63 protein-coding genes (2 of these 63 running past the window's edge) are annotated in these 53,433 nt (G+C 62.1%); 28 read left to right on the top strand and 35 right to left on the bottom strand.

All coding sequences use genetic code 11. The features are described 5' to 3' along the window. Positions 1-464 carry the 3' portion of a VOC family protein gene (locus tag LB558_RS01125; RefSeq protein ID WP_224695754.1) on the top strand. 349 nt of this gene lie to the left of the window's left edge, so the window shows 464 of its 813 coding nt (coding positions 350-813); its start codon lies beyond the left edge, outside the window; its stop codon occupies positions 462-464. Positions 465-516: 52 nt separating this feature from the next. Here LB558_RS01125 and purB read toward each other — a convergent pair whose 3' ends face one another. From purB to LB558_RS01110, 3 genes are all read right to left on the bottom strand, one after another. Next, positions 517-1,818, bottom strand: a complete 1,302-nt coding sequence (gene purB / locus LB558_RS01120; protein WP_224695752.1) for an adenylosuccinate lyase — start codon at positions 1,816-1,818, stop codon at positions 517-519. 59 nt (positions 1,819-1,877) lie between these two features. Further along, positions 1,878-2,327 (bottom strand): hypothetical protein, encoded by a 450-nt coding sequence (locus tag LB558_RS01115; protein ID WP_224695751.1) that lies wholly within the window; start codon positions 2,325-2,327, stop codon positions 1,878-1,880. Between the two features lie 71 nt (positions 2,328-2,398). Then, positions 2,399-3,124, bottom strand: a complete 726-nt coding sequence (locus tag LB558_RS01110) for a DUF2259 domain-containing protein (RefSeq protein WP_224695749.1) — start codon at positions 3,122-3,124, stop codon at positions 2,399-2,401. Between the two features lie 128 nt (positions 3,125-3,252). On the opposite strand from LB558_RS01110, the gene LB558_RS01105 reads away from it, so the two are divergent. Continuing rightward, entirely contained in the window at positions 3,253-3,507 is a 255-nt protein-coding gene (locus tag LB558_RS01105; RefSeq protein ID WP_013532118.1) for a DUF2171 domain-containing protein, read from the top strand. Positions 3,508-3,520: 13 nt separating this feature from the next. On the opposite strand, the gene LB558_RS01100 is transcribed toward LB558_RS01105, so the two are convergent. Continuing rightward, positions 3,521-4,546, bottom strand: coding sequence for a P1 family peptidase (locus tag LB558_RS01100; protein ID WP_224695748.1), 1,026 nt, complete (start codon positions 4,544-4,546; stop codon positions 3,521-3,523). Next, the gene (locus LB558_RS01095) at positions 4,546-5,619 is read right to left on the bottom strand and encodes a branched-chain amino acid ABC transporter substrate-binding protein (RefSeq protein ID WP_224695747.1); all 1,074 of its coding nucleotides are present in this window, start codon (positions 5,617-5,619) and stop codon (positions 4,546-4,548) included. The genes LB558_RS01100 and LB558_RS01095 overlap by 1 nt, the downstream gene beginning before the upstream one ends. A gap of 178 nt (positions 5,620-5,797) precedes the next feature. Between LB558_RS01095 and LB558_RS01090 the strand changes: the two genes are divergently transcribed. The 7 genes from LB558_RS01090 to LB558_RS01060 all read left to right on the top strand — a co-directional run bounded on the left by LB558_RS01090 (position 5,798) and on the right by LB558_RS01060 (position 12,314). Beyond that, the gene (locus LB558_RS01090) at positions 5,798-6,325 is read left to right on the top strand and encodes a flavin reductase (RefSeq protein WP_127258325.1); all 528 of its coding nucleotides are present in this window, start codon (positions 5,798-5,800) and stop codon (positions 6,323-6,325) included. After that, a complete protein-coding gene (locus tag LB558_RS01085) occupies positions 6,322-7,251 on the top strand; it encodes an AAA family ATPase (protein ID WP_224695746.1) in 930 nt (309 codons plus the stop codon). Before LB558_RS01090 ends, LB558_RS01085 begins: the two co-directional genes overlap by 4 nt. A 3-nt stretch (positions 7,252-7,254) precedes the next feature. Further along, on the top strand, positions 7,255-8,499 hold the full coding sequence (locus LB558_RS01080; RefSeq protein WP_224695745.1) for a vWA domain-containing protein: 1,245 nt from the start codon (positions 7,255-7,257) through the stop codon (positions 8,497-8,499). A 61-nt stretch (positions 8,500-8,560) separates the two neighbouring features. After that, positions 8,561-8,899 (top strand): XdhC family protein, encoded by a 339-nt coding sequence (locus tag LB558_RS01075; RefSeq protein WP_224695744.1) that lies wholly within the window; start codon positions 8,561-8,563, stop codon positions 8,897-8,899. Between the two features lie 6 nt (positions 8,900-8,905). Further along, complete coding sequence (locus tag LB558_RS01070) at positions 8,906-9,610, top strand: XdhC family protein (RefSeq protein WP_224695743.1); 705 nt, start codon at positions 8,906-8,908, stop codon at positions 9,608-9,610. Beyond that, positions 9,607-11,217, top strand: coding sequence for an NTP transferase domain-containing protein (locus LB558_RS01065; RefSeq protein ID WP_224695742.1), 1,611 nt, complete (start codon positions 9,607-9,609; stop codon positions 11,215-11,217). Before LB558_RS01070 ends, LB558_RS01065 begins: the two co-directional genes overlap by 4 nt. Positions 11,218-11,462: 245 nt before the next feature. Next, entirely contained in the window at positions 11,463-12,314 is an 852-nt protein-coding gene (locus LB558_RS01060) for an alpha/beta hydrolase family protein (RefSeq protein ID WP_224695740.1), read from the top strand. 29 nt (positions 12,315-12,343) lie between these two features. Here LB558_RS01060 and LB558_RS01055 read toward each other — a convergent pair whose 3' ends face one another. Beyond that, positions 12,344-13,396 carry a DUF1176 domain-containing protein gene (locus LB558_RS01055; RefSeq protein ID WP_224695739.1) on the bottom strand — a complete coding sequence of 351 codons (1,053 nt, stop codon included), beginning with the start codon at positions 13,394-13,396 and terminating at the stop codon, positions 12,344-12,346. A gap of 138 nt (positions 13,397-13,534) precedes the next feature. Between LB558_RS01055 and LB558_RS01050 the strand changes: the two genes are divergently transcribed. Then, positions 13,535-14,041 (top strand): DUF1993 family protein, encoded by a 507-nt coding sequence (locus LB558_RS01050; RefSeq protein ID WP_224695737.1) that lies wholly within the window; start codon positions 13,535-13,537, stop codon positions 14,039-14,041. A gap of 59 nt (positions 14,042-14,100) precedes the next feature. Here the strand turns inward: LB558_RS01050 and LB558_RS01045 are convergent, their stop codons facing one another. Beyond that, on the bottom strand, positions 14,101-14,265 hold the full coding sequence (locus LB558_RS01045) for a hypothetical protein (protein ID WP_224695736.1): 165 nt from the start codon (positions 14,263-14,265) through the stop codon (positions 14,101-14,103). A 312-nt stretch (positions 14,266-14,577) separates the two neighbouring features. Between LB558_RS01045 and LB558_RS01040 the strand changes: the two genes are divergently transcribed. The 3 genes from LB558_RS01040 (at position 14,578) to LB558_RS01030 (ending at position 17,527) form a co-directional block, all read left to right on the top strand. Further along, on the top strand, positions 14,578-15,033 hold the full coding sequence (locus LB558_RS01040) for a hypothetical protein (RefSeq protein WP_224695735.1): 456 nt from the start codon (positions 14,578-14,580) through the stop codon (positions 15,031-15,033). A 116-nt stretch (positions 15,034-15,149) separates the two neighbouring features. After that, positions 15,150-16,217 (top strand): aldo/keto reductase, encoded by a 1,068-nt coding sequence (locus LB558_RS01035; protein WP_224695733.1) that lies wholly within the window; start codon positions 15,150-15,152, stop codon positions 16,215-16,217. 41 nt (positions 16,218-16,258) lie between these two features. After that, positions 16,259-17,527: a cysteine desulfurase-like protein gene (locus LB558_RS01030; RefSeq protein ID WP_224695731.1), complete on the top strand. Its 1,269-nt coding sequence runs from the start codon at positions 16,259-16,261 to the stop codon at positions 17,525-17,527. 9 nt (positions 17,528-17,536) lie between these two features. Here the strand turns inward: LB558_RS01030 and LB558_RS01025 are convergent, their stop codons facing one another. From LB558_RS01025 to LB558_RS00985, 9 genes are all read right to left on the bottom strand, one after another. After that, positions 17,537-18,565, bottom strand: a complete 1,029-nt coding sequence (locus LB558_RS01025) for a histone deacetylase family protein (protein WP_224695730.1) — start codon at positions 18,563-18,565, stop codon at positions 17,537-17,539. Then, complete coding sequence (locus LB558_RS01020; protein WP_224696208.1) at positions 18,562-19,077, bottom strand: GNAT family N-acetyltransferase; 516 nt, start codon at positions 19,075-19,077, stop codon at positions 18,562-18,564. Before LB558_RS01020 ends, LB558_RS01025 begins: the two co-directional genes overlap by 4 nt. A gap of 12 nt (positions 19,078-19,089) precedes the next feature. Then, positions 19,090-20,019, bottom strand: coding sequence for a 3-keto-5-aminohexanoate cleavage protein (locus LB558_RS01015; protein ID WP_224695729.1), 930 nt, complete (start codon positions 20,017-20,019; stop codon positions 19,090-19,092). A 4-nt stretch (positions 20,020-20,023) separates the two neighbouring features. Further along, positions 20,024-21,403: an aspartate aminotransferase family protein gene (locus LB558_RS01010; RefSeq protein WP_224695727.1), complete on the bottom strand. Its 1,380-nt coding sequence runs from the start codon at positions 21,401-21,403 to the stop codon at positions 20,024-20,026. 1 nt (position 21,404) lies between these two features. Beyond that, on the bottom strand, positions 21,405-23,048 hold the full coding sequence (locus tag LB558_RS01005; RefSeq protein WP_224695725.1) for a N,N-dimethylformamidase beta subunit family domain-containing protein: 1,644 nt from the start codon (positions 23,046-23,048) through the stop codon (positions 21,405-21,407). A gap of 8 nt (positions 23,049-23,056) precedes the next feature. Further along, positions 23,057-23,821, bottom strand: a complete 765-nt coding sequence (locus LB558_RS01000) for an amino acid ABC transporter ATP-binding protein (protein WP_318011599.1) — start codon at positions 23,819-23,821, stop codon at positions 23,057-23,059. Then, entirely contained in the window at positions 23,818-24,477 is a 660-nt protein-coding gene (locus tag LB558_RS00995; protein WP_224695724.1) for an amino acid ABC transporter permease, read from the bottom strand. The genes LB558_RS01000 and LB558_RS00995 overlap by 4 nt, the downstream gene beginning before the upstream one ends. A 12-nt stretch (positions 24,478-24,489) precedes the next feature. Further along, positions 24,490-25,137, bottom strand: coding sequence for an amino acid ABC transporter permease (locus LB558_RS00990; protein WP_224695721.1), 648 nt, complete (start codon positions 25,135-25,137; stop codon positions 24,490-24,492). Between the two features lie 64 nt (positions 25,138-25,201). Next, positions 25,202-25,984 carry an ABC transporter substrate-binding protein gene (locus LB558_RS00985; protein ID WP_224695719.1) on the bottom strand — a complete coding sequence of 261 codons (783 nt, stop codon included), beginning with the start codon at positions 25,982-25,984 and terminating at the stop codon, positions 25,202-25,204. A 135-nt stretch (positions 25,985-26,119) separates the two neighbouring features. On the opposite strand from LB558_RS00985, the gene LB558_RS00980 reads away from it, so the two are divergent. After that, a complete protein-coding gene (locus LB558_RS00980; protein WP_224695718.1) occupies positions 26,120-27,079 on the top strand; it encodes a LysR family transcriptional regulator in 960 nt (319 codons plus the stop codon). Positions 27,080-27,094: 15 nt separating this feature from the next. On the opposite strand, the gene LB558_RS00975 is transcribed toward LB558_RS00980, so the two are convergent. Then, positions 27,095-27,511, bottom strand: coding sequence for an acyl-CoA thioesterase (locus LB558_RS00975; protein ID WP_224695717.1), 417 nt, complete (start codon positions 27,509-27,511; stop codon positions 27,095-27,097). A 197-nt stretch (positions 27,512-27,708) separates the two neighbouring features. On the opposite strand from LB558_RS00975, the gene LB558_RS00970 reads away from it, so the two are divergent. The 10 genes from LB558_RS00970 to LB558_RS00915 all read left to right on the top strand — a co-directional run bounded on the left by LB558_RS00970 (position 27,709) and on the right by LB558_RS00915 (position 35,832). After that, positions 27,709-27,957: a ParB N-terminal domain-containing protein gene (locus LB558_RS00970; protein ID WP_013532091.1), complete on the top strand. Its 249-nt coding sequence runs from the start codon at positions 27,709-27,711 to the stop codon at positions 27,955-27,957. Between the two features lie 262 nt (positions 27,958-28,219). Beyond that, positions 28,220-28,705: an SRPBCC family protein gene (locus LB558_RS00965; protein WP_224695715.1), complete on the top strand. Its 486-nt coding sequence runs from the start codon at positions 28,220-28,222 to the stop codon at positions 28,703-28,705. 40 nt (positions 28,706-28,745) lie between these two features. Then, the gene (locus tag LB558_RS00960) at positions 28,746-29,702 is read left to right on the top strand and encodes an alpha/beta fold hydrolase (protein WP_224695714.1); all 957 of its coding nucleotides are present in this window, start codon (positions 28,746-28,748) and stop codon (positions 29,700-29,702) included. Between the two features lie 187 nt (positions 29,703-29,889). Next, positions 29,890-30,288, top strand: coding sequence for a GFA family protein (locus LB558_RS00955; RefSeq protein ID WP_224695712.1), 399 nt, complete (start codon positions 29,890-29,892; stop codon positions 30,286-30,288). 187 nt (positions 30,289-30,475) lie between these two features. Further along, complete coding sequence (locus LB558_RS00950; protein WP_013532087.1) at positions 30,476-30,673, top strand: hypothetical protein; 198 nt, start codon at positions 30,476-30,478, stop codon at positions 30,671-30,673. 187 nt (positions 30,674-30,860) lie between these two features. Beyond that, positions 30,861-31,733, top strand: coding sequence for an undecaprenyl-diphosphate phosphatase (locus tag LB558_RS00945; RefSeq protein WP_127259726.1), 873 nt, complete (start codon positions 30,861-30,863; stop codon positions 31,731-31,733). A 69-nt stretch (positions 31,734-31,802) separates the two neighbouring features. Continuing rightward, positions 31,803-32,591 (top strand): phosphodiester glycosidase family protein, encoded by a 789-nt coding sequence (locus tag LB558_RS00940; protein WP_224695711.1) that lies wholly within the window; start codon positions 31,803-31,805, stop codon positions 32,589-32,591. Between the two features lie 149 nt (positions 32,592-32,740). Beyond that, complete coding sequence (locus LB558_RS00930; RefSeq protein WP_412033426.1) at positions 32,741-33,838, top strand: GH25 family lysozyme; 1,098 nt, start codon at positions 32,741-32,743, stop codon at positions 33,836-33,838. Positions 33,839-34,139: 301 nt separating this feature from the next. After that, the gene (locus LB558_RS00920) at positions 34,140-34,748 is read left to right on the top strand and encodes a class I SAM-dependent DNA methyltransferase (RefSeq protein WP_224695705.1); all 609 of its coding nucleotides are present in this window, start codon (positions 34,140-34,142) and stop codon (positions 34,746-34,748) included. A 118-nt stretch (positions 34,749-34,866) separates the two neighbouring features. Next, the gene (locus LB558_RS00915) at positions 34,867-35,832 is read left to right on the top strand and encodes a DUF3592 domain-containing protein (protein WP_224695704.1); all 966 of its coding nucleotides are present in this window, start codon (positions 34,867-34,869) and stop codon (positions 35,830-35,832) included. 14 nt (positions 35,833-35,846) lie between these two features. Here LB558_RS00915 and LB558_RS00910 read toward each other — a convergent pair whose 3' ends face one another. Continuing rightward, a complete protein-coding gene (locus LB558_RS00910) occupies positions 35,847-36,179 on the bottom strand; it encodes a hypothetical protein (protein WP_224695703.1) in 333 nt (110 codons plus the stop codon). Between the two features lie 200 nt (positions 36,180-36,379). On the opposite strand from LB558_RS00910, the gene LB558_RS00905 reads away from it, so the two are divergent. Further along, entirely contained in the window at positions 36,380-36,901 is a 522-nt protein-coding gene (locus LB558_RS00905; protein WP_224695701.1) for a hypothetical protein, read from the top strand. Between the two features lie 112 nt (positions 36,902-37,013). Beyond that, on the top strand, positions 37,014-37,511 hold the full coding sequence (locus tag LB558_RS00900; protein WP_224695700.1) for a hypothetical protein: 498 nt from the start codon (positions 37,014-37,016) through the stop codon (positions 37,509-37,511). A gap of 19 nt (positions 37,512-37,530) precedes the next feature. On the opposite strand, the gene pqqE is transcribed toward LB558_RS00900, so the two are convergent. From pqqE to LB558_RS00860, 8 genes are all read right to left on the bottom strand, one after another. Continuing rightward, positions 37,531-38,652, bottom strand: coding sequence for a pyrroloquinoline quinone biosynthesis protein PqqE (pqqE, locus tag LB558_RS00895; RefSeq protein ID WP_224695699.1), 1,122 nt, complete (start codon positions 38,650-38,652; stop codon positions 37,531-37,533). Then, entirely contained in the window at positions 38,649-38,942 is a 294-nt protein-coding gene (gene pqqD / locus LB558_RS00890) for a pyrroloquinoline quinone biosynthesis peptide chaperone PqqD (RefSeq protein WP_224695698.1), read from the bottom strand. The genes pqqE and pqqD overlap by 4 nt, the downstream gene beginning before the upstream one ends. After that, positions 38,942-39,700, bottom strand: a complete 759-nt coding sequence (pqqC, locus tag LB558_RS00885) for a pyrroloquinoline-quinone synthase PqqC (RefSeq protein WP_224695696.1) — start codon at positions 39,698-39,700, stop codon at positions 38,942-38,944. The genes pqqD and pqqC overlap by 1 nt, the downstream gene beginning before the upstream one ends. After that, on the bottom strand, positions 39,697-40,635 hold the full coding sequence (gene pqqB, locus LB558_RS00880) for a pyrroloquinoline quinone biosynthesis protein PqqB (protein WP_224695695.1): 939 nt from the start codon (positions 40,633-40,635) through the stop codon (positions 39,697-39,699). Before pqqB ends, pqqC begins: the two co-directional genes overlap by 4 nt. Before the next feature lie 415 nt (positions 40,636-41,050). Continuing rightward, positions 41,051-41,611 carry a PQQ-dependent catabolism-associated CXXCW motif protein gene (locus LB558_RS00875; protein ID WP_224695694.1) on the bottom strand — a complete coding sequence of 187 codons (561 nt, stop codon included), beginning with the start codon at positions 41,609-41,611 and terminating at the stop codon, positions 41,051-41,053. After that, positions 41,608-42,471 carry a substrate-binding domain-containing protein gene (locus tag LB558_RS00870; protein WP_164754330.1) on the bottom strand — a complete coding sequence of 288 codons (864 nt, stop codon included), beginning with the start codon at positions 42,469-42,471 and terminating at the stop codon, positions 41,608-41,610. The genes LB558_RS00875 and LB558_RS00870 overlap by 4 nt, the downstream gene beginning before the upstream one ends. Before the next feature lies 1 nt (position 42,472). Continuing rightward, positions 42,473-42,997, bottom strand: coding sequence for a c-type cytochrome, methanol metabolism-related (locus LB558_RS00865; protein WP_127259717.1), 525 nt, complete (start codon positions 42,995-42,997; stop codon positions 42,473-42,475). Positions 42,998-43,174: 177 nt separating this feature from the next. Then, positions 43,175-45,076: a methanol/ethanol family PQQ-dependent dehydrogenase gene (locus tag LB558_RS00860; RefSeq protein ID WP_224695692.1), complete on the bottom strand. Its 1,902-nt coding sequence runs from the start codon at positions 45,074-45,076 to the stop codon at positions 43,175-43,177. A 710-nt stretch (positions 45,077-45,786) separates the two neighbouring features. Between LB558_RS00860 and LB558_RS00855 the strand changes: the two genes are divergently transcribed. Beyond that, the gene (locus LB558_RS00855) at positions 45,787-46,113 is read left to right on the top strand and encodes a hypothetical protein (RefSeq protein WP_224695691.1); all 327 of its coding nucleotides are present in this window, start codon (positions 45,787-45,789) and stop codon (positions 46,111-46,113) included. Positions 46,114-46,239: 126 nt separating this feature from the next. Here the strand turns inward: LB558_RS00855 and LB558_RS00850 are convergent, their stop codons facing one another. From LB558_RS00850 to LB558_RS00825, 6 genes are all read right to left on the bottom strand, one after another. Further along, positions 46,240-47,103 carry a quinoprotein dehydrogenase-associated SoxYZ-like carrier gene (locus LB558_RS00850; protein WP_224695689.1) on the bottom strand — a complete coding sequence of 288 codons (864 nt, stop codon included), beginning with the start codon at positions 47,101-47,103 and terminating at the stop codon, positions 46,240-46,242. 117 nt (positions 47,104-47,220) lie between these two features. Beyond that, positions 47,221-48,192: a quinoprotein relay system zinc metallohydrolase 2 gene (locus LB558_RS00845; protein WP_224695688.1), complete on the bottom strand. Its 972-nt coding sequence runs from the start codon at positions 48,190-48,192 to the stop codon at positions 47,221-47,223. Positions 48,193-48,226: 34 nt separating this feature from the next. Then, complete coding sequence (locus LB558_RS00840; protein ID WP_224696206.1) at positions 48,227-48,967, bottom strand: ABC transporter ATP-binding protein; 741 nt, start codon at positions 48,965-48,967, stop codon at positions 48,227-48,229. Further along, complete coding sequence (locus LB558_RS00835) at positions 48,936-49,760, bottom strand: ABC transporter permease (protein ID WP_224695687.1); 825 nt, start codon at positions 49,758-49,760, stop codon at positions 48,936-48,938. Before LB558_RS00835 ends, LB558_RS00840 begins: the two co-directional genes overlap by 32 nt. Beyond that, on the bottom strand, positions 49,757-50,743 hold the full coding sequence (locus LB558_RS00830) for an ABC transporter substrate-binding protein (RefSeq protein ID WP_224695686.1): 987 nt from the start codon (positions 50,741-50,743) through the stop codon (positions 49,757-49,759). The genes LB558_RS00835 and LB558_RS00830 overlap by 4 nt, the downstream gene beginning before the upstream one ends. A 33-nt stretch (positions 50,744-50,776) precedes the next feature. After that, positions 50,777-50,986, bottom strand: coding sequence for a hypothetical protein (locus tag LB558_RS00825; RefSeq protein WP_224695684.1), 210 nt, complete (start codon positions 50,984-50,986; stop codon positions 50,777-50,779). A gap of 362 nt (positions 50,987-51,348) precedes the next feature. Here LB558_RS00825 and LB558_RS00820 point away from each other — a divergent pair, with 362 nt between their 5' ends. Beyond that, on the top strand, positions 51,349-51,729 hold the full coding sequence (locus LB558_RS00820) for a c-type cytochrome (RefSeq protein WP_024504374.1): 381 nt from the start codon (positions 51,349-51,351) through the stop codon (positions 51,727-51,729). Between the two features lie 47 nt (positions 51,730-51,776). On the opposite strand, the gene gph is transcribed toward LB558_RS00820, so the two are convergent. The 3 genes in view from gph to rpe are tightly spaced (at most 21 nt apart) and all read right to left on the bottom strand, a layout consistent with a single transcriptional unit that may run on beyond the window. Next, a complete protein-coding gene (gene gph, locus LB558_RS00815) occupies positions 51,777-52,478 on the bottom strand; it encodes a phosphoglycolate phosphatase (RefSeq protein ID WP_224695683.1) in 702 nt (233 codons plus the stop codon). Next, positions 52,475-53,032, bottom strand: coding sequence for a thioredoxin family protein (locus LB558_RS00810; RefSeq protein ID WP_224695682.1), 558 nt, complete (start codon positions 53,030-53,032; stop codon positions 52,475-52,477). Before LB558_RS00810 ends, gph begins: the two co-directional genes overlap by 4 nt. A gap of 21 nt (positions 53,033-53,053) precedes the next feature. Beyond that, positions 53,054-53,433 carry the 3' portion of a ribulose-phosphate 3-epimerase gene (rpe, locus tag LB558_RS00805; protein WP_224695680.1) on the bottom strand. The gene runs 307 nt beyond the window's last position, so only the last 380 of its 687 coding nucleotides appear in the window; its start codon lies off the right edge, out of view; the stop codon is at positions 53,054-53,056.

Here is a 53,433-nt window from a genome sequence, read left to right as displayed (position 1 = left end):
CCGACCCGGAGGGCAATGGCATCGAGATCTATGCCGACCGCCGTCCGCAGGACTGGAAGTGGAATGGCGACAAGATTGCCATGGCAACGGAGCGGCTGAACATTCCGTCCGTCGTTGCCGAAGTGCCTGCGGGTGACGCCGGCTGGCAGGGCGCGCCGGAAAACAGCATCGTCGGCCATGTCCACCTGCGTGTCGGCAGGCCGGAAGACGCCGAAGCCTGGTGGAACCAGGAATTCGGCTTCGACACGGTGGCGAAATATGGCGGCCAGGCGGTGTTCCTGTCGTCGGGCGGCTATCACCACCACATCGGCGCCAACGCCTGGCAGAGTTCGGGCGCCGGCCGCCGCGATCCGAGCCGGTCGGGCCTTGCCTGGGTCGAAATGCGGTCGGACAATGTGAAGGCTGAGACGAGCCGCGAGGATCCGTGGGGCACGGTGATTAGGACCGTTCCAGGGAAAGCTTGATGGCGTTGGCGACAGCTTCTTTCTCCCCGTATAGTGACGGGGAGAAGGCAGCTTATCCGAACACCCGCTTGAAGATCGTGTCGACATGCTTGGTGTGATAGCCCAAGTCGAATTTCTCGCGGATCTCGGCTTCCGGCAGCGCTGCGGTCACTTCCTTGTCGGCCAATAATTCCTCAAGAAAATCAGCGCCTTGCTCCCACACTCTCATGGCGTTGCGCTGCACCAGCCGGTAGGAGTCTTCGCGCGACAGGCCGGCCTGCGTCAGCGCCAGCATGACGCGCTGCGAATGCACGAGGCCGCGGAACTTGTTCATGTTTTTCATCATGTTGTCGGGATAGACGAGCAGCTTGTCGATGACGCCGGTCAGCCGTGACAGCGCGAAATCGAGCGTCACCGTGGCGTCCGGCCCGATCATGCGTTCGACCGAGGAGTGCGAGATGTCGCGCTCATGCCAGAGCGCCACATTCTCCATCGCCGGCAGCGCCATGGAGCGTACCATGCGGGCAAGCCCGGTGAGGTTTTCGGTCAGCACCGGGTTGCGCTTGTGCGGCATGGCCGACGAGCCCTTCTGGCCCGGCGAAAAATACTCCTCCGCCTCCAGCACTTCGGTGCGCTGCAAATGCCGGATCTCGATCGACAGCCGCTCGACCGACGAGGCGATGACGCCCAGCGTCGCGAAGAACATGGCGTGGCGGTCACGCGGGATCACCTGCGTCGACACCGGCTCGGGCTTCAGGCCGAGCTTCGCCGCCACGTGCTCCTCGACATAGGGGTCGATGTTGGCGAAGGTGCCGACCGCCCCGGAGATCGCACAGGTGGCGATATCCTCCCGCGCGTGCACCAGCCGCTCGCGGCAGCGCGAGAACTCGGCATAGGCTTGCGCCAGCTTGACGCCGAAGGTGGTCGGCTCGGCATGGATGCCGTGGCTGCGGCCGATGGTGACGGTGTCCTTGTGCTCGAAGGCACGGCGCTTGAGCGCCGAGAGCAGGCCGTCGATGTCGGCGAGCAGGATGTCGCTGGCGCGGGTCAGCTGTACGGCAAAGCAGGTGTCTAGAACGTCCGACGAGGTCATGCCCTGGTGGATGAAGCGGGCGTCCGGTCCGACGAATTCGGCAAGATGGGTGAGGAAGGCGATGACGTCATGCTTGGTGACGCGCTCGATCTCGTCGATCGCCTCGACATTGAATTTTGCCGCACTGCCCTTTTCCCAGATGGTTTTGGCCGCTTCTTTTGGAATGACGCCGAGTTCGGCCAATGCGTCGCACGCATAGGCTTCGATCTCGAACCAGATGCGGAACCGGGTCTCGGGCGACCAGATGGCGACCATTTCCGGCCGGGAATAGCGAGGGATCATCGGTCAGTCCTGACATATCAAGAAGTTTGCCCGCGTCCTAACAGAGGTGCGCAAAATGCTCAACGCTGCTGGCGCGCAAACCAGACGCCCGCGGCAAACAGAGCGATGAAACCAACTGGAAAATAGAGCCGGATGCCCAGCACCACGAACTGATAGAGCGCAATCAACGTCGTGAAGACGAACTGGAGAACCCAGGTGCGGGTGAAAGCAGGCGCATGCCACTCGGCGTAATAGGAGCGGTACTGCAGGGCAAACAGCCCGCCGGTCAGGCCGATCGTCGCAGCAGCGAGGCACACGAAGGCCGCGGCGAAGGCGACTTCCCACCGTCTTCCCTGCGAGACCAGCCGCGCCGCAAACAGGCCGATCGGAAAGGCCAGCGCAGCTCCCACCGCAAACAGCGCGGTGACAATGCGGATTTTCGCCGGCGTCTCCCAGTCGTCCAACAACAGAGTGACAAGTGCACTGGCGCCCATCGTCGCCGCCCATAGCAAGGCGCCACAAAAAGCCATGCGCGGCGTCGGTATCGCGCGGCGAAGGTGGTTCAGCGCACGATCGCGCGCGGCGGGTTGAGCAGGGGATGTCACAGCCGGCCGGTCACCGCGATCCAGCGAAAGTCCGGCCCCTCGAAGCCGTATTGGCGCACCGCGATCAGCACCGCATAGGCGCTGAGGCTGTCCATGGAAAAGGTCTGCACGGCGCCGATGCGATAGCCGTTCGGACAGCCCCGGCTTTTCGGTATCGCCTTATCCTCGTGCAGCAGCTTCGTCGTGCCGCCATCCTGCGCCTCGATGCGCAGCAGCCGAAAGCCGTTGATCTCGCCCTGGCTCTCGCAGCCCTCGGTGTTGTTCATGCCTAGCTCGTCGAGGCGGAACTCGAGCGGCTGGTCGACCGGCGAGAAGATCGGGCGCGGGTTGACCGCCATCCGGTGCGGATCGGCCGAAAGCTCGGTCACCGGATTGAAACCCGCGGTGATGCCGCGATTGGCGCTCAGCTCGGCCTGACTGACAATGGCTTCGCCTTTTTGCCGGGCCTGAAGGCGCGCCGCGTCCAGTTTGGCGTTCTCGTCCTCAAGCCGGACCCGGATCGGTGTGCCCTTGAGAAAGCTATCGGTGCTGGTGTCGATGTAGTAGCGGTTGGCATAGGGAACGCCCGATCCATCCTGCACGCCATATTCCTCGAAAGCAAAGACGCTGCCGTCCTTGGTGAAGCCGAGGATTTCAAGTTCGGCGACATCGCCGGCATGAGCGGCGATCGAGGTCGCAAACTGTGCAAGCAGGCCAACGGCAAACAGAAAGAGCATTCGCATCGGTCTTCACCCCCGTCATCGTCTCAATCCCCTAGCACGACAGAATCCAAACGTCGTGCCGTGCGAAAGCCGATGCATCCAATCGGCCCGTCATTTGTTAATGTCGGCAGCCCCAATGGAGAACCACCATGACCGACACCAGCAAAATTCGTGAGCATATGGAAGTCGTCGGCGCCGATGGCGTGCATGTCGGCACTGTCGACAAGGTCGATGGCCAGCGCATCAAGCTGACCAAGGCCGATAGCGGCGAGGGCGCTCACAAGGGCCATCACCATTACATTCCCCTGAGCCTGATTGCCGAGGTCGATGGCAAGAAGGTCTGGCTGTCGGCGAATTCCGATGTCGCGGTGACGTTCGAGGAAGAAAAGTCCGACCCGGTCTGATCAGCCCTTCGCTTCACCCCAGGCGTGACGACCAGACCGGAAACAGATCGTTTTCGGCAGGCGTCGCGGCAAACACGCCGCGGCTGATGGCCCGCGCCATCGTGGCGCCGGCCGCGGCATAGAGATCGATCGCCGCATCGGCGGCGAGTTCGATGCCGCTCGTGCTCGTCGCCAGCGCAAACACCAGGTCGCCATCGGCCGGCGTGTGGGTCGGCCAGATGGCGCGCACGAACCCGTCATGCGCCGATATCGCCAGCCGTTTTGCAGCGGCCTTGGTGAGAACCGCATCGGTGGCAATGACGGCGATGGTGGTGTTGCCGCCGGTCTCCGTCTGCTGGTTAAAATGCTTGTCGCGGTATTTCAAAAGAATCCGTTTCGCCTCGTCCGGCATCGGCGAGGGATAGCCAAGCCCACCGAATTCGTCGCCGATTTCGAACGGCGCCGCCCAGAAATGGCGGGTTCGACCTGTTGTCACCGATCCGGTCGGGTTGACGGCGGCCAGCGCACCGATGGTGACGCCATTGTCGAGCAGCGTCGAGGCGGAGCCGAGGCCGCCTTTCAGCCCCGAAGTAAGCGCGCCGGTGCCGGCGCCGATCGTCCCAAGCTGGAAATCGGCGGTGGCGGTTTGCGCTGCTTCATAGCCAAGCTCGCGGTAGGGCGGATAACGGCCCCAATCCTTGTCGCCGCCATTGCGCAGGTCGAACAGTATCGCCGACGGCACGATCGGCACGCGAAAGCCACCGACCTCGAGGCCGATGCCGCGTTCACGCAACGCCGCCTGCACGCCGGAAGCCGCGTCAAGGCCGAAAGCCGAACCGCCCGAAAGCACCACGGCGTGCACCACCTCGACCGAATTGTGCGGTTCGAGCAGGTCTGTCTCGCGGGTGCCCGGCGCACCACCCAGGATCTGAACGCCGGCCACCGTCGGCCCATCGCAAAGGATAGCCGTGACGCCTGATTTCAGCCTGGCGTCGGACGCATTACCGACGCGCAGGCCGGCAACGTCGGTGATCAGGTTGCGTGGGCCGGTGCGAAACATCAGTTGCTTTCCAAAGGCGCAAAACGCGTGCCGTCGAAGCGGAAGACGCGATAGGGGCTCTTGCTGAGGTCGCCCTTCGCATCAAACCGGATCGGCCCGATCGCAGTGGTGAAATCCTGTCCGGTCAGGGCTTCGGTCAGCGGCTTGCCCGAGCTTTCTGACAGGCCTGACGCCGCCTTGGCGACCTCGATCGCCGCAAAGGCCGGCAGCGTATAACCGTCCGGCACGATCTTCTGCGTGGCAAAGGCCGCCAACACTTTGGGGTCGGCGACATCGGCCCATTCCGGCGGTGCGATCATCAGCGTGCCCACGGCATAGGGCACGTCGCCCGGCGGTGTGCGGAGATTTTCGCCGCCGGCAAAGACGATGCCCGCTTGAAGCTGTGCGGCATCGCGGCCCATGATGGCGATGTCGTCGCCGTCGCCACCGGCAAAGACATGCGTCGCGCCGGCCTTCTTCAGCCGACCAATCATGCCGATCTGATTGTCGAGCTGTGGCCGGAACGTATCGATGAATACCGGTTTCAGCGCTGCCTGTTCGGCCGCTGCCCGCAACGTCTCGGCGATCTCACGGCCGTAGATGGTGCCGTCGTCGATAATGGCGAACAGCTCGTTCTGCCACAGATGGATGAGGGCGGAGGCGACGGTGTTGCGCTCATCGTCGCCGCGTGGCCCGAGGCGATAGACCGGCCAGCCGGTCTTGGCGCGGCGGTCGGTCAGGCTCTCGGTTCGCACGCCAACGGTGATGACCGGAATGTTGGCGTCCTTCAGGATCGGCATCGCCGCCTCGATCGCCTCGGTGCAGAGAAAGCCGACGACGATATTGACCTTGGCGGCTGCGAATTCCCTGGCCGCGGCAGCGCCGCCATCAGCGGTGCAGGCGTCATCCACGGTCTTGAGTTCGATGCCGTTCGCTTCGGCGGCCAGACCGGTGCCGGCCTCGATCTGCTTGCCGAGAATCGCCGATGGTCCCGACAGGGGCGCTGAGACGCCGACCAGCAGCGTCTGGGCGCTGGCGGCGCTGGCCATGAACAGCCAGAACAGCGCCGCTATTGTTGTTGTCCTGGGTCGCATTCGGGCGATGGGGTCCTCCGTGCCGGTCTTATGCTCCTGGCACTATTGCCGCCAAGACCTAAAGGCTGCCCGGCCTTGGTGCAACACGGGATTTCGGGATATGGCTCAGGCACTTCGCTTGTGGCGGGCTATGTCTGGCCATATATGTCGGTAGGATCCTGGGCATGGAAAATTTACGGTGCTGAAGAAGAACGACATTGGGCCGCAGGCCTATCGCGATGCGATGAGCCACTTTGCCGGCCACGTCCATGTGGTCACCACCGACGGGCCGGCCGGCAGGCGAGGCACGACGGTGATCGCCGCCTGTTCGGTGTCGGACACGCCGCCCACCATCCTGGTCTGTCTCAACCGCGAAAATGCCAAGAATGAGCTGTTCGTGAAAAACGGCAGGTTTGCACTGAACACGCTGGCCTCGCACCAGGAGCCGCTGTCGGTCGGCTTTTCCGGCATCACCGGCCTGCCGGTCGAGGAACGTTTCGCGCTCGGCGAGTGGGACGTGATCTCGACAGGCGCGCCGACGCTGAAAGGGGCGCTCGCCGTATTCGACTGCGAATTGATCGACACCAAGGACCTGGCCACCCATCGTGTGCTTTTTGGCAAGGTGACAGGCCTGCGGATGGGCGATAATTTGCGGCCGCTGATCTATCACGCCCGCGGCTACCACGTCCTGGAAAGCGGAGCGGCGGCGTTCACGGAGAAAGAATGACCGAGCTGAAACCGCGCGCCGCGCCAGGGACGATCGACGAGACGCTCGATCTCCTGACCGGTGCGGACTATGTGGCAGACCGGTCGCTGGCGACCGTGCTGTTCCTGTCGTTGCGTATGAAGCGGCCGCTTTTCCTCGAGGGCGAGGCCGGCGTCGGCAAGACCGAGATCGCCAAGGTGTTGGCACAGGCGCTTGGCCGCCGGCTGATCCGCCTGCAGTGCTATGAAGGCCTAGACGTCTCGTCCGCCGTCTATGAGTGGAACTACGCCGCGCAGATGATCGAAATCCGCATGGAGGAGGCGGCCGGCAAGGTGGAGCGCTCCGCCATGGAGCGCAACGTCTTCTCCGAAAAATACCTGATCCGCCGACCGGTACTCGATGCGCTGACCGGAAAGACGGGCGCTGCCCCGGTTTTCCTGATCGATGAGCTCGACCGCACCGACGAGGCGTTCGAGGCCTTCCTGCTCGAAATCCTGTCCGACTTCCAGGTGACGGTGCCTGAACTCGGCACCATCAAGGCGGAAGAACCGCCGATCGTCATCATCACCACCAACCGCACCCGTGAAATTCATGACGCGCTGAAGCGGCGCTGCCTCTATCACTGGGTCGACTATCCCAATGCCGAGCGCGAGTTGGAGATCGTGCGCCGTAAGGTGCCGCAGGCCAACCAGCGGCTTTCGGCAGAAGTGGTCTCCTTCATCCAGAAGCTGCGCCAGATCGAATTGTTCAAGGTGCCTGGCGTCGCCGAAACCATCGACTGGGCCGGCGCGCTGACCGAGCTCGACAAGGTGGCGCTCGATCCGGAAACCGTCTTCGACACCATCGGCGTGCTGTTGAAATACCAGGACGACATTGCCCGCATCGAACAGGGCGAAGGCCGGCGCATCCTCAACGAGGTGAAGGCCGAGCTTTCGGCGGCGGAGTAGGCGATGTTGCGCACCGAACCGAAAGAGGCCATGCCGCACGGGCGGATCGCCGACAACATCGTCTATTTTGCCCGCACCTTGCGCAAGGCCGGCATGCGGGTCGGACCGGCTTCCGTCAAGGACGCAATCGAGGCGGTGCTCGCCGCCGGCATCGGTTCGCGCGATGATTTCTACTGGACGCTGCACGCCGTGCTGGTGTCGCGGCGTGAGGATCACGCCATTTTCGATGAAGCCTTCCGGCTGTTCTGGAAATCGCGCGAGTTGATCGAAAAGATGCTGGCGATGTTTTCGCCGGTCGCACCAGACAACAGGGAAAAGCAGAAGCCCCGTGCTGCCGAGAACCGCGTCAGCCAGGCCATGTTCGAAGGCCATCAGAAGAACCAGCCTCGCCAAGAAGTCCCCGAGATCGAGGTCGACGCCCGCTTCACTTTCTCCGGCAACGAGGTGCTGCGGGCCAAGGATTTTGCCCAGATGAACGCCGCCGAAATGGCCGACGCCAAGAAGGCGATCGCCCAGCTGCGGCTGCCTTTCGACATGGTGCGGACGCGGCGTTTCAAGGCCGATGCGCATGGTCGTCGCATCGATCCGCGCGCCATGATGCGTTCGGCCGCGCGCACCGGCGGCGAATTGATCCTGCCGAAATTCCGCTCAGCCCGCGAGGTTCATCCGCCGCTGGTTGTGCTGGCCGACATTTCCGGCTCGATGAGCCAGTACACGCGCATTTTCCTGCATTTCCTGCATGCGCTGACGGAAAAACGCCGGCGCGTGCACACCTTCGTCTTCGGTACCCGGCTCACCAACCTGACCCGGCAGATGCGCCATCGCGACCCCGATGCAGCCCTGGCCGACTGTTCGGCGGCGGTCAGGGATTGGTCGGGCGGCACCCGCATCGGCGACACGCTGGCGGAGTTCAACCTGATATGGTCGCGGCGCGTGCTGGGGCAGGGCGCGGTCGTGCTTCTGATCACCGACGGGTTGGAGCGCGACGATGTCGCCGGCCTATCGGAGGAGATGGAGCGCCTGCACAAATCCTGCCGGCGATTGATCTGGCTGAACCCATTGCTGCGCTTCGACGGCTTCCAGGCGCGCGCCCGTGGCGTCAAGGCGATGCTGCCGCATGTCGACGAGTTCCGCTCGGTGCACAATCTCGACGCGCTCGTCGATCTCTGCGCGTCATTGGACAAGAAGTCGGCACAATCCGTCGATCCGCGCCGGTGGCTGGAAGCTGGCGCGAGGCACGCCGCATAACCATATCTTTCCCCATCCGGAAAACAGATCCCGAGAAAAACAGACTTCTGGAGAAACGGTCATGGAAAACAGCATTTATCTGGATGAGGCCCGCGACCCGCTGATCATTGCGGAGGGCTGGATGAAGGACGGCAAGGACGTGGCCATCGCGACAGTGGTCGAGACCTGGGGATCGGCGCCCCGACCTGTAGGCAGCCATCTGGTCATCGACACCGACGGCAATTTCCACGGCTCAGTCTCGGGCGGCTGCGTCGAAGGCGCTGTGGTCAGCGAGGCCATCGACGTCATCGACAGCGGCAAGGCCAGGATGCTGGAGTTCGGTGTTGCCGATGAAACCGCATGGCAGGTCGGCCTGTCCTGTGGCGGTCGCATCAAGGTGTATGTCGAAAGGCTCGGCTGATCTAGAATGGATCCCTATGCACTGAAAACACTGAACGCCGAACGACGCGCCCGCCGCGCGGCGATCCTGGTCACCGATCTCGGTGATGGCCGAGACCGGATCGTGCGCGAGAGCGATCAGGTCGCCGGCGATCTCGGAACCGCGATCGCCAAGGCGTTCCGCACCGGCAACTCCGGTTCGGTCGAAGCAGAGGGGCGGACTTTCTTTCTCAACGCGCATCTGCCGCAGCCGCGTCTGGTCGTGATTGGCGCCGTCCATATCAGCCAGGCGCTGGCGCCGATGGCGAAGATCGCCGGCTATCCAGTGGAGATCATCGACCCCCGCACCGCCTTCGCCACGCCGGATCGCTTTCCCGACGTGGCGCTGCATGCCGAATGGCCGGAAGATGTGCTGAAACGCCAGCCGCTTGACAGCTACACCGCGCTCGCCGCTGTCACCCATGACCCAAAGGTCGATGATTTCGCGCTGAAGGCCGCGCTCGACGCCAACTGTTTCTATGTCGGAGCGCTCGGCAGCAGGAAGACGCATGCCAAGCGCGTCGAACGCTTGCTGGCAATGGGCGCGAGCGCCGAACAGATCGCGCGTATTCATGCGCCGATCGGGCTCGACATCGGTGCTGCCAGCCCGGGAGAGATCGCTGTTGCGGTGTTGGCCCAGGCGATCCACGCCTTCCGCTCGCGCGGTCTCGATGCCAAGGGCGCGGCTGCGTGAAATTCGGCCCGATCCCGATCGAGACGGCGGAAGGCGCGGTGCTGGCGCACTCCACCATCGCTGGTGAACGCCGCTTCCGCAAGGCCCACAGGCTGAGCGCCGAAGATGTGGCGCTGCTGCGGGCTGCCGGTGTTTTCGAGGTCGTTGCGGCTGTGCTGGCTGAGGACGACGTCGGCGAGGATGCGGCTGCGCAAACGATTGCCGAAAGCATGGCCTTTCGCGGCATCGAGGCCAAGCCTGCCGCGACCGGGCGGGTCAACCTCCATGCCAAGGCGCCGGGCATCTTCACGGTCGATGCCGCTGCCATCGACGCCATCAATGCCATCGATCCAGCCATCACCATCGCCACGCTGGCGCAGCATGCGCCGGTCGAGAAAGGCCAGATGGTCGCGACGGTGAAGATCATTCCCTTCGCGGTCAGTTCGGCGCTGGTCGACGCCGCGACAGAAATCTGCGCCGCAGGCGAGATCTTTGCCGTCAATGCCTACCGGCCCGTGCGTGTCGGCGTCATCCAGACGGTTCTGCCGGGCATCAAGCCTTCCGTGCTGGACAAGACGCTGCGCGTCACCGAAGCGCGGCTGGCGCGCACCGGGGGCAGGCTGACGGCCGAGCGCCGCACGCCGCATGAGATCGCGCCGGTGGCGGAGGCCACGGCTTCCCTGGTGGGCGACAATGACATGGTGGTGATCTTCGGCGCCTCGGCGATGAGCGATTTCGCCGATGTCATTCCAGCGGCGATCCAGAAAGCGGGGGGTACTGTCATCCGCGCCGGCATGCCGGTCGATCCAGGCAACCTGCTGGTGTTGGGTATGCTTGATGGCAAGCGCGTCATCGGCGCGCCCGGCTGCGCCCGCAGCCCTAAGGAAAACGGCTTTGACTGGGTGCTCGACAGGCTGATCGCCGGTCTCGACGTGACGGCCAGGGATATTGCCGGCATGGGCGTCGGCGGGCTGTTGATGGAAATCCCGACGCGGCCGCAGCCGCGCGAACCGCTGCCGGCCAAAAGCCAGCTCAGGGTCGGCATCGTCCTGCTGGCGGCCGGCCGGTCGAGCCGCATGGGCGGGCCGAACAAGCTTCTGGCACTGTTCGACGGCAAGCCGCTGGTGCGCCGCACCGCCGAGCGGGCGCTCGGCTCGAAGGCGTCTGGCACTGTCGTCGTCACCGGCCACCAGCGCGAGCGGGTGCGCGCCGCGCTGGCGGGCCTCGACGTGACCTTCGCCGACAATCCCGATTTTACCGAGGGCCTGTCCACTTCGCTGAAGGCCGGCATTGCCTATCTGCCGGAAGACGCCGCCGGCGTGATGATCGTGCTCGGCGACATGCCTGATATCACGTCCGATGACCTCGACAGGTTGATCGATGCTTTCGGCAAGGCCGGCGGCAATTCGGTGGTGCGCGCCTCGCATGACGGCAAGCACGGCAACCCGGTGCTGTTGCCGCGTTCGCTGTTTCCGGCGATCGCCCATCTCGAAGGCGACACCGGCGCTCGCCATCTGGTCGAGACCGAAGGGCTCGATGTCATCGATGTCGAGATCGGCGCGGCGGCGTCTGTCGATGTCGACACGCGCGAGGCGCTGGAAGGCGCCGGCGGCGTGCTGCAGGATTGACAAACCCAAGCCGAATTAAGCATGCCTTGGGCATGGCTTTCCGGTTCCCTCCCTCTGCGTTTGCGCCCTTACCCCCCTCTGGCCTCCCGGCCATCTCCCCCTCAAGGGGGGAGATCGGCAGTTTCGATGGCGGCGTCCATCTTGCTTTGGAGATTGGCGAAAGCCGAAGGCGCATCCAATCTCCCCCCTTGAGGGGGAGATGGCCGGAAGGCCAGAGGGGGGCGTGCCGCGCAGTCATCACAGCCATGCTTTTCTTGTTTTCTTCGGCCGCCAACGCCGACACGTTGTCCTTAAAACCCTTCAAGGACGATCTCTTCGCCTATCCGGCCACGCTGTCGTCCGACACCAACGGCGCCTACACGGTCATCGATTACCGCGAGATGCGTGACATCAACCAGCGTGACCAGGTGCCCGAGCGCCGGGTAAACGCCCAATATACCGACACCAGCGTGCGCAAGGTGCAGCAGGATCTGTTGCTGAAAACCGACGCCGGCGATGTCAGGCATGTCGCCGTCGGCAAGACCGAGGGCGCCGGCATCATCGTGCTTTACCTGCACGGGCAGGGCGGCAGCCGCAAGCAGGGTGTCGACGACTTCACCTTCGGCGGGAATTTCAACCGGCTCAAGAACCTGATGGCCGGCAATGGCGGCCTCTATCTCAGCCCGGATTTTACCGATTTCGGCGACAGGGGAGCAGCGCAGGTGGCAGCGCTGATCGGTCACTATGCCGAACAATCTCCAGGCGCGAAGATCTTCGTCGCCTGCGGCTCGATGGGCGGCGCGCTGTGCTGGAAGCTTGCCGCGCGCAAGGACATGGGCGGCCGCATCAGCGGCCTGCTGCTGCTCGGCTCGCTGTGGGATGAGAGCTTCTTCGCCAGCCCTGCTTTCAAGCGCCGTGTGCCGGTCTTTTTTGGCCAGGGCAGTCACGACGTGGTCTTCCCAGTGGCAAATCAGGAAGCATTCTTTCGCTCGATCCTGGCCAAATCGAAGACTTACCCGACCCATTTCGTTCGTTTCGAGTCAGGCACCCATGGCACGCCGATCCGCATGACCGACTGGCGCGGCACGCTCAACTGGATGCTGTCGAAGTCGCCGTGACCGGCGCTGCCTGCAAGCCCGTGTGATGCTCAAGGCGCAGTGTTGTAGTCGACGACAGTCTCGGGGTTTTGCTCGCCGTCATAGGATGCATCGACGTCGTACTGGACCAGCGAGAAATTGCCGTTGCGAAACAGATACGTGCCGGCGTCGGAAGCATCGCCGACCCCGCGCCACTTGTTGAACGTGGTGATCGTCTGAGTGGTCTCGTCATAGTCGGAATTAACCGCCCAGCCGGACGTCTGGAAACCGACGATGCTCATGCCAAGCAATTTGCCGTTGGTGTCATTGTTCTCGTAGCGGATGTCCATCTTGGGTTCGGCGAATTGCAATTGCTGCACGGCCGACATCTCGTCGGTCATGTAGTAGACCGAGCTTTCATTGTAGGCGGCGGCCGAGCAGGAAAAATGGAACAGCCGCGTCTCCTTGTCGGGGTCGCCGGGCTGCGCGTCCTTGTCCTTGTATTTGATTGAAAAGACCGTCGGCTCGTCGGCCAGGAACTGTTTGTCGCACTGGCCGCCATAGGTTGCCAGAAACGCCTTCCTGGCCTGCTCCAGCGCGGTGTCCTTCTTCGGTGGCGGCGGCCCGTCGCCGCAGCTTGGCGGCAGCGCTTCCTCGAAACCGGCGGTGGAGGGTTTCAGCGCGCCTTTTTCGATATGGATCGGATCGAAAGGTGGCTCCGCCTGGATCTGGGCATTCACCTGGCGCAGCGTATAGCAGCCGGCAAAGACCTTTTCGCCGCCGCTCTTGTCGGTGGCGCGGATGGCGACGGGGACGTTGTAGAAAATGCTGCCGGCCGCACCTTCGTCTGAGACAGCCCCGGTCAAGACCTCGACCTTGTCGGTGCCGTCATAGCCCTTGACGAAACTGTCGAAATCCTTTGCTGGCTTTGTATCGCCGAAATACCCCCAGGCGCGGGCGAATTCGTGCCGGCTGATGGCGCTGTAGAGCGAACGCACAACAGCATCGGCGCTCGACCGATCGTCGACATAGGGCGCTTTGGAGGCATCGTCGGCGGCCAATACCGTCTGGCCGATCGGTGCAAGGGAGAGAAAGGCAGTCGCTGCGAAAAGGGCGCGTCTCATCGGGAACCTCCGCTCGATAAGAGGATTCTACGACGGCGATTGCGGCAACGTGGTGACGCAGGGTCGACGGTCTTGAAGAATCGCGCGCGAAGGCGCTACGTCGCGTCCGCCGGCGTTCGGCCGGGCAGGAGATTTGACGTGACGATATCGATGTATGAGGCATCCGTGCCGGTCTTTTCAGCCAGGCTGAAAGCGCTTTCCAATGTGCTTGCGACCGCGGAACAGAATGCGCTTGACCGCAATATAGACCCGCAGGTTTTTCTGACGGCGCGGCTGGCGCCAGACATGTTCGCCTTGACCAGGCAGGTGCAGATCGCCACCGATCATGCCAAGGGCGCGCCGTCACGGCTCGCCGGGCGCGAAGTGCCGAAATACGACGACAATGAGGCGAGTTTTGCCGATATCCAGGCTCGCATCACGAAGACGCTCGACCTTCTCGCGACATTTTCCGCTGCCGAGTTCGACGGCTCCGACGACAAGATCATCGAGCTGAAGCTTGGCGGACGGGAAAGTTCGATGTCCGGCCTGCAGTATCTGCTGCATGTGGCCATGCCCAATTTCTATTTCCATCTCACCACCGCCTACGACATCCTTCGCCACAACGGCGTGCCGTTGGGCAAGGCGACGTTCCTGGGATCGCGCTAAGGAATTGGTTTTTGGAGATGTCCCGGACCGATCCGGGACATCCTGAACACCGGGTGTAGCTAGCGAACGGACATTTCGCGGGCGATGCGGGGGAAGTCGGCCGGCTTGATCCCGATGTCGGCGCGGTCGGCATTGCTCATCGAATGAAGCAGCGCGAGCGCCGAGCGGTATCTCAGGTGTTCCTGCGGCCGAGGCCGGGCGAACATTTCAGCGAAGAAACCCATGATTCAAGCCCCAAATTGGTCCTCCACAGCCGCCAATATAGGTGAATCGTGACAATTGTGCAGTGCAGCATTTGCATACCTGCCATGTCTTGGTGAATTTTTTTCGCTATTTTCTGCAACCGGATGAAACTTTTGGCCGACGCGCATCGTAGCCTCGAATGCTGGCTACGTGGCCGGTTTTTCCTCGACGGCTAAAGTCGTTACGATCGGTGCCATGCATTTTTAACGAGCCGGTTCTATGCTTCGATACCCGAATGGTCGGGCGAGGGGGAGGCTGACATCGCTACTGGCGCCAAGCGGGATTTCGCTTCGTTGCTCGACGACCTCTTCATCGCCCCCGATAAGAATGGCGAGGGCGAAGAGGCCGGCGCTCGCCCATCCATCCCGTTCGACTATCTCTCGGTGGCCGATGAACTCCATTCCGGCCGCATCAGGGTTTCCGCTGCCGAATATCGCGAGGCGGGCACGGATTTGGCGACTGAATTCGCCGCCTTGCTCGATCATGCCAAGCTGGCTCTCTCCGGCGAAGAGCCAAAGCCCGAGGAGAAACTGCCGCCGATCGATCCCGAAGCCATCGCCGTCGAACTCGGCCTCAATCAGCCCAAGCAGGTCGCCGATTTCGGTCGCATGCGCCGCAGCTTTGCCTTTGCCAACCATCCCGACCGCGTCGCCCCGCATCTGCGCCAGCGCGCCATGATCCGCATGCAAGTGGCCAACATGCTGATCGACGAGGCCAAGCGCCGTGCACTGGCCGGTGCTCGCCGCTAACGCCACTGGTTCACGCAAAAGTCGATCTGCCGAGGCTTGGAGAGCGCCTCTGCTTTCCCTATAGATGCGGCTTCCTCCCGCGCAGTCGCGCCAGCCTTCCTCCGGAGCCGAATTCCATGCACAAACGCCGTCTCGGTCGGACCGATCTTCTTGTGACCCAGATCTGCCTGGGCTCCATGACTTGGGGCCAGCAGAACACCGAGGCCGAAGGCCACGCCCAGATGGACTTGGCTTTCTCGCGCGGCGTCAATTTCATCGACACCGCCGAGCTCTATCCGATCCCGCCCAAGGCGGAGACGCAAGGGCGGACCGAAAAGATCATCGGCAGCTGGATGAAAGCCAAGGGCAACCGCGACAAGGTGATCCTGGCCTCGAAGGTCGTCGGCCGCACGGCCAACAGCTGGTTTCGCGGCGACAGGCCATCGCAACTGGTGCGCGCCGATATCTTTGATGCCATCGACAAGTCGCTGGCCAAGCTCGGCACCGACTATATCGACCTCTACCAGATCCATTGGCCGGAACGGGACATTCCCTGGGGCGCCAACCCAACGCGCGTCGGCGCCCTATCGCCACGCGCCGATTCTGTCGGCGCGCCGGCCGACGAAACGCCGGTCGCCGAGACGCTTGCCGTGTTCGATGAGTTGGTGAAGGCGGGAAAGATCCGCCATTTCGGCCTGTCAAACGAGAGTTCCTGGGGCGTGATGCGCTTCCTTGCGGAGGCTGACAAAGGGATCGGTCCGCGCGTCGCGTCGATCCAGAACGCCTACAATCTCGTCAACCGCACCTTTGAAGTGAACCTCGCCGAGGTCTGCGAGCGCGAGCAAGTGTCGCTGCTGCCCTATTCGCCGCTGGCACAGGGCTATCTCACCGGCAAGTACGACCACGGCGCGCGGCCTCAGGGCTCGCGCACGCAGTTGTTCAATCGCGGCCAGCGCTACGAGACGCCAGGTGCCGCCGAAGCACAACTTGAATACAATGAGCTGGCGCGCTCCTTTGGCCTGGAGCCGGCATTGTTTGCCAATGCCTATGTCTCGAGCCGGCCGTTCGTAACCTCCAACATCGTCGGCGCAACGACGCTTTCGCAGCTCGACATGGCGCTGTCTTCTGTCGACGTCACCTGGACCGACGAAATGCAGAAGGCAGTGGATGCGATCCACCAGCGGGTCGGCAATCCCTGTCCTTGATTGGCCTGGAATGATCCAGAAATGACAAAAGGGTGGAGACAATGGTGAATTTTCCGATCGAGGCTATCCGGGGAAAATTTCCCGCTCTCTCCCTGACCGACAAGGGTCGCCGCCGCATTTATCTCGACAACCCTGCCGGCACGCAGGTGCCACAGGCAGTGGCGGACGCGGTGTCGCGTTGTCTCTTGACTACCAACGCCAACCTTGGCGGCTATTTCGAAACGACGATTGCGGCGCAAGTTGTCGTCGACGAGGCGCATCAGGCGATGGCCGATTTCCTCGGCGCCGCAAGCCCCGAGGAAATCATCATCGGCGCCAACATGACGACGCTGACCTATCACATGTCACGCACACTCGGCCGCACGATGCAGCCCGGCGACGAGATCATCCTCACCCGCATGGACCATGAAGGCAACGTATCGCCCTGGCTGCAGCTGGCCGAGGACCTCGGCCTCGTCGTACGCTGGCTACCTTTCGATGAAAAGAGCTGGCAGGTCGAAGAGGCGACGCTGGCTGCTCTGCTTTCAGACAAGACACGGCTCGTCGCGTTGAACTACGCCAGCAATTTGACCGGCTCGATCAACCGGGTGAAGGCGCTGACTGCGATAGCCAGGAATGCCGGCTCGCTTGTCTATGTCGATGCCGTCCAATTCGCGCCTCACGGCCTGATCGACGTGCAGGAGCTCGGTTGCGATTTCCTGATCTGCTCGGCCTACAAATTCTTCGGTCCGCATATGGGCATTTTGTGGGGTCGGCGTGACGTCATCGACGGCCTGAAACCCTACAAATGCCGCTGCTCGTCCAATGGTCTGCCGGAGCGGTTCGAACTCGGCACACCGCAGATCGAGCTGATGGCCGGTCTCACCGCCGCGGTCGATTACTTTGCCGACCTTGGCGCGGCAGCGGGCGAGGGCGGTTCAAGAAGGCCGAAGATTGCCAGAGCGTTCGAAGTCTCGATCGCCTATGAAAACCCGCTGGCGCAACAGCTGATCGACGGCCTCTCCGACATCTCAGGTCTGACGATCCATGGCATCACCGATCCGAAGCGGCTTGGCGAGCGTGTGCCGACGGTTTCCTTCACCGTCGACGGCATTGTGCCGGAAACGATCGTTCGGCAGATGAACGCCGAGAACATCTTCCTGTGGTCGGGGCACAATTACGCCTGGGAGATCGTCCACCAGCTCGGCATTCCGGCCGAGCATGGCGTCGTGCGCATCGGCATTGCCCACTACAACACGACAGCCGAAATCGACGAGACGCTGGAGAGCGTGCATCGGGTCATCGCCATGCTCAGGCAGCAACGCTCCTGACGCTGGCATTCACCGCGTCTTGCCGCCGAAGCCGGTGAGGAACGCAGTGAGATTGTCGCCGAGTTCGTCGCAGAGGTAGCCGCCCTCCTGGACGATGACCGTCGGCAGGCCGAGCTTTGCGATGGCCTCGCCGATGCGCGAGAAGCCAGGCGTCGTCACCGAAAGTCCGCCGAACGGATCGCCCTCGAACGCGTCGAGGCCGAGCGCCACGACCAGCGCGTCCGGCGAAAAGGCACGGATGCGCTGGAACGCCACATCGAGCGCTTCGAGAAACGCCGCGTCGGCGGATTTGCGCGGCAAAGGCAGGTTGAAATTATAGCCGAGGCCCGGCCCTTCGCCGCGCTCGTCGGCATGGCCCCAGAAGAACGGATAGAAGCGCACGGGATCGGCATGCACCGAGACGGTCAGCACATCCGGCCGTGCATAGAAGATGCCCTGCGTGCCGTTGCCGTGATGGAGGTCGACATCGAGGATCGCCACACGCGAAGCCTGTTTGCGCAGAACCTGAGCTGCGACCGCGGAGTTGTTGATGAAGCAGAAGCCGCCGGCGACATCGGCAAACGCATGGTGGCCGGGCGGGCGGCACAGCGCATAGGCGGTCGGGGCGCCTGACATTACAGTCTCGGCCGCATCGACCGCGCTCCAGGCGCTCCACAGCGCGCTCTGCCATGTTTCGCCCGAGATCGGGCAAGCCGTGTCGGCCATGTGATAGCCGGCCTGGCCGACCGCCGAGGCAGGATAGGAACCATTGCGCGCAATCGGATGGATGTTGGGAATCACTTCAGCCGATGCGCCTTCGATGCGCTGCCAGCGCGTGTAGATATGCTCGAGGAAATCCAGATATTCCGGCGTGTGCACCGCCGCGACCGGGCCGAGCCCATGATTGCGAGGCCGCTCGATCGTGCAACCCGCCGATAATGCGCCGGCTAACAATCTCTCGACGCGCTCCGGCTTTTCCGGATTGGGTTGTGCTGCGCCGCTCGAAAGGAAGGCCTTGGGGTCGTGGCGCTTCTGTTCCTCGGCATAGAAGGCTTTCATTCCTGCTCCCCGTTTTCCGGTGCGTCGGCGAAGGCAAAGAACGCCTCGCCGATGATTTTCTGGGTCTGTTCGTAGCTCGACCAGGCGATGCCCAGCCTCTCGTAGAAAGCCTTGGCACTTTCATTGTCGGTGTCGACGGATAGCCTGAGATAGACGCCGCCTTCCTGCCGGCACTGTGCCGCAACGTGCCGCAGCAGCCGTTCGCCGATCTTGCGGCCGCGAAAGCGGTCCTCGACATAGAGGTCCTGCACATAGACGCCGGGCCGTCCCATCCAGGTCGAAAAGATCGGAAAATGCAGGCACAGGCCGGCAAATTCGCCGCCGACCTCGGCGATCAGGGTGGAGAAGGCGGGCTTTTCGCCAAAGCCGTAAGTGCGCAGATCATCTGCTGTCGAAATGATCTCCTCGGGCGCACCGATGTGCGTGCCGAGTTTCAGGATCGCGGCGTGGATGGTTTCGACGTCTTCGATCCGTCCGGGGCGTATCAGCACGTCATTGGCTGTTGGATTCATCACGGTCGTGTCTCAAAACGCCACCCGGTCGCCGCCCTTGAGGGCCAGCATGTCGCGCGCTTCGGTTGGCGTTGCAACCTCCAGCGACAGCCCTTCGAGAATGCCACGGATGCGACGCACCTGATCGGCATTGGATTTCGCCAGCTGTCGGCCATCGTAGAGGCTGTCTTCCAGCCCGACACGGACATTGCCGCCCATGGCCGCGGCGATCGAGATCAGCGGCATCTGCTGGCGGCCGGCGGCCAGCACCGAGAACTGGTAGCTGTCGCCGAACAATTTGTCGGCGATCCGCTTCATGTGGACGAGATTGTCCGGGTCGGCGCCGATGCCGCCCAATATGCCCAGCACGAACTGGATGAACAATGGCCCCGACACCAGCCCCCGGTCGCGGAAATGCGCCAGCGAATAGAGATGGCCGACATCGTAGCATTCGAATTCGAAGCGCGTGCCGCACCCCTTGCCCAGCCTCTCAAGCACCCCCTCCATGTCGGCAAAGGTGTTCTTGAAGATGGTGTCGCGCGTCGCTTCGAGCAGCTTGGGTTCCCACTCGTGCTGCCATTCCCGTGGCTTGTCGAGCATCGGAAACAGCGCGAAATTCATCGACCCCATGTTGAGCGAGCACATTTCGGGCTCGGCACGCAAAGGGGCTGCTAGCCGCTGGTCCAGCGTCATCAGCGATGAGCCGCCGGTGGTGATGTTGATCACCGCATCGGTCGCCTGTTTGATGCGCGGCAGGAACTGCATGTAGACGTCCGGATCGGCGGTCGGGCGGCCATCTCTGGGGTCACGGGCGTGCAGATGCAGGATCGAAGCGCCGGCTTCTGCCGCGGCGACCGCCTCAGTGGCGATCTGGTCCGGCGTCACCGGCAGATAGGGCGACATTGACGGCGTGTGCACCGAGCCGGTGACGGCGCAGGTGATGATGACTTTTCGCGAGGCCATGCGTTTACCCTTCGACCGGCAGGTCGAGCTCGGAGGCGAGAACGTCCAGCGAGTCGCCGATGATGGAGACGATCTCGCCGACCTGCTCCCTGGTAACGATCATCGGCGGCGCAACCATGAAATTGTCGCCATCGATGCCGCCCTTGACCCTGCGACCATAGATGATCAGCCCGCGCTCATAGGCGAGGTCGAGCAGCCGCTGCGTGGCTTTCTTGTTCTGGTCGATCGGCCGGAGCGTCTCGGGATCGGCAACCATCTGGGCGCCGGTCAGCAGGCCCTTGCCGCGCACGTCGGCGATGAACGGAAACCGCTTCGCCAGCCCCTTCAGCCCGTCCATCAGCGCGTCACCCATGGCAGTCGCATTGGCGATCAGGTCGAGCCGGTCCATTTCACCGAGCACGGCAAGGCCGGCGGCGCAGGCCAGCGGGTTGCCGGCATAGGTATGGCCGTGCTGGAAGCCACCCGAGTCGAGCAGCGGTTGCACCAGCCGCATCGATGCGGCGAGCGCGCCAAGCGGCGCATAGCCCGAACCCAGTCCCTTGGACAGCGCGACGATGTCGGGCTTGCAGTTCCAGTGGTCGCCGCCGAGGAATTTGCCGGTGCGGCCGGCACCGCTCATCACTTCGTCATGGATGAGCAGGATGCCGTAGCGGTCGCAGATCTCGCGGATGCGCGCATAGTAGCTGTCGGGCGCTACCAGCGCCGCGGTCGCCGCACCCCCGATCGGCTCCATGATGAAGGCCACCACGCTCTCGGGGCCTTCGGCCAGGATCTTCTCCTCCAGCATGTCGGCATAGCGGATGCCGCGCTGTTCCATCGAAAGATTGTCGCGGTCGCGCCAGGCATTCGGCGCCGGCACGGTCGGCATCACCCGCATCATCGGCTCGAACGTTTCGGCCAGCGCATCGTCGCCGGTGATCGAGAGCGAACCCAGCGTGCCGCCATGATAGGAGGGGAAGCGCGTGATCACCTTCCAGCGGCTGGCCTGGCCGGTGGCGACCGCCCATTGCCGCGCCAGCTTGATGCAGGATTCCGCCGCTTCCGAGCCGCCCGAGACGAAGAAGATGCGGTCCATGCCTTCCGGCAGCTTGCCGGCGAGTTCCCGCGCCAGCTCCTCCGCCGGTTCGTTTTCGAAATGCAACCGGTAGGCAAAGGTGGCGCGGTCCATCTGCCGCTTCATGGCATCCAGCACGTTGCGGTTGGAATGGCCGATATTGGCGACCATCGGGCCGCTCGAGCCGTCGATGAAGCGGCGGCCGTCCTGCGTCCACATATAGATGCCCTCGGCGCGGTCGATCAGCGGCCGGCGCAGGCTGGACAGATAGAACAGATGCGACTCTCGCCGGGCGTCAGTGTCTTGCGTGGAGGTCTGGACTTTCGACATGTCAGGGCTTTCCGAGATAACGATCGAGGACATTTTTTGTGACGCGCTCGACCATCGGGTCTTGTCTTAGCAGGCCGGCGACCCATTCGCAGCTTCCGGCGTGGAACACCTCGCCCTTGCCACGTGGGAAATTGACGATCATGCCGTTACCGCGTTTGACCTTTTCCAGATTGGCGTCGCTCGCCTCGCCGAACAGCGTTTCGGCGGTGAAGCGGCCATCCTCGTCGGTGAGGAACTGGTCCTCGATCGGGATATCGGCGCTTTCCTCGACCTGGGATGCCATGCCGACTGCGAGAACCTGCAGGCCATCAGGCGCGCCGCTATCGGGCGTGGGGTAGGGCAGGCCGCCGCGTATCTCGAACTCGAGCCCGTCGACCTCGTAGCCATACACATGGCTGTCGGCGCCCAGCAGGTCGCCATAGTAGATGCCAGTGCCGGCAAAGGCCCAGTGCTCGGGCCGGTAGACCGGAAAGCCACGCACGCCGCGTGGTGCGCATCCGCCCCAGCCGGCATAGAGGCCGCGGGTCGCATTGAGCCCGAAGGTCGCCGAACCCGGCCGGCCGATTTCCGGTGCTTCCCAGGAATTGGTGGCGCGGGTGACGTCACCGCCTGGAAGATAGGCCGGGTCTTCGGCACGCGAGCGATATTTGTAACAGACCTGCCGGCGGCCCTCGTCCTCGAGCCGTGTCTGCCACATGAAATTGCCGGCAAAGCGCGCCGCATGGCCGCCGCGCTCGACATATCCGTCGACGGCATCGCGCATCTCCCAGGTCCAGTATTCGTCATGGCCGACGAAGACGGCGCAGTCGTAGCCGTCGAGTATCTCAGGTGAGAGATGCAGATCGTGCTGGCTGGCGAGATCGACTTGATAGCCGGCCCGCTCAGTGAAGCGGAAGAAGTGGCTGTCATAACTGGCCCAGCCGGACGAAGCGTATTTCTTCGAATGGCCGGTGGCGAGCGCCCACTCCATATGCGGATAGCGCGGCACGGTCTTGGGCGGCACTGCGACTTCCAGCGGCACGCGCGGCGCATCCTTCGGCAGCACGACGAAGCCGCGGCACCAGGGACGCTGCGTCGACACGATGGGCGAATACTGGTTGCGGTCCGGCCCGGTAATGCCCTGGTAGTGGTTGGAACCGCCCCAGGTGTTGTAGGCCAGCCATGTTCCGGTCGCCGCCACCTGCAGCACACGGCCGGGCATCTTGCCGGGCAGGGGCGCCACGATGAACAGATGGTGGGATTGGATCGGCTTGCCGTCGCGGCCGTCGGCGGTCAGCGTCACCCGATAGGCTCCGGACGACCAATCGTTGCCGACACGGAATTCGAACGAGGCTTCCCAACCGCAGCCTTCAGCCGAACATTGGTCCGGACTTTCTTGCCAGCGCGCCGCGATGCCCGATTTCTCGAACACTTTGGTTTCGCTGCCGCCATCCCGGGTGATTGTCATGCCGAACGTCGGAGCTGTCGAACTGACATGCAACGCCACCGTTTCGCCGGCGCGATAGGAAAATCGGTCGCTGTAGCACCAGATCTCGCCGCGCTCGCCATCCATGCCAGGCCATTCGTAATAGTGGCCTCGCACCGCGTGCCGGCGCTGCTCCGGCGTCAGTCCGAAATCGGGGAATTCCGTGTTTGGTCTGGTCATGGTCATACTCAGGCGGAAAGATATTTCTTGAGGAAGCTGCGCGTGCGTTCCCTCTGCGGCGCGCGGAACATGTCGGCAGGCGGGCCTTCCTCGACGACAACGCCGCCATCCATGAACAGCACCCTGTCGGCCACTTCGCCGGCAAAGCGCATCTCATGCGTTACGATGAGCATGGTCATGTGTTCGGCGGCAAGCTGTTTCATCACCGCGTTGACCTCGTCGACCAGCTCCGGGTCGAGCGCCGAGGTGGCTTCGTCAAACAGCATCACCTTGGGCTGCATCGCCAGCGCACGGGCAATCGCCACACGCTGCTTCTGGCCGCCCGAAAGTCGCGAGGGATAGGCGTCGATCTTGTCGGCGAGCCCGACCTTGGACAAGAGGCTATGCGCCAGCGCATGCGCATCGCTCTTGGCCATGCCTTTGAGGATGATCGGTCCCATGGAAATGTTCTCGAACACGGTCAGATGCGGGAACAGATTGAAGTGCTGAAACACCATACCCATCTGCTGGCGCACCTTGTTGATGTGCCGCTCGAAAGCCTGGCCGTGCAAGGGCTGGTTGACTTGCACGCCATCGAGCCAGACTTCTCCGCTGTTCAGGGATTCCAGATGGTTGATGGAGCGCAGCAGCGTGCTCTTGCCGGAGCCGCTCGGACCGATGATCGCGACGATCTGCCCGCGGTCGACCGACAGATCGATACCCCTCAGGACCTCGACGGCGCCGAACGATTTGCGCGCGCCGCGAACCTCGACCATTGGCCGCTGCGTGCTCATCGGGAAGCCTCCACATGTCTTTCGAACAGGCGCAAGGCCGCCTCGAGCACAAGGTTGAGAATGTAGTAGAGCGCCGCTGCCGTGATGTAGAACTCGAACGGGCGGAACGTTTCGCTGATCGCCAATTGGGCCGAATGGACCAACTCGGCGATGCCGATGACCGAAACGATCGAGGATTCCTTCAACAGCGCGATCAGATTGCCGCCGATCGGCGGCGCGGTGTTGCGGATGGCTTGCGGGATCACGACATGGCGCAGCGTCTGCCATTTGCCAAAGCCGATGCTGCGCGCGCCCTCCGTCTGGCCGACATCGACGGCCACGATGCCGGCGCGGATGATGTCGGCGTTGTAGACTGCAAAATGCAGGCCAAGTCCGACAATGCCGGCGGCAAGGGCAGGGATGTCGATGCCGATCTGCACCAGGCCGAAATAGATCAGGAACAGTTGCAACAGCAGCGGCGTGCCCATGAACACCCACATAAAGGCGCGCACGGGATAGGCGACGATGTTCGGAGCGTAGAGCACGATGACCGCGAACAGAATGCCGCCGACGAAGCTGAGCGCGCCCGCCGAAACGGTCAGCACCGCGGTCCACCAGGCGCCGATCAGCAGAAGATCCCAGTACGGCGCGACGACGGTGAAATCCAAACCTTGCATCGTGCTCTCCGGTCAGACGATGGCAAAGCGTTTGTCGAGCAGGTCGACTACCCGCGCCACCGCGTAGACCATGATCATGTAGAGCAGGGCTGCAACGCCGAATATCTCGAACGGCTTGTAGGTAGAGCCGATGAAGCGCTGGGCGGTGTAGGTCAGTTCGACCACCGAAATGGTCGACACCAGTGCGGACCCCTTCAGCAAAGCGACCGTATTGACCCCGAGCGGGCGGATCATCAGCCGTGCGGCCTGCGGCAGCACGACCTTTCGCAAGGTCTGGAAACGGCTGAAGCCGATCGTGCGGGCAGCCTCGGTCTGGCCCCGATCGACCGCCACAAGAGCGCCACGGATCGATTCCGCCATATAGGCGCCAATGTTGAGGCCAAGGCCGATGACGCCGGCGGTGAACGGCTCCAGATTGATGCCGATCTGCGGGCCGCCGAAATAGAGCACGAAGAGCTGGATCAGGCACGGCGTACCGCGAAACAGGCTGACATAGAGCGTGCCGATGGTCCGCAGGATTGCCGACCTCGACATCTTGGCGGCCGCGGCCAATGAAGCAGCCGCCAGACCCAGGATAAGAGCCAGCACCGTGATCTCGATCGTCACCAAAGCGGCTTCCACGAAGAACGGGAAGACACGCTGCATCAAGGATAAGTCCATGAAACGGCCCAGCAGGAGTGAGGCCCGGCCTCAGACGGCTTTAGCCGCCTGAAGCCGGGAGGGATCAACGGATGTCACTGCCGACCCATTTCGTCGAGATCTTTTCGTAGCTGCCGTCGGCCAGCATGTCGTCCAGAGCCTTCTGCATGGCAGCCTTCAACTCCGGATTGTCCTTGCGGATGGCGATGCCTATGGCCACAGCGCCGCCTTCGATATCGGGCGTGTTGAGCTGGCGGACCTTTTCGCCCGTCTCCTTGACGGCAATCTTGACCGGAATGTTGTCGACGACGATGGCATCGACGCGGCCGGCCCTCAGCTCCAGCAGCAATTCCGGCAGGCCCTTGTAGGTGCGGATGTCCCAGCCACCCTTTTCGCGCGCCCATTTCTCGTGCGTTTCGCCCAGCGTCACGCCGATGGTCTTGCCCTTGAGGTCGTCGAGGCTCTGCACCTTGGACGCCTCGTTGACGAAGACCGCGCGGCCGGCATGGTAGTAAGGTCCGACGAAATCGACCACTTTTTCGCGCTCGGGTGTGATCGTCATCGAGCCGACGACAGCGTCGTATTTGTTGGCGAGCAGCCCGGCGATGATGCCGTCCCAGGCAGTGGTGATGACGGTGCCCTTGACGCCGATGCGCTCGGCGATGGCCTTGCCGATATCGGCATCGAAGCCGACGACTTCGTTCTGGTCGTTGACGAAGTTGAAGGGCGGATATTGACCGCTCATGGAAATCTTCAGCTCGCCCGCCGCCTTGATCTTCTCGAGGTCGTCGGCCCTGGCCGAAACGGCCGTGAAGGTCGACGCAAGCAGCAGGGCCGCAATGGCGATGCCGGAAAATGCTCTGTTCATCTGACTTCCTGTCCTCTGGATGGCGCACAAGGTTTGTTCTTGGGAGGCGTGCAGACGCTTTCCTGTCATCAATGATTGCCTTTGCGGTATCATTGCGCAAATAGATAATGGGAATAGGGAGCATAGATATCAGGAATGGCTTTGCCGCGCCCCGAACGGCTGGTTTGGGATCTGGACTGGAACCTTCTGCGGACGTTCGTCGTCATCGCGGAAGTGAAAAGTATCACGCGCGCTGCCGAGCGGCTGAACCTCAAGCAGCCCAGCGTCAGCAATGCGCTGCGGCGGCTGGAAGACCGGGTCGGCCGACGGCTGGTCGAGCGCGATGCAACACGCTTCGAATTAACCGAGGTCGGGAGGCTTCTCTACGAGCAGAGCGTCGAGGTGTTCGGCACCATATCGCAGTTGCCGCTGTTGATGCGCGGCATCAGCGACGACGTCACCGGTCACGTGATGATCGCGACGGCGAGCCATGTCGTCTCGCCATTGTTCGATCAGGCGCTGGCGGAATTCCACCGCAACTACCCGCGCGCCAGCATCACCATTTCGGTCGCGGCAAGCACCGAAGTCGCCAAGCAGGTCAGGGAGCGGCGTGCCTCCTTCGGCATCTGCCTGGTCAGCCAGCGCGATCCGGCGCTGGAATATGCGATGGTCTACCGCGAGTTCTTCGGCTTCTTCTGCGGTCCGCAGCACAGGCTCTACGGGCGAGCCGGATTGACGCTGGCCGATCTGCGCGATCAACCTTCGGTATCGTTCCAGACCGACCATATTTCGGACGCGTTGCGGCCGGTCGCGCTGCTACGCAGCGAAGCCCGGCTGAACGCCGATGTCGTCGGCGTGTCCTCCAGCCTGGAAGAAGTGCGGCGCATGATCGTTGCCGGGCTCGGCATCGGCCCGCTGCCGCTGCACGTCGCGCGGCGCGATGTGGCGGACGGAACGCTGTGGCGGCTGCCGCCCTACGACGCGCCGCCGGCGATTGACATCTTCCTGCTGGTCAATCCCGACAAGGCGATGAACCGCGCCGAGAAGGCGCTGCTGTCGGGGCTGCAGACGTTGATCGCCGAGACACCGCTCGACGACCGCATCTACCAAGGCTGATCGGCCGAGACAGGCCTATTCGATCAGCAAGGCGGCTGCGCGGTTTCGCATCGGCTCGTCCAGCGCCACCGAGGTGCGCGCGGCGAGGTCGAAGCGCACGCTGGTCGTCCGGCTCGATGCCCGGACGATGCCGTCGAGCGAGCCCGACATCACCTGTTCGAAGGTGATGGAGGTGCGGCCGATCTTCACGACATGCGAGCGGATGGTGATGAGCGCACCGGCTTTTGTTTCATGGCGATAGTCGATTTCGGTGCGCACATCGGCCCATCCGATTTGCGATGCCTGGTTATCGTCCTGTCCGGCGATATGGCCGAGAAGCTGGAAGCTGGCATCGTCGAACATCGCCGCGTAGTGACGCACATTCACGTGCCCCATCACGTCGCACATCCAGGGATGAGCGACGCCGACAAAGGTGACGAGAGATTTGCTCATGGGGATTTGCTCCGTGGCCCTCGACGATCACGCAGACGCAATATCGAAACGCGCGACGACAGGCAAACGGTCTGCTGTCCCTGGCATCTTCGAACCGAGAATGGCGTTCGGGCTTGGTATTCGTTAGCCGCGCCCTTGGCCGGCTCCATCAAACGGACTATCTCAGGGGAGGCGGCGTTTCCGCCACGGGGGTCGGCATGCTCAGAGTGCAAAAGGTCAAGGTCGACGAGATCTACGTGCCGACAGCGCGCAAGAAGACGCTGCATCCGGAGACCGTCCGCCATCTGGCCGAGGACATCCTGGAAAACGGCATGAAGACGCCGATCCAGGTCCGCCATGACGGCAAGCGCCACATCCTTGTCGAAGGCCTGCACCGGCTGGAAGCGGCAAAGTGGCTCGGCGAGACCGAGATCGAGGCCTATCTGGTGCAAGCCAAGCGCCACTGACACGTCGACAGAACATCCAGTTTCTCGATCAGATATGCTGCTTTGACAAGCCGAATGCCTCGGCGTTTGGCGGAAACGCGCCCATCGCTTCGCCATCCATGGGTCTGCGCCGCATCGCTGCGCTCCTGCTTCGCCGTGGATGAGGAAGGTTGATGACGCCTAGGGCCAATCTACGGTGTCGACATTTTTTGCGGCCGGTGTCGGTTTGCGGCTCATCGGCTCGTCCTTGGGACGGAAGCCAGATCAAACGCAGGATGCCATCATGACCACCAAGCTCGACATCGCCCCCACCAACGACCGTGAACTGGTTCTCGCCCGCATCATCGATGCGCCGCGCGAAAACGTCTATCGCTGCTGGACCGATCCGAAACTGATCACGCAATGGTTCTCGCCAAAGCCGTGGACGACGCCGCGCGCCGAGATGGATGTGCGCGCCGGCGGCTCGAGCCTTGTCGTCATGGCTGGCCCGGACGGCAACGAGTTCCCCAACCCAGGTGTCTTCCTCGAAGTTGTTCCCGGCAGGAAGATCGTCTTCACCGACGCCTACACAGAGGCTTGGCAGCCTTCGGAAAAGCCGTTCATGACCGTCGCGCTGACCTTCGAGGACGAGGGCAACGGCAAGACCCGCTACATCGCTCGGGTCAGGCACTGGAGCGTCGCCGACCGCGAACAGCATGAGAAGATGGGGTTCCATGAGGGTTGGGGACAGTGCGCCGATCAGCTCGAAGAACTCGCCAAAACGCTTTGATCCGCATGACGCTTTGATATCGACAGGTGAGGAGATCGATATGTTCAAAACCCTGTTTTTCGCAATTTTTGCTTCGGCCGCAGCACTGCTTGCCTGCCCGGGCACCACCAATGCAGAGGAGACAAAACCTGCCATGACGACTGAAACGAACGCACCGCCGAAGCCGGAAAAGTCCGGCCTGCTGCCGATCGACGGCCTGAATTATTATTATGCAATCTATGGCAAGGGCGAGCCCCTGCTTCTGCTGCATGGCGGCCTTGGCACCACGGATATGTTCGCGCCGATCCTGCCGAAACTTGCCGAAAACCGCACCGTCGTTGGCGTCGACCTGCAGGGTCACGGCCGCACCGCGCTGGGTGACCGACCATTCACCGTGGAGGCGATGGGCGACGACATGGCCGCCATCGTCAAGGCGCTCGGCTATGACAAGGTCGATGTCATGGGCTATTCGCTGGGCGGCGGCGTCGCCTTCCGCATGGCCGTCCAGCATCCCGAAGCGGTGCGCCGCCTCGTCCTGGTATCGACCGGCTACGCCACGGACGGCTTCTATGACGAGATGCGTCCGCAGCAGGCACAGGTGAGCGCGGCCGCGGCTGAGTTCATGAAGGACACGCCGATGTACAAATCCTACGTCGCGGTGGCGCCGCATCCGGAGGAGTTCCCGAAGCTCCTCGATGCGCTGGGCGGCTTCATGCGTCAGAACCGCGACTACTCGGCCGACGTCGCCAAGCTGAAGATGCCTGTCATGCTGGTCTATGGCGACAGCGATATGTACAAGCCCGAACACGAGATCAAGTTCTATCAGATGCTCGGCGGCGGGCTGAAGGACGCCGGCTGGATGCGCGAGAACCTGTCGCAGAACCGCCTGGCGATCCTGCCCAACCGCACCCACTACGATACCTTCTTCGCGCCGGAGCTGACGGCCGCGGCGCTGCCGTTCCTCAACGGCCAGACCAAGGTCAAGACCTGGGACGAGGTCGTCGGCGAAACGGAGTGAATGCCAAAGCCCGCCGGCTGTTGGCGGGGAGCCGGCACTCCGTGGAGGCCATGACGGCTTTCGGCGTCATGGCTCACCCCACTCGCATCAGCATAAGCGATGACGTTGCATCAAAGCTTTTCAATTGACCCAATCGGCCCCGCCGATACCCTGCGCGCCTATTCTCTCCCACCAGCGGATCCAGACAATGGCAAGATATGAGGGCGGATGCCTGTGCAAGGCGGTGCGCTACCGCGCGGACGCGGCCCCCATCAACGAACGCGTCTGCCACTGCCGGGTTTGCCAGAAGGCGATCGGCGCCGCCTTCAACGCACGCGTCCTGTTTCGCATCGACGACGTGATGATCGACGGGCCGCTGGCGACTATAAACTCTTCGCCGGATCTCAAGCGCGGCTTTTGCCCGAGCTGCGGCACGACGATGTTTTCCCGGCGCGATTCCGCTGGTATCATCGGCATCACCACCGGTTCGCTCGACGATCCCACGGTTTTCAAGCCGCAAATGCATATTTTCACGGCCTCGAAGCAGCCCTGGCTGGTGCTTGATGACGGCCTGCCGAAATACGAAGGCGCCCCTCCGCCAGGCTAATTTTTCCCTTCTCCCCTTGTTGTGGAAGAAAGTGGATCGACACGCAGCGCCAAGGGCGGGGGGAAGAGCGCAAGCATGGCCAAAATTTAATCCAAATCAACACGAGATAGCCGGCAAAGCGTCATTGGCGAGCCATCTTTGTCGTCCTATTTAAGGGTCGCGGGTACGGCATTCGAGGAGACGACGGATGAACGACAGCATCAGCACCCTGGACGAGCTTTTGAGCGATCCGATGGTCCTGCTTGTGATGGAGCGCGATCGTGTGCGTCCCGAACAGGTGCGCATGCTGCTCGAACGGGCTCGCAGGCCTTCGACGGATGAGCCCGAAGTGCCGCCGGCGCATGTGATCGCCAGGACATGCCAGAAACTCTGGCTCTGCCCGTAGTCGCTTTGCGATTTTCCCTGTGTCCTCAAGCCGGCCCCAAGGTGGGCCGGTTTCGAACGGCGTGCACCTCGGCGCGCCAGCTTACAAATCCGTAAATTGATTATCCGGCCCATGACGATAAGGCTTGCCCGGGATTGACCGATGGTCGGTCCACGCAACTCCGATCTCTCATGCACGGAATTCGATTTTGGCCGATATCTGCACACAAGGCCTGGATACGGGCTTCGTCGGCCTGGGGTTCGCCAAGGTGGCGTTCCTCGGCGTGGTGCAAGGCATCACCGAACTGCTGCCAATTTCCTCGACCGCCCATATGCGCATCGTGCCGGCCGTGCTCGGCTGGCAGGATCCTGGCTCGGCCTTCTCCGCCGCCATGCAGCTCGCGGCCCTTGCCGCGGTGGTCAGCTATTTCTGGAGCGACGTCAGGGACATCCTGTTTGGGTCGCTCGACGCACTGGCGCGACGCGATTTCGCCGACCGGCATTTCAAGGTGGCGCTCTGGATCGTGCTGGCGACGATCCCCATCGTCATTGCCGGCGTTGCCCTGTCGGGCCTGCTCAATGCCTGCAATTCGCCGCTACGCAGCCTGACGGTGATCGGCTGGGCCTGCATCGCAATGGCGATCCTGCTGGCGCTGGCCGAGATCTTTGCCCGTCACCGGCGCAACATGGGCGATGCGTCGCTGACCGATGCGCTGCTCGTCGGTATCGCCCAGATCGGCGCGCTTGTCCCCGGCGTCTCGCGCTCGGGCTCGACCCTGACGGCGGCACTGGGGCTCGGCTTCAAGCGGGCCGAGGCGGCGCGCTTCTCGTTCCTGCTCGGGTTGCCGGCGATTGCACTCGCCGGCCTCAAGGAACTCTGGGAACTGCATAAGGTCCATCTCGACGCCCATGGCTGGTCGGTCCTTGCCGTCGGGCTGGTCGTCGCCTCGATTTCCGCCTTCTTCGCCATATGGGGGCTGATGCACGTGCTGGAGCGTTTCTCGGCCTGGCCGTTCGTCATCTATCGCGGCCTGCTCGGTGTCGTTCTGCTGCTGGGCGTGGCAATGGGATGGCTCGTCTAAGGCAGTCCACAGTATCGCTTGAAACGGGCTATATCCGTACCAGACCTCAACTTCGATTCCGGTACGCACATGGATTTTTTGACCCTCCTGCAATCACTGCCGTTGCTGCTGGCGTTGGCCAAGGGCGCACTGCCGTCGGTGGCGGCATTTGGCATGGGATTTGGCCAGTGGGCCGCTTCACTGCCGCCCTGCCGGGACTTCACCTTCGAGGCGACCAGCTATCTCGTTTGCGAGGTCGATCCGAAACGATATCAGGTCGAGCTGTTCTGGAAGGATGCGGCGGGCAAGCCGTTTCAGTCGCTGCACAATCTGCATGCCGCGCAACAGGCGATCGGGCGCACGATGTTGTTCGGCATCAATGCCGGCATGTATCACCCGAACCTCGCGCCGGTCGGTCTCTATGTCGAGCGTGGCCAGGAGATGGCCTCGGCGAAAACGGGAACGGGAAGCGGCAATTTTTCCCTGCAGCCGAACGGCATCTTCTACATGCGCGACGGTAAGGCCGCGGTTCGTGCCACTCGGGATTTCGTGAAAAGGCGCCCGACCGTCGACTATGCGACGCAATCGGGGCCGATGCTGGTGATCGACGGCAAGCTGCATCCGAAATTCCAGGCTGACGGCACTTCGCGGAAAACCCGCGACGGTGTCGGGGTGCGAAAGGACGGCGTCGCGGTCTTTGCGATTTCGAACGGCACGGTGACCTTCCATGCCTTCGCCCGGCTTTTCCGCGACGCGCTCGGCTGCGACAACGCGCTGTTCCTCGACGGCACGATATCAAGCTTGTTTGCGCCTGCCATCGGCCGCAAAGACGACTACTGGAATCTCGGCCCGATGATCGGCGTTTTCAGAAAATCCTAGCCGGTTTCCATCGCGCTTACCCGCACGGCGGTATGGGCGAAAAAAGATTGATTCAAACTTTATTGGTAATTTCTCATTCATAACTGATCCGGTTTGTCCGTCGGCTGTCGTTTTGCCCTCGGTCTGTTGTGTTTTGAGTACAGGTCCAGATGCGGATTCCGGGCGTCGTCAGTTTTTTGATAGCATCGCTATGCCTTGCCGGCTGCTCGTCGACGGCCGGCGTCGATGCGCTGGATTTGCAGAAACCGTCCAACGAGACCACCAGTTCCGTGATCCGGCCGCCGGCACCGATCGCCGCTGCTCCGGCGGCAAGGGGTAACAGGGCGGCAAGGGCCGGATTGGGTCCCATGTCTGACAACGGTCCGGGGGAAAAAACGCGCCCGTTCGGCTTGGCGGAGGAGGAAGAGACGGGGGTGTTTGCCGCGCCCGACGTACCTGACCCCCAAGTGCCTGATGTCGGCGGGCTGCCGGTCGAGCCGGCAGCCTTGGTGTCGCCGCCTAAGCTGTTGACCCGCGCGGCACCGGCCATGCTTGCCGGGCCGCTCACCCGTTACGGTTTTCGCGACGCCAAGCCGATCAATTTCGGCAAGGCTTCGCCTCGCCGCCTTGCAGTGCACGGCGTCGATGTCTCGCGTTGGCAAGGCAACGTCAACTGGGACAAATTGCGCGCCCAGGGCGCCAACTTCGCCTACATCAAGGCGACCGACGGTGGCGACCACCTCGATCCGATGTTCATGAAAAACTGGCGCAACGCCGACGCCGCCGGCTTGAAGCGCGGCGCCTACCATTTCTTCTACTGGTGCCGCACGGCGGGCGAGCAGGCGGACTGGTTCATCCGCAACGTGCCCAGGGTCGAAGGCGCGCTGCCGCCGGTGATCGACGTCGAGTGGAATGGCGAGTCCAGCTGCAAGCGGCGGCCGTCGCGCGAAAAGGTGCTGGAAAAGATGCAGGTGTTCATGGACAGGCTGGAGCGCCATTACGGCCAGCGGCCCATCATCTATACCGCGCCCGATTTCTACCGCGACAATCTCAGGGGCGAATTCCTCGACTATCCGTTCTGGCTGCGTGCCGTGGCCCAGCATCCGTCAAAGGTCTATCCCGGCCGCAAATGGCTGTTCTGGCAGTATTCCGGCTCTGGCCTGTCGCACGGCGTCACCGGCCGCATAGACCTCAATGTCTTCCATGGCGACGAACGGCAATGGCGCGCCTGGGCCGGCGGCCGGCAGACGGTAGCCGACGCCAACTGAGACGGTCGTCAGTCCCGGCGCACTTCGCTCTGCCTGATGTCCGCGGTCTGGCCCAGCACCAGTCTCGGAACACCTTGATCTTCGGTGTATTGCGGCGGCTTTCCAGGTGCGCCAGCCAATAGCCGTCGCCGTCCGAGCCGAGGACTTCGAATGGCTGTATCAGTTGACCCTTTGCCAGCAAGGCACTGTAGATGTTGCGGGTGAGAATTATCGGACTGCTCGATGGACACGCTTCCTTCGGCAGCATTCGCTGAGCAAAGTGTCAGGCTCTTTGACCAACATGGACGCATGGGAGGAAAAGATGGGTGTGTCATCGGAGGCTCTGGCACAGGGCCGTCAAACGATCAGCGCTTACGAGAATTATGCGGAACAATACGATGCCATCGTGCGCCATGTTCCCAACGAGAGGGAGCAGGCGTCGCTGAAGCGCCTTGTGGCGATCGCGGGCACAGGCGGTCGGATTCTGGAAGTCGGGTCGGGACCGGGATACGATGCGGACTTTCTGGAGAATTTGGGCGCCAAGGTTCGGCGCACTGACGCGACCAAGCGGTTTCTCGAGTTGCAGGCCGCGCGTGGCAAGCATGCCGAGTTGCTCGATCTCATCACCGATGATCTCGGCGGCCCGTACGACGCAGTCCTGGCCCTATGCGTCCTCATCCACGTGCCTCGCGGCCAGACCGACCAGGTGCTTGCCAAGATCGCCGGGTCGCTGCGGCCGGGCGGCGCCTTCCTCGTCTCGATGCGCAATGGCGACGGCGAGACATCAGGCGAATATCACACGGTCTACTGGCGCAGGGACGACTTCGCGGCCCGTCTCGAAGGCGCCGGGCTGGTCCTTATCAGGGACGATTTCAACGTCGGCCGCAATAGCGAAGAATGGAACACGTTCCTGGCCGTGAAGCCTGCATGACGCGGAGTGGGCTGTTGCCGTTTGCGCTGCTCAGCCTTTTTAGATTTGCGAAAATAGAAGACATTGCCGCGGCCATGCTGTCTACGTGCAGGTTCCTGCACTCCTGGGGGGAGACGAGTTGGAACTCAAGATCATGCTTGTCGGCTTTGCCTGCGTGGTCGCGGGCGCGCTGTCGTTCATCACCTTCATAAAATGGCGAGAGGTGAAGGCACTCAGCCGCTGGCTGCCGACACCGGGAAAGATCATCTCGTCGCGCGTCGAAGCCCGTGAAGTGAGACGCTCTGGCGTTGGCTCGGACAGCACCGACACCACCGAAATGCGCAATTTTCCGGCGATCACCTTTGAATACAAGGTTGGCGGCAAGAAATTTCAAAGCTCGCGCTACAGTGTGAAGGAGAATTTGGGGAATTTCGAAGTCAAGGAGACGCTTGCGCAGTTTCCTCGCGGCGCGGAAGTGACCGTGTTCTACAATCCCGTGGATCCGAGCAAAGCCGTGATCGAGCGCACCCTGCCGGACGGCGCCTTCAAGTTCATGGTCCAGCTTTCGGCCGGACTGGTGGTCGGCGCGCTGATACTGGTGTTTTCCGTCGGTGGTCTGCTGGAGGCGATCGGCCCGCATCTGCCCAAGCCGCAGAACCTCGGCGCCGGGGCGCTGCTGCTGTTCATGGGCCTGTTCATTCTGCGCATGGGCTTCGCCCAGAAATCGTTGGCCGAGCAGGCGGCAAAATGGCCGGTCACCGCCGGCCGCATCGACGCCTCGGGCCTGCAGGCGCTCAAAAGCCATTCAGGCTATCGACGCTGGCGCACGGTCTTCAAATCCCGCATCGTCTACTCCTATGGCGTCGACGGCCAGCACTACAGCGCCGATCGTGTGACCTTCGGCGGAACAGTGACGGCTTCGCTGCCCGGCCTCGTCGGCGGCCAGGCACGGCAGTATGTCGAAGGCAGCAAGGTCGACGTCCACTACGACCCCGCCAACCCCGGCTCGGCGGTGCTCGAATGCCGGGTGCGCGGGCTCTGGCTGCTGTGGGTCTATTCGGCTGGCTTTCTCGGCGGCGCCGCGTTTCTGGTCGGGCTGCTCTGAGGCGCCGGACGCCTTCAGCAATGGACGAGCGGTCCGCTGTCGAAGCCAGGCCAGGTGAACCGCAGCGTGGCGCCATGCCTGACGATATGGATGACGCGCGTGAACGGTTCCTCGAGCGACGGGTCCGACCCGTAGCACTGGCTTGCATGCACCACCCAGCCGGTCGGGCTTTTGCGAAACGTCGCGTGCTCACAGCCGAACTCGGGAAGCGAAAGCGACGCCTGATCCACGGTGAACACAGTTTCGCGCTGGACGTCGGCGGCCGCACTGCAGTTCAGCCTGTCGCTGGACCATGCCCCTACATAGGGCGCCGCAGCCGATGCCGTGCCGCCCGCGAATGCAGACATTGCCATCACCATTGCCAAACGCCGCATCACCAGGCTTTCTCCTTCGGCCATTACGCTTGACCATACAGACTGTCGGGGTCGGCACAGGATAAGTTTTCGTCCAGGAGCAGACAAACGCAGCCGTTCCGGATTCCGCTTATGATTTCGCGCGGATGATGCGACTGTGCGGCCCCAGGGCAACGCTTTCCCAGAGACATCCAATGATCACCCGCACACTGGCCATCGTTGTCCTCGGTTTGCTCGGGCCCATGCAGGCCGCCGACGCAAAAGAATGCCTTCTCAGCCACGCCACCTATCGCGAGCCGCGCTCGGGCGCCGTCATGCAATTTCGGCCGCTCGCCAACGAGCCGGCGGCGCTGACGGCGCAGGTGTTTTCACTGAGTGTGCCCAACACCGACGCAAGCCTGCCGGCCGACATCACCTGGACCAACGGCAGGAATTCGTTTCCGCTCGGCACCATCCGCCACACCTGCACCGACGACGACCGCGAAGCGGGCCTGCAGGACGGCAGCGGACTGTGCAGACTATGGGAGGGCCAGGTCTATGCCTTGACCGGCGGTGGCGCCGAGCAGTTGAATTCGCGCGAAGCGACACCGGCGCCGACAGGGCTGCTCTTGCCGGGTTTCGGCGTGGCCTTTACCGAAGGAGCCGACTTCGCCAATGCCAATCCAGACGGCTCCGCATGGGATGCCTTTACCTTGACAGGATGCAGCGATGAATAGGATGCGATCGATCGTCTGGGCCAGCGCCCTGCTTGCATCCGCGACGATATCCGCCGTGGCGGACGAACCGGTGCCGTCGCGCCCGCCCATCGATAAATGCGTCTGGGAAAGGTTGTCTGACAAAAATGTCAGGCTGGCCGCCTGGGCGCAGCGCTGCGACTTCGGCTTCCGCCAGATCCATTTCGAATTCGCTGGGAACGCTCTCGCCATCAAATACAGCGACGGCGGCGCGGCCGATCCTCTCGTCGAACTGTTCGACATCATATCAGGTGAAACCGCAGAGGCTGCCTTGCAGCGCCTGTTCCTGGAAAAGACCGACAAGGCCGTCAGCGCCCGCTGTGTGCTGACGCCTTACACGCAGGGCACGGAGCCTGCCGGCGTCAACCGCTACACATTCAGCCCTGACGCCGCCTATGCGAAAGAGCTGAAAGCGCTTGCCATCTCCGACGAGGTTCCCGAACCGCCCTGCGGCGACTGGGGTGAAATGCCTGACGGCATCCAGTATTTCGAGGTGCCGGCGGGTGAGGGGCACACCTTGCTGTTTGTGCGCATCGGCCAGGACGAGCCATTGTTTGACGAGCAGACGCTACGCGTGTTGCCGAGGGGGTGAGAAGCGCTTTCTCGCCAGGTCAGGCGGATTCGGTCACGGCACCGATCCGCCGGTAGACGAATGTTTCTTCTCTCGAAGGAACTGCGGCAGTGCGCTTGGCTTCGTCGATCAGCATTGCCATGCGAGCATGGATCGGCGATTTCGCGCAAGCCGGGTCCGTTGCAGCGGCATCGCCGGCGATCGCCATCGCCTGACAGCGGCAACCGCCCCAGTCGATCTCGCGCCGGTCACAGTTGCGGCACGGCTCCTGCATCCAGTCGGTGCCGCGAAAGGCATTGAACGCCGGCGAATCGGCCCAGATCAAGGACAGCCTGCGTGGTTCGAAACGCTCGAAGCTGAGCGACGGGATCGTCTGTGCGGCATGGCAAGGCAGTACGGTGCCGTCAGGCGTCACCATGAAGGCGTCACGCGCCCAGCCGCCCATGCACGGCTTGGGATAGGTCGCGAAATAGTCCGGCGTCACAAAATCGATGTTGATGATGCCGGCTAACCGCTCCTGTGCCTCCGCGACGATCTCCGCCTGCCTGTCGACCGCTTCACGCTCCGGCATCAGTTGATCGCGATTGGTCAACGCCCAGCCGGCATACTGCACATTGGCGATCTCGAGCCTCTCCGCGCCCAGCGAAAGGGCGAGATCGATGAATTCCGGCACTTCCTCGATGTTATGGCGATGGATCGGCGCGTTGATGGTAAGAGGCAGACCGGCAGCGCGCGCGCGACGTGCCGTTTCCAGCTTCTTTTCGTGGGCGCCCTTGTGGTTGCCGATGCGATCGGTGGTTGCCGGCCGCGCGCCCTGAAAGCTCAGTTGCAGATGGTCGAGACCGGCTTCGGCAAATGCCTCGATACGGCCCTCGACGATGCCAACCCCCGCGGTAATCAGATTGGTGTAGACGCCGCGCCCCGCAAGCCCGGCGATCAATTGCTCAAGGTCGCGGCGCAGTGTCGGCTCGCCTCCGGACAGATGAACCTGGAGCACTCCGAGATCGGCGGCCTCCGAGAACAGGGCGAGCCAGGTCTCTGTGTCGAGTTCGCGATTGGCCTTCAGCAGTTCGAGCGGATTGGAGCAATAAGGGCATTGCAGCGGGCAGCGATGCGTCAGTTCCGCCAGCATGCCGATTGGAGGGAGGAGGGGCGTGCTCATAGCCTCACCAGCAACTTGTCCGACCATTCCTGCAGGAAGGCGATGACGTCGGTCGCCACGGCCTCCTGTTCAGCCTCATAATCCGCGGCAAGGCCGGCAATGATGTCGCCGACCGTGGACCGTCCATCGCAGCGTCGCAATATGTCGAGACTGACATCGTTCGGCCAGAATATCTTTTCCGGTGAAAGCACGGCGAATGCCTGCCGCACGGCGTCGTATTGTATGCGCACGTGCTTCGGCAGCGAAGGTGTCGACCGCGGCGACACCACGGCTCTTTTGCGCAGCGCCATCATAGGGCTGCCTCGGGCTGGAAGGCGCCGGGCGGTATGTTTCCCTGCTCGCCATAGGCGTGTTGAAGCGCGTCAAGCATGGCCCAGAGTATATCGCATTTGAACACCAGTGCATCGATTGCCTGCTGCTGGCGCTCCGCCGTATCGGCGTGGCTGAGCACGTAGGCGAGGGCGAAGCCGGCGTCACGCGAGGCCTGTTCGGGCCGTTGTCTGAAATAGGCCAGCGTACCCTCGGTGATGTAGTCGTATTTGGCCAGCATTGCCGGCACCCGCTCGCCAATGATGAGTGGCGAGAACATCTCGGTCAGCGAGGACGCGACCGCCTCGAACAGCGTCCGGCTTGTGCAAAAAGAAAGGTAAGCGCCCACCGCGAAGCGGGTCGCCGGCAGTGCCAGCCTTTCGCTCTTCACGGCCTCGGCGTCCAGGCCGAGCGAAGTTGCCAGATGCAGCCAGCGCGCGATACCGCCGCTCCAGCCGTCCTCGCCGTCATGATCCTCGATCCGCTTGCGCCACGCGGCGCGAAACGCTGGATCCTCGGCATGCGCGAGTATCATGGCATCCTTGCGCGGGATGACCGCCTGATAGCAATAGCGGTTCAGCGCCCAGGCCTTCATCTCCGCCTTCGACAACGCGCCGCTGGTCATCCTGTGGTGAAAGGGATGGCGATTGTGATAGCGCTCGGCGCCAACCTGCCTCAATACGGCTTCGAGAGCGCTCGTGGAGAGTCCGCCTTTGGCTGCATCGCGGAAGTCGCTCAAAATTCCATCTCCATACCGTCGCTTGCGATTTCCCAGCCTGCCGCCTTGACCGCCGCGTGCTCGGCGGAATTCTCGTCAAGGATGGGATTGGTGTTGTTGATGTGAACGAAGACACGACGGCCGACTTTCACATCGGCCAAGCCGGCGATCGAACCCAATTCTCCTGAGATCGCCAGATGCCCCATGCGCGCGCCGGTTTTCTGACCGACGCCGGCGACGATCATCTCGTCGTCGGTATAGACGGTGCCGTCAAACAAAAGACCGGCGGCATCGGTGAGACGCGCGCGTAAGCGCGCATCGATGCGCGCGCAGCCTGGGATATAGAAGACGGAGCCGCGGCTGCCGATCCCGGCAATTCGGACTCCGATCGTGTCACCTGTGTCGGAGCTGAAATTGGCATCCGGATGGTCTCTATCCTCCAGATAGAGTGCTATCTTCCCGGGCACGGGAAAGGGCTCGATCACTACGCCGGTCTCGCGGCCTTCTGCGTCGCAGATGGCCAATTCTTTCGCCGGCGGCAGGATGCGCCGCGGCACAAGCGCTGGATCGAGAACGTTGAAAATCGAATTCGCCTCCAGCGTCGCCAGAACCTGCACCGTTGCATAGATGGCGAAAGGCTGCCGCTCGCGCAGGCTGAGCAGTCCGGCGATATGATCGACATCGGCATTGGTCAGCACCACCGCGCGAATAGGCGTCGAGCGCAGCGGCGCATCGCCCGCGGGCTGCAATTCAGGCGTTGCAGCGATTTGCTGGCGGATGTCGGGCGAGGCATTGAAAAGAACCCAACCCAACCCATCCGCCGAGGCGGCGACACTTGACTGGGTTCGTGAATGCACGCTGGCCATGCCGGCGCGAGTCGCACGACTCAGACGGTAGTTGCAGTTCCATTGCGGAAAGCCGCCGCCCGCCGCCGATCCGATGATCCTCAAATGCATGAAAATGCCCGCGCGCCGGCTTCTCTGACCTGCAGGCAATTTGCAGTCACAAAAAACGCTTCGCGCGCTTTGCGTGCGTCAAAATCTTTCACGAAAATCCCATGCGGCGAGGGGATGCGCGCCCCTGTCGCCAGGGACGCGCACCTCTGCGGCCTACTTCTTGGGAGTAATTTCAGCAGGCAGATACCGTGAAATTTCGAAGCCAGCGGCAACCTGACACATGGTCGGTTTTTTCCAGTTCTTCTTCATGACATTTCTCCTCTTCTACCAGCCCGAAGGGACCGATCCTGTCGTTAGCCAACCATTGCAGGGCACCGACGCAATGGCTCGTCCATCAAGTCTCAAAATGGACAAATGAAACAATAGGTTTTGAAAAATTGAAAACAAACTATCGAGAATAATTGCAGTCCTTATTTCAATTGTTCGCGGCGTAGGGTTTCTTCTCCTCCAGTGGAAGGTTTGCATCTTCCCACCCATCAGCGCCGAGCGGATACCAGATTACTGAACTGTAGCCCCACTGGACGGCCCGTTTCGCCGCATTCCACGACATCCAGCAATTCGTCATGCAGTAGAACACAATCGCGCGCGACTTGTCCGTCCCGGCCTTGGCCGCGAGGCCTTGGCGAAAATAGCTGGCGGTCTCCTGCGAAATAGCGCCGTATCCCACATTGGCCAGCCATGTGCTGCCTGGAATGTCCTTTCTGACCTTGTCTCTCCATATCGTTCCTGCCGGCAAATTGGCCGGCTTGGGAGTGTTCGGCATCACGTCGAAGAAGATCGCCTTTTTCGCTCGCCACAACGCTTCCGCTTCCACCGTCGTCACCACTCTCGCGCCTTGCAGCGTCCGCGGCACCGGCGCCCGATAGTCGTCCATCCGGAAACCGCTGGGTTCGGCGACATCGCCGGCCCATGTCGGCTCGGTCAGAACCAGAAGGTTCGCGGCGACCAGCAAGAAAATAGTCTCCCTTCCATTCATTGGGTAATCAGGTTGTCGTGTTCGTCGATCAGCGGCACGTTGTAGCTCAGCAGGATCCTGGTGATCTCCGCCTGGTTTTCCCTGATCACCCGGTTGAGCGTCCGCTTCCATTCCTGGTCGGACGGACGTACGCCCATGGTGATGCGGTAAGACATGCGCGAGCCGGTTTTTTCCTTCACCAGTGGGACGATCGTCACATCAGCTCCGAGTTCCTTGGCATAGTAACCTGCCATCGGTCCCCACAGTACCGCCGCATCGATCTTGTGTGCCAGCATGTCCTTGATCATGACCTCCCCCATGGATGGGGTGACGCGCGTATCCACCGCAAGCGGATAGATCTTGGCGGTCCGCAGAAGCTTGTTGGCGGCCATGTTGGCGGTTGGCGGCGTGCTTTCAACGACGCCGATCGTCTTGCCCGTGAGTCTGGGATCCTCGATCGTTTCCACGCCTTCCATATCGTTGCTTTTCGGATGCACCAGTACATAGGCGGAGCGATAGTAGGCGTTGGTGTTCTGCACCAGCTCATCACCTTGGGCATAGCCCATGATGATGTCGCATCGGTTGGCCCCCAACGTATTGCGCACGAAGCCGGTGATCGTTGGAAACCAGGTGTAGGAGACGGACTTGCGGCCGGTTTTCGCGGCAACCAGCTCGGCCAGCTTGTTTTCGAAGCCTTCGCCGCTCTTGTCGGTGAAGGGCATATTCGAGGGATCGGCGCAGACGCGCAGAATGTCGGGGTCGACCAGTTCTCCCGCCGCGCCAAGGCCGGCGCCTTGCGCCTGCGCGTTCGACGGCAGCAAGGCGAGTGTGCCGAGGATCGGCAGAACGACGCGCAGCTTCAATGCATCGCGGCCAATCATGTCATCCACCCATGCAGGATGCTTCGGAATCCTTCGCCGCCTGGGCCTTGTCTTCGTGCTTGGGCGGCCGTCCGCGGGGCGCCGCGCCATCTGCGCGCGCGCGCAGATAGACGTAGAGATCGTCCAGGTAGCAATAGACGTTCTTGTTGTCGCCAAAGGCAGGCATGACGTTTTCCTTGCCGCCGCCGACATTCTTGCGGCCTTCGGCGACGATCGAGAGGAATGTGGCGTAATCCATGGTTTTCAGGCTGTTGACCAAAGCCGGCGCATAGCTCGAACCTGTCGCGTCCTGTCCGTGGCAGACATGGCAATCGGAGTGATACCGGCGGTAGCCGCTGAACGTGTACCAATCGACGGTTCCGTTTTCGATCTTGTAGGTCGGATTTCCGTCCGCATCCAAATACTTGCCGCCTTCTTCCTTTACCGCCTTGGCTTTTTCCATGCTGTCGTCGGCCTGGGCGAGGCTTGAGCTTGCCAGAGGCAGCAGAGCCAGGACCAAAGCCGAAATTACAATGCGAACGGACATTCAAACGCTTCCTTCATTTGCCACTGGACACGGTTTTGCCGTCGCGACCGGCATTGATCGGTTTTTGAGTGCGTAACCGAATCGAGAGCCCGGCCATGGCTTCCGGATGATCCGGGCTCTCGTTCTTCAAGCCTTTGGTCTCACAAGACCCGAGGCGTGCTCAAGGTTCCCAGCGCATCAATCCGGGAGACCGAAGACGGTGAGCTGACCGCCCAGCGTCGTGTAGTCGGCAAGTGCCGCGTAGCCACCGACGGCACCAAGACCAGCGGTGCCAACGACCGCGGCCTCGTCGCCTTGGGCACGGCCCTGATCGACGGCGCCATGCCAGGCAGCGGCGTTATCAGGCGAAAGCAGGCCGCCTGCCAGGCCGATACCTGCCCAGCCACCGACGCCGGACAGAACAGCGATGTACTGTTTGCCGCCCTGCTCGTAGGTCGTGATGTTGCCGATAATGCCGGACGGGGTCTTGAACTTGTAGAGTTCCTTGCCGTCCTTATCGACCGCCTTGATGTAGCCTTCGAGTGTACCGTAGAAGACGACGTCGCCATCTGTCGCCAATGCGCCCGACCACACCGAGAACTGCTCGGGCTTCGACCAGACGATCTCGCCCTTGGCCGCGTCCCAGGCAATGAAGTTGCCCATGTTGCCGTCGCCGCCAGGTGCGGGATACATCGACACGGTGGCGCCAACATAAGGCTGACCGGCGGTGTAGCTCACCTTGTAAGGCTCATAGTCCATGCAGACATGGTTGGTCGGGACGTAAAACAGCCCGGTCTTCGGCGAATAGGCCGCCGGCTGCTGGTCCTTCGTTCCAAGCGCCGCCGGGCAGATGCCCGTCGAGTTGGTGTCTTCGCCGTTCTGCTGGGTCGAATATTTCGCCACGACCTGCGGGCGACCATATTGTTCGCTCTTGGGGTCCATGACGACTTCCGTCGCCCAGTTCACGGCCGGATCGTATTTCTTGGCGACGAGAAGGTCGCCGGTGGCGCGATCCATGGTGTAGGCAAAACCATTGCGATCGAAATGCACCAGCACGTCGTGCTTGGCGCCGTTGACCTCCATGCCATCGACGAGGATCATCTCGTTGATGCCGTCATAGTCCCATTCGTCATGCGGGGTCATCTGGTAGAGCCATTTGGCAACACCCGTATCCGCATCGCGGGCCATGATCGTCATCGACCAGCGATTGTCGCCGGGGCGTTGTACCGGGTTCCAGGTCGAGGGATTACCGGTACCATAGTAGACCAGGTTCAGTTTGGGATCATAGGAATACCATCCCCATGTCGTGCCGCCGCCGGTCTTCCACTGCTCGCCTTCCCAGGTGTTCGTGCCGGAATCCTTGCCCACCGGCTTGCCAAGATGCGTGGTCTTCTCGGGATCGATCAGGGTGTCTGCGTCCGGACCTTCCGAATAGGCTTTCCAGGCGAGTTTGCCATCTTTCAGATTGTAGGCGGCCAGCCAGCCGCGAACGCCGAATTCGGCGCCGGATACGCCGATAAGCACCTTGTCCTTGATGACGACGGGGGCAGCCGTACCGGATTCGCCTTTGCCGCCATCGGTCTGGTCGCCGTTCTTGACCGACCAGACGACCTTGCCGGTCTTCGCGTCGAGAGCGACGACCGTGGTGTCGGCCTGATTGAGAATGATCTTGCCGTCACCATAGGCAACGCCGCGATTGACCGTATCGCAACACATGATCGGAATGACGTTGGGATCCTGCTTGGGTTCGTATTTCCAGAGGATCTTCCCGTCATTCTTGAGATCGAGCGCAAAGACATTGTTCGGGAAAGGCGTGTGAACATACATCACATCGCCGATGATAAGCGGTCCACCCTCGTGGCCTCGTAGCACGCCGGTGGAAAAGGTCCACTTGACCTGCAGGTTCTTCACATTGTCCGCAGTAATCTGGTTGAGTTTGGAATAGCGGGTATTGGCGTAGTCACCCGTCTGCATTGCCCAGTTCTTCGAATCCGAAGCCAGCTTTGCAAGGTCCTCGTTAGCCGACGCCGTAAAGGCCGCGCCGAGCGACAGAAACGCCGCAGTGGTTAGAATATAGGTAGCTTTCGTAAGTACACGCATCCGAATTCCTCCCGAGGTTCATAGTGATGAATCATTTGCTGAGCCCACAAGGGCTTGCCCAAGCGATTCACGGGGGGGAAATATTTCCGGCAGCGTGTCACGACCTAAGCCAGATGTGCAGAGGGCACCGTTACTGCCCACCTCACCTTGGCCTACGAAAGACTGTCGCCGCTCCCTAATGACGGTGACGCCCTTGAAGCCGGAAACAGGGTGAGGCTATGTCATCGCAAAACGCTAGGCAAGCAAAAAAGCCTGGGTGTTTTTTTGCACCGCAATATCGTAAATGATGCGGTGCAATATAAGGAAATAAGTAGGACAGTATTTGTTAGATGAAGTATTTCTGATCGCGAAATAACGATGGGCCGCATAAAATTTGATTATGTTTTGAGTTTTACATTTCACCTAAGTGTGAGTTTTATTTGGAGGTATTCAATTCGATGTCTCGGCCTGGCCGTGTACGCGCCCCATTGGGAATCGATAGTGAGCCAAGCATGAGATGATCGTTGGAGTTGGGGCATGGAGCGGGCCATGGGGCCGGCATGCGGAACCACGGTCGACCAGCACCGCATTCCTCCTTTGGTCGTATACGGAAGCCATGGGCGCTTGACTGACTCTTCGGCACGTTGCCAACTGCCACGGTGATCCCGACTGGGCGCATTGCGCCCAGGCCAACCGGAGGTTTTCCCGTGATCAGATATGGATTTTCGACTTTGCCGCTGCTCCTTGCCGCGCCGCTGGCCTTCGCAAACCCGGCGGGCGCCGCGGGAGATTACCCGACAGCAACGATTGCCGATTACGTGCTCGGCTGCATGCAGACGAACGGCCAGACACGTCAGGCGCTGGAAAGCTGTTCCTGCTCGATCGACGTCATCGCCTCGATCCTTCCCTACGACCACTATGAGAGAGCCGAGACTTTCAAGAGCATGTCTTTGACTACAGGGGAAAACGCGGGGCTGTTTCGCGAAAGCGCACCGGCGAAGGCAGCCCGTACCGAATTGAAGCGCGCGCAGTCGGAAGCCGACGTGCGCTGCTTTTAGAGCCTGCTCAATCCGCAAGCCGGATGGCGTTCCATCCTTTGTCTGGACGGTATCTTCCCGAAACAAGCTCCACTTTCGGGATCAAGCTGGCAAGCACCCGGCAGTCCGGCGCAAGATATCGAGACTTCAGAGTCCCGCGGTCTCCAGCGGCCACTGATTGCGAAACGTTTTGCCATCCGTATCGATCGCTTCAACCTGGATTTCGCCGTTGCCGTGCACGGTGAAATCGAATCGGAAATTGGGGTCTTCCGAAATCGATATTCCACCTTCCATGGAGAGGATCGGCTGGCCGGCTTGGGAGATCGACAGTTTCTGGACAAAATGCGCCGGTATGAAATACTGGGTTAGCGGATCCCGCTGCAGCCCCGAATTGTTAGGGTGCCGGATCATCAACTGCAGTTCCTCAGTCTTGGTCATCGTCTCTTTGGGCGGGAACTGGCGCAGCTTCATCTGACCCATCGTCGCGTTGGCCTCGTCCTGGTTCTTGACCGCAGGGGCGGAGCATCCGCCTGATGCCTTGACGAAGGTCTGCGCCATATGGAGTTGGCCGCCCTGCGTCTCAGCGATCGCACGCAGATAGGAATAGTCGTTGACGCGCACGCGCGTCGACAGATGCGTCACGCCGGCATCCTTGCCGAGCTGGAACGTTGCCGCCACCGGCGCAGGGTTGGCGTCGATGATCAGGGTAACGGATTTGATGCCGTCCGGCGCCTTGGCTGGATCGAGATAGATGTCAACGGGCACGATGGCGGCATCCTGCGCCCGCTTCGGCGCTTCGATCCGGACGACGCCGGTATCGACCAGAATTGCCCGATCGCCGAACACGTCGCCCTTCAAGTCATGCCAGATCCTTTCCGAGGACGCGGTTGTTTGCTGTGCGTTGGCGGCTCCCGAGGAGCCGAGCAACGTGCCGATGGTCAAGATGATCGCGGCGAAAACGGATGCGAGCGGCAGGGCGAGCTGCCGGCTCGAGTAAGCGTGATTTTGCATTTCGATGCCTCCACCAATGCAAGAGAGGTGGTGCCCAGGCTGGCGTTGAGGATAAGCCTTTGGCGACGCCTTGGCAAATCGCCGGCCTTACAGCTGTCTGACGCATGTCGGCGTCGTCTATTCCCATTCGAGTTCGGCAAATGCGGCCGTTGCGTTGCGCTCGTTGTAGTCGTCGAACAGATGCCAATTGTCCCGTTCGCTTTCGCCAGCGGTTTTGACTGCTTCGCGCAGCGGCGTTCCATCGACGATCGCCTTGCGGATATCGCGCGCCAGAACCTCGAAATAGCGTCGTTCCCCCGCCAGCGCCTGTGGCCAGTCGGCCGTTACAGGGCCATGACCTGGAACGACGCGCGCGGCGTCGATCGCGGTGAGCGCATCCATCTGGCGGAGCCATCCGAGCAGCGATCCGTCGAGCGTCGGCAAGGAGCCCATGAACACGAGATCGCCGGCAAAGAGCGTTCTGGTCACGGTATCGAATACGGTCAGGTCGTTGTCGGTGTGCGCCGCCTTCCATGCCCGCAGTTCGATCATGCGCCCGCCGAGGTCGAGTTGCAGGTGATCGTCGACAAGCATGGTCGGCGAGACGATCTCGACCCCCTCCATCAGCGCCTCGCCAAGCTGTTCGCGATAGTTGTGCAGATAGAACGTGCCACGCGCGTCGAGGGCACGCGGCAGATTACGGTGACCGACGATGGTCGCGCCGATCTCCCGGAATGCCGCATTGCCGAAGATGTGGTCGGGGTGCATGTGGGTGTTGACCAGGAAGCGAACCGGCTTTGCTGTTACCTTTCCGATCGCGGCGAGAAAGGCGTGCGCCTCGATCAGGCTGCCACCGCTGTCAATGACGGCAACAGCATCGGTGCCGACGACGGCACCCAGATTGCAGATCGCACCGTCGTTGGCGGCGGTCATCAATTCATCCGCGCCCTGGAAGGCGAAGACGCCGTCGGCGATTTGCCTGAGCGAGAACCGAGAACTGCCGCCTGCGGCCAGAACGGCTCGTCCGAGGCAGCACGGCAGCAAGGCGGCGCTGGCGGCGGTACAGGCGAAGCCCCTCACAAGCCTGCGTCTTAGCCGATCGATCGACATGAAGGCCTCCGATATGCATTTCGCCTGCAGGCGATCAGGTGACGTCCGGAAATCTATGATGGAACGACCGCAGAAGGTCGCTCATCACCTGCGAATTGCGATGTTGCCGTGGCAACCGTACGTCGAACACGCCGAGCACATGGGTTGGCCGCGGCGCGAGCACGATGATGCGGTCCGACAGCATCAGTGCCTCGCGTAGATTGTGCGTCACCATCAAGGCGGTCGTTGGCCGTGCCGACCACACGGTCAAAAGCAGATGCCGAAGCCGCTCGGCGGTCTGTTCGTCGAGCGAGACAAAGGGTTCGTCCAGGAAAAGCACCGCCGGCTCCGTGGCGAAAGCCCTGGCAAGCGCTGCCCTGCGCGCAAGGCCGAGCGACAGTTCGGCAGGATAGAGCGAGCGCATGCCGGCGAGGCCGAGCGTGTCGAACAGCCCGTCGAGATTTTTTGCTCTCAAGCTTTTCGGCAACGCCAGCCTGACATTCTGCTCCACCGTTCGCCACGGCAGCAGAGTCGGTTCCTGGAATACGGCGGCGATGCGGTTCGAACCTCCTTGCGGCAACTGGAAGGAGCCGGAAAAGTCTTTGTCCAAGCCGAGCAGGATACGCAGCGTCGTGGTTTTGCCGCAGCCCGACGGCCCCAGCAAGCAGGCGAATTCGCCTTGCCGGACCTCAAAGGAAAGATCCTGAAGCGCCGTGATCGAGACACCTCGCGCGGATCTGAAGATCTTTTCGGCGATGTCGACCTTAAGCGGGACGACGGCGCCAACGGGTTGCATGTCGTTCAACGGGCTGCACCAGGAGAAGTTCGATGACAAGCATCACCGCCACGAAAGCCAGCGTATAGGCAAGAATGGCGGCGACGTCGAAGAGCTGGAAATAGAGATGGATCTGGAAGCCGACACCGTTCGAGCGGCCGAGCAGTTCGACGACCAGGACGATCTTCCAGATGAGGGCGATTCCGGATCGCGACGCGGCGGCAAGATAGGGCTGCAATTGCGGCAGCAGGATATGGCGGATTCGATCAAGGCGGCCGAAGCGATAGACGGTGGCCATTTCGGCGTAACTTGGATCAAGCGTCCTGGCGCCTTCACGCATCGTCACCACGACATTCGGGATCTTGTTCACCGCCACCGCGCCGATCGCAGCCGCCTCGTTGAGGCCGAACCAGATGTAGCCAAGGACGATGACCACCAGCGCCGGGATGTTGAGGAACAGGATAACCCACGGGTTGAAAAAACGATCGACACGACGATAGCTGCCGAGCAAAACGCCGATGACGGATCCTATGATCATTGCGACGATATATGCCGCGGCGACCCTGCCGAGGGTCACGCCGAGATGGTAAAAAAGGTCGCCGTTCGCAGCCTCCCTGAGAAGCACCTGCCAGACCTGCCCAGGTCCTGGAAAGGCACGGCTTGGCCAGACGCTTGCCGCAAGGTTCCACAGCAGGCAAAGCCCGAGCAGGGAAACAGCTACGGTCAGCGCGGGCACCAGTGCCGCCGCCAGGCTGCGTCGGCCGGACATGCTCGGCGGGGCATCACGCGTGCCGCCGGTTTCCAATGCGGTCATTTCCGGGGTTCCTGCCAGAACGTGCCGGGCGCCATCTCCGGCGCGCTGCCGACCAGCTTCGCGCCGCCGATCGCCGCCAGCACATGGTATAGCCTGCCGGCGTCGGCCGCTTCCTCGGCGACCGACCGTCTGGGAATGCCCTGGCGGTAGCGATCGCGCAGTTTTTCCAGTTCCTTGCCTTCCGCGCGAATGACCGGCGCCAGGCGCAGCCATTCGTCATCGGATCTGGCCAGCAAGTCCTTGGCTTGCGCGGACGCCCTCACGAAACCCCTGACGGCATCGGGGTTCTCGTTGGCCCATTGGTCATGGAAGACGTAACCGAGCGCCGACACGGGTCCCAGAGCCCCGAGCGTCTTTGCCGCGTCATTCACGCCGATCAATCGACGGAAGCCATTGGCCTCGAGACGGGCGCAAAAATGCCAGAAATTCAGCACTGCATCGAGTTCGCCCTGTATCGCCTTTTCCGAAATCAGCGGCGGCGCGCCAAAGACGATGTCGCTGGTTGCCGACAGGTCGACGCCGAGATCGCGCCTGGTCAGTGCTTGTATAAGCAGCCAACTCTTGTCGAGCGGACCGCCGGCGACGCCGATCTTCTTGTCCTTGAGATCGGCGACCGTCCGGATCGGCGAACCCTCCTTCACCATGATCGCCCCCACGGCGGTGGAATAGGGGGTCAATGTGAGGTCGCCGCCTTCGGAGCGCTGGCGCGAGACCCACAGCCAGTCGGAGACGATCATGTCGATCCCGCCAGCCAACATTGCGACATTGGTTGCATCCTCGCCGGCAAAGTTGATGATCTCCAAATCGATCCCGTTCGCGGCATCGAATTTGTGCTGCCTTAGCGTATCGAGTTCCCAACTCACGGTTCCAAATTTCAGCACACCGAGGCGAATCCTGGCTGCCGCAACGGCCGGCCTGGTAGCAAGAACAGCGGCTGTCCCGAGAGCCGCCAGACGCAGCGTCATGCGCCGTGAAACCATCATGACACCTCCTCTCCAGGGTTCCGCGCTGCCAAATCAGATGGCTCGTTCCTTGCTCGGAAATGCGCATTTCCAGCGCATGACCTTGAGCGTAGGGTGTTCTTGAGACCATTTGGCGATTTCGCTGGGAGCAAGGATCATGCATTGGAACAGGGTGCCGCGACTCTCGAAATAGAGATGTTCGTCTCGGCAATTGCTCGGATTGGCGCTGAGGCAAACCGTCAATATGAGATCGACCAGGTCCATTCAGCACCTCTTGCGCGTTCCCAAACGCCCATCCCGGCGAGTCCAGTCCAACCAGGAGCCAGGACAAAATCGCCACTTGCCGGATTCCCAAGGTGCCAATGGAGAAACCGGAATGAGGTCAAGCTACGCGCTCGCCGGATCACCGTCAACAAAGACGAATGGACGGGTCTCTTGAGCAACCAGGCCTCTAAACCTTTGTACGATTGACTTTCACAACATGCCAACTAGCTTCGGAGTCACGCGGCGCGGCTCCACGGGAGAAGCGGAATTTCCACCCCACCGCGTAAGGCGCATGCCGACGGATCAAAGGATCGGCATGCGCAAATCGTCCAGGGCACCCAGACGATCAATGAGGAAATGCCATGCGCGCAATCGCATTTTTCGCAGTCATGTCCGTTGTGCCCTTCATCGCGAGCCAATCCCAGGCACAGGATGCGGCGGCGGGTGAGAAGGTCTTCGCCAAATGCAAGGTCTGCCATGTCGCCGACCAGGACAAGAACAAGGTCGGCCCGTCGTTGAACGGCGTCATCGGCCGAACGGCCGGCACGCACCCGGGGTTCAGCTATTCTCAGGCGATGGTCGCGGCAGGCAAGTCCGGCGTCAAATGGGATGAACCCACGCTGAAGACTTACCTTCACGATCCCAAGGCCATGGTCAAAGGAACAAAGATGGCGTTTGTCGGCCTCAAACAGGACGAAGACATCGCCAACGTCATCGCCTATCTGAAGCAATTCTCGAAATAGCGCTCCGCCGGCCGTTCGAACTTGCGTTCGGCCGGCGTTCGCCTCGATCACGCATCGGCTTGCAGCCTCTGCATTGCTGAAGGCAGATCGAAAAGGCTGTCGCAAACAAGGTCGGCGCCGAGCTCTTCCACCGGAATGTGGCTGTAGCCGCCGCGCAACAGAATGACGGGCATGCCGGCGGCGCGTGCGGCACCCAGGTCAGCACCACTGTCCCCGACCAGCAGCGCGTCGCCCGGGTCGACCCCAAGCTGTGCCAACGCCAGCAGCAGGGCATCTGGCGCCGGTTTCAAGTATGTCACCGCGTCTCCGCCAACGATCGCACCGAAATATTCCGTCAATCCGAAATGAAGCAGGATTTCGCGGGTCGCCAACTGCGGTTTGTTGGTCGCCACCCCCATGCTTACTCCGCCCAAATGAAAGTGGGTGAGAGCCTCCCTGACGCCAGGCATCAGCCTTGTCAGGCCGGTCAGATGCCGGCGGTAGATAGGCGCCATGACGCGGTTTGCCTCATCGAGAGCGTTGCCGAGCAGTGGCGCTCCCGACGCCGCGAAGGCTCGCTCGATCAATTTCCTGACACCGCCGCCGATCATGGCCTTGACCCGATCCAGGCGCAGCGGCGGCAGATCGCGGCTGGCTAGCAACTCGTTGACGGCGGCCGCTATGTCCGGTGCCGAGTCGACCAGCGTGCCGTCGAGGTCGAACAGGATCGCCTTCGGTGATCGAAGCGGCCTGCCTGCGCCGACGTTCATGCGGCATCCCTCCACTTGATCGAGCAGCCGATCGAGGCGACCTGGTGCAGCGGCCCGTCGCCGGTTCGGGCGACCTGCTTCATCGCCTCGAACAGATCGCGTCTCAGCCCGGGCGCTCCGGCTTCTCGTCGCGAGGCGTCCAGCCGACCGCGATATTGCAGTCCCAACTCGCTGTTGAACCCGAAGAAATCGGGAGTGCACACGGCTGCGTAATCGCGCGCTACAGTTTGGTGCTGGTCGTGCAGGTAAGGGAAACTGAAGCCGTTCATCGTGGCGAAGAGCTTCATTTGGTCGAAGGAATCCTCCGGGTAGGTGTCGGCATCGTTCGAGTTGATCGCGACAAAGCCGATACCTTCGGCCTTGAGGTCGTTGGCATCGCGCACGATACGTGAAATCACCGCCTTCACATAAGGGCAGTGATTGCAGATGAAGGCCACGACCAGGCCGTTCGGGCCGGCCTGGCTGAAGATCGAATGCGACCTGCCGTCGACGCCGGGCAAAACGGCATCGATGGCGCGCCAGCCGAAATCGCAGACAGGGGGGACGGCCGCCATGCTTGCCTCCGATGGAATGGTTTACGCGGCTTTCCGGATCGCACCGTCGGCCGCCTGTCGGATGGTTCCAATGTTGGCGCGATAGGCCGCCTCGGTGGCCCCCTTGAACACGGCCGACCCGGCGACCAGCACATTGGCGCCGGCCGCGGCGACCAGCGGGGCGGTTTCGGCCGTGACGCCGCCATCGATTTCGATGTCAATCGGGCGGCGGCCAACCAGTGCCTTGATTCGCCTGATCTTCTCGATGACCGCGGAAATGAAAGCCTGGCCGCCGAAGCCTGGATTGACCGTCATCAGAAGCACCAGATCGAGCCTGTCGAGCACATATTCGATGACGCTCTCCGGCGTCGAAGGATTCAGCGATACGCCCGCCTTCTTGCCCAGATTTTTGATCGCCTGCA

This window comes from Mesorhizobium sp. CO1-1-8 (genome assembly GCF_020164875.1).
Lineage (GTDB): Bacteria > Pseudomonadota > Alphaproteobacteria > Rhizobiales > Rhizobiaceae > Mesorhizobium.
This window is presented reverse-complemented; position numbering and strand designations above follow the sequence as displayed.

What these genes read in the sequence shown, in the direction of transcription:
- purB (WP_224695752.1), bottom strand. Translation starts at nt 1,818, where the DNA reads ATGATCCCTCGCTATTCCCGGCCGGAAATGGTCGCCATCTGGTCGCCC.
- LB558_RS01115 (WP_224695751.1), bottom strand. Translation starts at nt 2,327, where the DNA reads ATGGCTTTTTGTGGCGCCTTGCTATGGGCGGCGACGATGGGCGCCAGT.
- LB558_RS01110 (WP_224695749.1), bottom strand. Translation starts at nt 3,124, where the DNA reads ATGCGAATGCTCTTTCTGTTTGCCGTTGGCCTGCTTGCACAGTTTGCG.
- LB558_RS01105 (WP_013532118.1), top strand. Translation starts at nt 3,253, where the DNA reads ATGACCGACACCAGCAAAATTCGTGAGCATATGGAAGTCGTCGGCGCC.
- LB558_RS01100 (WP_224695748.1), bottom strand. Translation starts at nt 4,546, where the DNA reads ATGTTTCGCACCGGCCCACGCAACCTGATCACCGACGTTGCCGGCCTG.
- LB558_RS01095 (WP_224695747.1), bottom strand. Translation starts at nt 5,619, where the DNA reads ATGCGACCCAGGACAACAACAATAGCGGCGCTGTTCTGGCTGTTCATG.
- LB558_RS01085 (WP_224695746.1), top strand. Translation starts at nt 6,322, where the DNA reads ATGACCGAGCTGAAACCGCGCGCCGCGCCAGGGACGATCGACGAGACG.
- LB558_RS01080 (WP_224695745.1), top strand. Translation starts at nt 7,255, where the DNA reads ATGTTGCGCACCGAACCGAAAGAGGCCATGCCGCACGGGCGGATCGCC.
- LB558_RS01075 (WP_224695744.1), top strand. Translation starts at nt 8,561, where the DNA reads ATGGAAAACAGCATTTATCTGGATGAGGCCCGCGACCCGCTGATCATT.
- LB558_RS01070 (WP_224695743.1), top strand. Translation starts at nt 8,906, where the DNA reads ATGGATCCCTATGCACTGAAAACACTGAACGCCGAACGACGCGCCCGC.
- LB558_RS01060 (WP_224695740.1), top strand. Translation starts at nt 11,463, where the DNA reads ATGCTTTTCTTGTTTTCTTCGGCCGCCAACGCCGACACGTTGTCCTTA.
- LB558_RS01055 (WP_224695739.1), bottom strand. Translation starts at nt 13,396, where the DNA reads ATGAGACGCGCCCTTTTCGCAGCGACTGCCTTTCTCTCCCTTGCACCG.
- LB558_RS01045 (WP_224695736.1), bottom strand. Translation starts at nt 14,265, where the DNA reads ATGGGTTTCTTCGCTGAAATGTTCGCCCGGCCTCGGCCGCAGGAACAC.
- LB558_RS01035 (WP_224695733.1), top strand. Translation starts at nt 15,150, where the DNA reads ATGCACAAACGCCGTCTCGGTCGGACCGATCTTCTTGTGACCCAGATC.
- LB558_RS01030 (WP_224695731.1), top strand. Translation starts at nt 16,259, where the DNA reads ATGGTGAATTTTCCGATCGAGGCTATCCGGGGAAAATTTCCCGCTCTC.
- LB558_RS01025 (WP_224695730.1), bottom strand. Translation starts at nt 18,565, where the DNA reads ATGAAAGCCTTCTATGCCGAGGAACAGAAGCGCCACGACCCCAAGGCC.
- LB558_RS01020 (WP_224696208.1), bottom strand. Translation starts at nt 19,077, where the DNA reads ATGAATCCAACAGCCAATGACGTGCTGATACGCCCCGGACGGATCGAA.
- LB558_RS01015 (WP_224695729.1), bottom strand. Translation starts at nt 20,019, where the DNA reads ATGGCCTCGCGAAAAGTCATCATCACCTGCGCCGTCACCGGCTCGGTG.
- LB558_RS01010 (WP_224695727.1), bottom strand. Translation starts at nt 21,403, where the DNA reads ATGTCGAAAGTCCAGACCTCCACGCAAGACACTGACGCCCGGCGAGAG.
- LB558_RS01005 (WP_224695725.1), bottom strand. Translation starts at nt 23,048, where the DNA reads ATGACCAGACCAAACACGGAATTCCCCGATTTCGGACTGACGCCGGAG.
- LB558_RS01000 (WP_318011599.1), bottom strand. Translation starts at nt 23,821, where the DNA reads ATGAGCACGCAGCGGCCAATGGTCGAGGTTCGCGGCGCGCGCAAATCG.
- LB558_RS00995 (WP_224695724.1), bottom strand. Translation starts at nt 24,477, where the DNA reads ATGCAAGGTTTGGATTTCACCGTCGTCGCGCCGTACTGGGATCTTCTG.
- LB558_RS00990 (WP_224695721.1), bottom strand. Translation starts at nt 25,137, where the DNA reads ATGGACTTATCCTTGATGCAGCGTGTCTTCCCGTTCTTCGTGGAAGCC.
- LB558_RS00985 (WP_224695719.1), bottom strand. Translation starts at nt 25,984, where the DNA reads ATGAACAGAGCATTTTCCGGCATCGCCATTGCGGCCCTGCTGCTTGCG.
- LB558_RS00980 (WP_224695718.1), top strand. Translation starts at nt 26,120, where the DNA reads ATGGCTTTGCCGCGCCCCGAACGGCTGGTTTGGGATCTGGACTGGAAC.
- LB558_RS00975 (WP_224695717.1), bottom strand. Translation starts at nt 27,511, where the DNA reads ATGAGCAAATCTCTCGTCACCTTTGTCGGCGTCGCTCATCCCTGGATG.
- LB558_RS00970 (WP_013532091.1), top strand. Translation starts at nt 27,709, where the DNA reads ATGCTCAGAGTGCAAAAGGTCAAGGTCGACGAGATCTACGTGCCGACA.
- LB558_RS00965 (WP_224695715.1), top strand. Translation starts at nt 28,220, where the DNA reads ATGACCACCAAGCTCGACATCGCCCCCACCAACGACCGTGAACTGGTT.
- LB558_RS00960 (WP_224695714.1), top strand. Translation starts at nt 28,746, where the DNA reads ATGTTCAAAACCCTGTTTTTCGCAATTTTTGCTTCGGCCGCAGCACTG.
- LB558_RS00955 (WP_224695712.1), top strand. Translation starts at nt 29,890, where the DNA reads ATGGCAAGATATGAGGGCGGATGCCTGTGCAAGGCGGTGCGCTACCGC.
- LB558_RS00950 (WP_013532087.1), top strand. Translation starts at nt 30,476, where the DNA reads ATGAACGACAGCATCAGCACCCTGGACGAGCTTTTGAGCGATCCGATG.
- LB558_RS00940 (WP_224695711.1), top strand. Translation starts at nt 31,803, where the DNA reads ATGGATTTTTTGACCCTCCTGCAATCACTGCCGTTGCTGCTGGCGTTG.
- LB558_RS00930 (WP_412033426.1), top strand. Translation starts at nt 32,741, where the DNA reads ATGCGGATTCCGGGCGTCGTCAGTTTTTTGATAGCATCGCTATGCCTT.
- LB558_RS00920 (WP_224695705.1), top strand. Translation starts at nt 34,140, where the DNA reads ATGGGTGTGTCATCGGAGGCTCTGGCACAGGGCCGTCAAACGATCAGC.
- LB558_RS00910 (WP_224695703.1), bottom strand. Translation starts at nt 36,179, where the DNA reads ATGTCTGCATTCGCGGGCGGCACGGCATCGGCTGCGGCGCCCTATGTA.
- LB558_RS00905 (WP_224695701.1), top strand. Translation starts at nt 36,380, where the DNA reads ATGATCACCCGCACACTGGCCATCGTTGTCCTCGGTTTGCTCGGGCCC.
- pqqE (WP_224695699.1), bottom strand. Translation starts at nt 38,652, where the DNA reads ATGAGCACGCCCCTCCTCCCTCCAATCGGCATGCTGGCGGAACTGACG.
- pqqD (WP_224695698.1), bottom strand. Translation starts at nt 38,942, where the DNA reads ATGGCGCTGCGCAAAAGAGCCGTGGTGTCGCCGCGGTCGACACCTTCG.
- pqqB (WP_224695695.1), bottom strand. Translation starts at nt 40,635, where the DNA reads ATGCATTTGAGGATCATCGGATCGGCGGCGGGCGGCGGCTTTCCGCAA.
- LB558_RS00875 (WP_224695694.1), bottom strand. Translation starts at nt 41,611, where the DNA reads ATGAATGGAAGGGAGACTATTTTCTTGCTGGTCGCCGCGAACCTTCTG.
- LB558_RS00870 (WP_164754330.1), bottom strand. Translation starts at nt 42,471, where the DNA reads ATGATTGGCCGCGATGCATTGAAGCTGCGCGTCGTTCTGCCGATCCTC.
- LB558_RS00865 (WP_127259717.1), bottom strand. Translation starts at nt 42,997, where the DNA reads ATGTCCGTTCGCATTGTAATTTCGGCTTTGGTCCTGGCTCTGCTGCCT.
- LB558_RS00860 (WP_224695692.1), bottom strand. Translation starts at nt 45,076, where the DNA reads ATGCGTGTACTTACGAAAGCTACCTATATTCTAACCACTGCGGCGTTT.
- LB558_RS00850 (WP_224695689.1), bottom strand. Translation starts at nt 47,103, where the DNA reads ATGCAAAATCACGCTTACTCGAGCCGGCAGCTCGCCCTGCCGCTCGCA.
- LB558_RS00845 (WP_224695688.1), bottom strand. Translation starts at nt 48,192, where the DNA reads ATGTCGATCGATCGGCTAAGACGCAGGCTTGTGAGGGGCTTCGCCTGT.
- LB558_RS00840 (WP_224696206.1), bottom strand. Translation starts at nt 48,967, where the DNA reads ATGCAACCCGTTGGCGCCGTCGTCCCGCTTAAGGTCGACATCGCCGAA.
- LB558_RS00835 (WP_224695687.1), bottom strand. Translation starts at nt 49,760, where the DNA reads ATGACCGCATTGGAAACCGGCGGCACGCGTGATGCCCCGCCGAGCATG.
- LB558_RS00830 (WP_224695686.1), bottom strand. Translation starts at nt 50,743, where the DNA reads ATGATGGTTTCACGGCGCATGACGCTGCGTCTGGCGGCTCTCGGGACA.
- LB558_RS00825 (WP_224695684.1), bottom strand. Translation starts at nt 50,986, where the DNA reads ATGGACCTGGTCGATCTCATATTGACGGTTTGCCTCAGCGCCAATCCG.
- LB558_RS00820 (WP_024504374.1), top strand. Translation starts at nt 51,349, where the DNA reads ATGCGCGCAATCGCATTTTTCGCAGTCATGTCCGTTGTGCCCTTCATC.
- gph (WP_224695683.1), bottom strand. Translation starts at nt 52,478, where the DNA reads ATGAACGTCGGCGCAGGCAGGCCGCTTCGATCACCGAAGGCGATCCTG.
- LB558_RS00810 (WP_224695682.1), bottom strand. Translation starts at nt 53,032, where the DNA reads ATGGCGGCCGTCCCCCCTGTCTGCGATTTCGGCTGGCGCGCCATCGAT.